The 57,671-nt window shown below is 55.9% G+C and carries 48 protein-coding genes and 2 pseudogenes (1 of these 50 running past the window's edge); 37 read left to right on the forward strand and 13 right to left on the reverse strand.

Annotated elements, in window-relative coordinates:
• Positions 1-116: pseudogene (locus FHC49_RS04595) on the forward strand (IS5/IS1182 family transposase); the annotation flags it as partial.
• Between the two features lie 56 nt (positions 117-172).
• Here the strand turns inward: FHC49_RS04595 and FHC49_RS04600 are convergent.
• The 3 genes from FHC49_RS04600 to FHC49_RS04610 all read right to left on the reverse strand — a co-directional run bounded on the left by FHC49_RS04600 (position 173) and on the right by FHC49_RS04610 (position 4,035).
• Entirely contained in the window at positions 173-1,213 is a 1,041-nt protein-coding gene (locus FHC49_RS04600; RefSeq protein WP_181553934.1) for an IS481 family transposase, read from the reverse strand.
• A gap of 922 nt (positions 1,214-2,135) precedes the next feature.
• The gene (locus FHC49_RS04605) at positions 2,136-3,668 is read right to left on the reverse strand and encodes a hypothetical protein (protein ID WP_220438943.1); all 1,533 of its coding nucleotides are present in this window, start codon (positions 3,666-3,668) and stop codon (positions 2,136-2,138) included.
• Positions 3,669-3,699: 31 nt separating this feature from the next.
• A complete protein-coding gene (locus tag FHC49_RS04610) occupies positions 3,700-4,035 on the reverse strand; it encodes a hypothetical protein (protein ID WP_220438945.1) in 336 nt (111 codons plus the stop codon).
• A 215-nt stretch (positions 4,036-4,250) separates the two neighbouring features.
• Between FHC49_RS04610 and FHC49_RS04615 the strand changes: the two genes are divergently transcribed.
• Both FHC49_RS04615 and FHC49_RS04620 read left to right on the forward strand, forming a co-directional pair.
• Positions 4,251-5,150, forward strand: coding sequence for a decaprenyl-phosphate phosphoribosyltransferase (locus FHC49_RS04615; protein ID WP_220438947.1), 900 nt, complete (start codon positions 4,251-4,253; stop codon positions 5,148-5,150).
• Between the two features lie 2 nt (positions 5,151-5,152).
• Positions 5,153-5,575, forward strand: coding sequence for a divergent PAP2 family protein (locus FHC49_RS04620; protein WP_220438948.1), 423 nt, complete (start codon positions 5,153-5,155; stop codon positions 5,573-5,575).
• A gap of 41 nt (positions 5,576-5,616) precedes the next feature.
• Here the strand turns inward: FHC49_RS04620 and FHC49_RS04625 are convergent, their stop codons facing one another.
• The 6 genes from FHC49_RS04625 to FHC49_RS04650 all read right to left on the reverse strand — a co-directional run bounded on the left by FHC49_RS04625 (position 5,617) and on the right by FHC49_RS04650 (position 12,546).
• Positions 5,617-6,996: an amidohydrolase family protein gene (locus tag FHC49_RS04625; protein WP_220438949.1), complete on the reverse strand. Its 1,380-nt coding sequence runs from the start codon at positions 6,994-6,996 to the stop codon at positions 5,617-5,619.
• A 12-nt stretch (positions 6,997-7,008) separates the two neighbouring features.
• Positions 7,009-7,956: a carbamate kinase family protein gene (locus FHC49_RS04630; protein WP_220438950.1), complete on the reverse strand. Its 948-nt coding sequence runs from the start codon at positions 7,954-7,956 to the stop codon at positions 7,009-7,011.
• Between the two features lie 126 nt (positions 7,957-8,082).
• Positions 8,083-9,501 (reverse strand): DUF1116 domain-containing protein, encoded by a 1,419-nt coding sequence (locus FHC49_RS04635; protein ID WP_220438951.1) that lies wholly within the window; start codon positions 9,499-9,501, stop codon positions 8,083-8,085.
• Positions 9,501-11,048 carry an acyl-CoA synthetase FdrA gene (fdrA, locus tag FHC49_RS04640; protein WP_220438952.1) on the reverse strand — a complete coding sequence of 516 codons (1,548 nt, stop codon included), beginning with the start codon at positions 11,046-11,048 and terminating at the stop codon, positions 9,501-9,503. The genes FHC49_RS04635 and fdrA overlap by 1 nt, the downstream gene beginning before the upstream one ends.
• Entirely contained in the window at positions 11,026-11,901 is an 876-nt protein-coding gene (locus tag FHC49_RS04645) for a DUF2877 domain-containing protein (RefSeq protein ID WP_220438953.1), read from the reverse strand. Before FHC49_RS04645 ends, fdrA begins: the two co-directional genes overlap by 23 nt.
• A gap of 39 nt (positions 11,902-11,940) precedes the next feature.
• On the reverse strand, positions 11,941-12,546 hold the full coding sequence (locus tag FHC49_RS04650) for an ankyrin repeat domain-containing protein (protein ID WP_035891897.1): 606 nt from the start codon (positions 12,544-12,546) through the stop codon (positions 11,941-11,943).
• A 248-nt stretch (positions 12,547-12,794) separates the two neighbouring features.
• On the opposite strand from FHC49_RS04650, the gene FHC49_RS04655 reads away from it, so the two are divergent.
• Entirely contained in the window at positions 12,795-13,289 is a 495-nt protein-coding gene (locus FHC49_RS04655) for a DUF1097 domain-containing protein (RefSeq protein ID WP_185669271.1), read from the forward strand.
• Between the two features lie 106 nt (positions 13,290-13,395).
• Entirely contained in the window at positions 13,396-14,328 is a 933-nt protein-coding gene (locus FHC49_RS04660; protein WP_185669270.1) for a LysR substrate-binding domain-containing protein, read from the forward strand.
• 24 nt (positions 14,329-14,352) lie between these two features.
• Here the strand turns inward: FHC49_RS04660 and murF are convergent, their stop codons facing one another.
• Entirely contained in the window at positions 14,353-15,771 is a 1,419-nt protein-coding gene (gene murF / locus FHC49_RS04665) for a UDP-N-acetylmuramoyl-tripeptide--D-alanyl-D-alanine ligase (RefSeq protein ID WP_220438954.1), read from the reverse strand.
• 176 nt (positions 15,772-15,947) lie between these two features.
• On the opposite strand from murF, the gene FHC49_RS04670 reads away from it, so the two are divergent.
• From FHC49_RS04670 to FHC49_RS04705, 8 genes are all read left to right on the forward strand, one after another.
• Complete coding sequence (locus tag FHC49_RS04670) at positions 15,948-17,612, forward strand: Mur ligase (RefSeq protein WP_220438955.1); 1,665 nt, start codon at positions 15,948-15,950, stop codon at positions 17,610-17,612.
• A gap of 25 nt (positions 17,613-17,637) precedes the next feature.
• Positions 17,638-18,324, forward strand: a complete 687-nt coding sequence (lapG, locus tag FHC49_RS04675) for a cysteine protease LapG (RefSeq protein WP_185669267.1) — start codon at positions 17,638-17,640, stop codon at positions 18,322-18,324.
• Between the two features lie 9 nt (positions 18,325-18,333).
• Positions 18,334-20,274, forward strand: a complete 1,941-nt coding sequence (gene lapD / locus FHC49_RS04680; protein WP_185669266.1) for a cyclic di-GMP receptor LapD — start codon at positions 18,334-18,336, stop codon at positions 20,272-20,274.
• A gap of 17 nt (positions 20,275-20,291) precedes the next feature.
• Complete coding sequence (locus tag FHC49_RS04685; RefSeq protein ID WP_185669265.1) at positions 20,292-20,633, forward strand: tryptophan synthase subunit beta; 342 nt, start codon at positions 20,292-20,294, stop codon at positions 20,631-20,633.
• 332 nt (positions 20,634-20,965) lie between these two features.
• Complete coding sequence (locus FHC49_RS04690) at positions 20,966-25,681, forward strand: hypothetical protein (protein ID WP_220438956.1); 4,716 nt, start codon at positions 20,966-20,968, stop codon at positions 25,679-25,681.
• 160 nt (positions 25,682-25,841) lie between these two features.
• Positions 25,842-27,194, forward strand: a complete 1,353-nt coding sequence (locus tag FHC49_RS04695) for a TolC family outer membrane protein (RefSeq protein WP_220438957.1) — start codon at positions 25,842-25,844, stop codon at positions 27,192-27,194.
• Between the two features lie 99 nt (positions 27,195-27,293).
• Positions 27,294-29,480 carry a type I secretion system permease/ATPase gene (locus FHC49_RS04700; RefSeq protein WP_220438959.1) on the forward strand — a complete coding sequence of 729 codons (2,187 nt, stop codon included), beginning with the start codon at positions 27,294-27,296 and terminating at the stop codon, positions 29,478-29,480.
• A complete protein-coding gene (locus FHC49_RS04705) occupies positions 29,467-30,822 on the forward strand; it encodes an HlyD family type I secretion periplasmic adaptor subunit (protein WP_220438960.1) in 1,356 nt (451 codons plus the stop codon). The genes FHC49_RS04700 and FHC49_RS04705 overlap by 14 nt, the downstream gene beginning before the upstream one ends.
• A gap of 81 nt (positions 30,823-30,903) precedes the next feature.
• Here FHC49_RS04705 and proP read toward each other — a convergent pair whose 3' ends face one another.
• Positions 30,904-32,406 carry a glycine betaine/L-proline transporter ProP gene (proP, locus tag FHC49_RS04710; RefSeq protein ID WP_185668498.1) on the reverse strand — a complete coding sequence of 501 codons (1,503 nt, stop codon included), beginning with the start codon at positions 32,404-32,406 and terminating at the stop codon, positions 30,904-30,906.
• Between the two features lie 683 nt (positions 32,407-33,089).
• On the opposite strand from proP, the gene kdgT reads away from it, so the two are divergent.
• From kdgT to phnP, 17 genes and pseudogenes are all read left to right on the forward strand, one after another.
• On the forward strand, positions 33,090-34,088 hold the full coding sequence (gene kdgT, locus FHC49_RS04715) for a 2-keto-3-deoxygluconate transporter (protein WP_185668497.1): 999 nt from the start codon (positions 33,090-33,092) through the stop codon (positions 34,086-34,088).
• 245 nt (positions 34,089-34,333) lie between these two features.
• Positions 34,334-34,669, forward strand: coding sequence for a zinc ribbon domain-containing protein YjdM (locus FHC49_RS04720; protein WP_035891906.1), 336 nt, complete (start codon positions 34,334-34,336; stop codon positions 34,667-34,669).
• A 122-nt stretch (positions 34,670-34,791) separates the two neighbouring features.
• Positions 34,792-35,238, forward strand: coding sequence for a VOC family metalloprotein YjdN (gene yjdN, locus FHC49_RS04725; protein WP_185668495.1), 447 nt, complete (start codon positions 34,792-34,794; stop codon positions 35,236-35,238).
• A gap of 132 nt (positions 35,239-35,370) precedes the next feature.
• The gene (gene phnC / locus FHC49_RS04730; protein WP_220438962.1) at positions 35,371-36,159 is read left to right on the forward strand and encodes a phosphonate ABC transporter ATP-binding protein; all 789 of its coding nucleotides are present in this window, start codon (positions 35,371-35,373) and stop codon (positions 36,157-36,159) included.
• A 23-nt stretch (positions 36,160-36,182) separates the two neighbouring features.
• A pseudogene (phnD, locus tag FHC49_RS04735) lies at positions 36,183-37,199 on the forward strand (phosphonate ABC transporter substrate-binding protein).
• A 122-nt stretch (positions 37,200-37,321) separates the two neighbouring features.
• The gene (gene phnE, locus FHC49_RS04740) at positions 37,322-38,104 is read left to right on the forward strand and encodes a phosphonate ABC transporter, permease protein PhnE (RefSeq protein ID WP_185668492.1); all 783 of its coding nucleotides are present in this window, start codon (positions 37,322-37,324) and stop codon (positions 38,102-38,104) included.
• 20 nt (positions 38,105-38,124) lie between these two features.
• Positions 38,125-38,850, forward strand: coding sequence for a phosphonate metabolism transcriptional regulator PhnF (phnF, locus tag FHC49_RS04745; RefSeq protein ID WP_185668491.1), 726 nt, complete (start codon positions 38,125-38,127; stop codon positions 38,848-38,850).
• Positions 38,851-39,303 (forward strand): phosphonate C-P lyase system protein PhnG, encoded by a 453-nt coding sequence (gene phnG / locus FHC49_RS04750; RefSeq protein ID WP_220438964.1) that lies wholly within the window; start codon positions 38,851-38,853, stop codon positions 39,301-39,303.
• Positions 39,300-39,884, forward strand: a complete 585-nt coding sequence (phnH, locus tag FHC49_RS04755; RefSeq protein ID WP_065356600.1) for a phosphonate C-P lyase system protein PhnH — start codon at positions 39,300-39,302, stop codon at positions 39,882-39,884. The genes phnG and phnH overlap by 4 nt, the downstream gene beginning before the upstream one ends.
• Position 39,885: 1 nt before the next feature.
• Entirely contained in the window at positions 39,886-40,950 is a 1,065-nt protein-coding gene (locus FHC49_RS04760; protein ID WP_220438966.1) for a carbon-phosphorus lyase complex subunit PhnI, read from the forward strand.
• On the forward strand, positions 40,943-41,788 hold the full coding sequence (gene phnJ, locus FHC49_RS04765) for an alpha-D-ribose 1-methylphosphonate 5-phosphate C-P-lyase PhnJ (RefSeq protein ID WP_220438968.1): 846 nt from the start codon (positions 40,943-40,945) through the stop codon (positions 41,786-41,788). Before FHC49_RS04760 ends, phnJ begins: the two co-directional genes overlap by 8 nt.
• On the forward strand, positions 41,785-42,543 hold the full coding sequence (gene phnK, locus FHC49_RS04770) for a phosphonate C-P lyase system protein PhnK (protein WP_220438970.1): 759 nt from the start codon (positions 41,785-41,787) through the stop codon (positions 42,541-42,543). Before phnJ ends, phnK begins: the two co-directional genes overlap by 4 nt.
• A gap of 108 nt (positions 42,544-42,651) precedes the next feature.
• Entirely contained in the window at positions 42,652-43,338 is a 687-nt protein-coding gene (gene phnL, locus FHC49_RS04775) for a phosphonate C-P lyase system protein PhnL (RefSeq protein WP_220439002.1), read from the forward strand.
• Positions 43,335-44,471, forward strand: coding sequence for an alpha-D-ribose 1-methylphosphonate 5-triphosphate diphosphatase (gene phnM, locus FHC49_RS04780; RefSeq protein ID WP_220438972.1), 1,137 nt, complete (start codon positions 43,335-43,337; stop codon positions 44,469-44,471). Before phnL ends, phnM begins: the two co-directional genes overlap by 4 nt.
• Positions 44,471-45,028, forward strand: a complete 558-nt coding sequence (gene phnN, locus FHC49_RS04785) for a ribose 1,5-bisphosphokinase (protein WP_220438974.1) — start codon at positions 44,471-44,473, stop codon at positions 45,026-45,028. The genes phnM and phnN overlap by 1 nt, the downstream gene beginning before the upstream one ends.
• A complete protein-coding gene (gene phnO / locus FHC49_RS04790; protein WP_185668483.1) occupies positions 45,015-45,449 on the forward strand; it encodes an aminoalkylphosphonate N-acetyltransferase in 435 nt (144 codons plus the stop codon). The genes phnN and phnO overlap by 14 nt, the downstream gene beginning before the upstream one ends.
• Before the next feature lie 9 nt (positions 45,450-45,458).
• On the forward strand, positions 45,459-46,217 hold the full coding sequence (phnP, locus tag FHC49_RS04795) for a phosphonate metabolism protein PhnP (protein WP_220438976.1): 759 nt from the start codon (positions 45,459-45,461) through the stop codon (positions 46,215-46,217).
• Here phnP and yjdP read toward each other — a convergent pair.
• Positions 46,214-46,552 carry a DDRRRQL repeat protein YjdP gene (gene yjdP, locus FHC49_RS04800; RefSeq protein ID WP_220438978.1) on the reverse strand — a complete coding sequence of 113 codons (339 nt, stop codon included), beginning with the start codon at positions 46,550-46,552 and terminating at the stop codon, positions 46,214-46,216. The two genes, phnP and yjdP, sit on opposite strands and share 4 nt — an antisense overlap.
• A 315-nt stretch (positions 46,553-46,867) precedes the next feature.
• Here yjdP and FHC49_RS04805 point away from each other — a divergent pair, with 315 nt between their 5' ends.
• The 6 genes from FHC49_RS04805 (at position 46,868) to FHC49_RS04830 (ending at position 54,817) form a co-directional block, all read left to right on the forward strand.
• Positions 46,868-47,143 carry a YtcA family lipoprotein gene (locus FHC49_RS04805; protein WP_185668480.1) on the forward strand — a complete coding sequence of 92 codons (276 nt, stop codon included), beginning with the start codon at positions 46,868-46,870 and terminating at the stop codon, positions 47,141-47,143.
• A gap of 19 nt (positions 47,144-47,162) precedes the next feature.
• Positions 47,163-48,194, forward strand: coding sequence for a multidrug transporter subunit MdtN (gene mdtN, locus FHC49_RS04810; protein WP_185668479.1), 1,032 nt, complete (start codon positions 47,163-47,165; stop codon positions 48,192-48,194).
• On the forward strand, positions 48,194-50,149 hold the full coding sequence (mdtO, locus tag FHC49_RS04815) for a multidrug efflux transporter permease subunit MdtO (RefSeq protein ID WP_220438980.1): 1,956 nt from the start codon (positions 48,194-48,196) through the stop codon (positions 50,147-50,149). The genes mdtN and mdtO overlap by 1 nt, the downstream gene beginning before the upstream one ends.
• Complete coding sequence (locus FHC49_RS04820; protein ID WP_255581133.1) at positions 50,146-51,600, forward strand: MdtP family multidrug efflux transporter outer membrane subunit; 1,455 nt, start codon at positions 50,146-50,148, stop codon at positions 51,598-51,600. The genes mdtO and FHC49_RS04820 overlap by 4 nt, the downstream gene beginning before the upstream one ends.
• A gap of 287 nt (positions 51,601-51,887) precedes the next feature.
• On the forward strand, positions 51,888-54,035 hold the full coding sequence (gene fdhF / locus FHC49_RS04825; protein WP_220438982.1) for a formate dehydrogenase subunit alpha: 2,148 nt from the start codon (positions 51,888-51,890) through the stop codon (positions 54,033-54,035).
• A 92-nt stretch (positions 54,036-54,127) separates the two neighbouring features.
• Complete coding sequence (locus tag FHC49_RS04830) at positions 54,128-54,817, forward strand: tetratricopeptide repeat protein (protein ID WP_185668476.1); 690 nt, start codon at positions 54,128-54,130, stop codon at positions 54,815-54,817.
• A gap of 127 nt (positions 54,818-54,944) precedes the next feature.
• Here the strand turns inward: FHC49_RS04830 and gltP are convergent, their stop codons facing one another.
• A complete protein-coding gene (gene gltP, locus FHC49_RS04835; protein ID WP_185668475.1) occupies positions 54,945-56,258 on the reverse strand; it encodes a glutamate/aspartate:proton symporter GltP in 1,314 nt (437 codons plus the stop codon).
• A 414-nt stretch (positions 56,259-56,672) separates the two neighbouring features.
• On the opposite strand from gltP, the gene acs reads away from it, so the two are divergent.
• On the forward strand, positions 56,673-57,671 hold the 5' portion of the coding sequence (gene acs / locus FHC49_RS04840; protein ID WP_220438984.1) for an acetate--CoA ligase. Its footprint extends 960 nt past the window's final position; 999 of the gene's 1,959 nt are visible here — the first part of the coding sequence; its start codon is at positions 56,673-56,675; the stop codon falls past the right edge of the window.

Below are 57,671 nucleotides of genomic sequence, written 5' to 3' on the forward strand. Positions count from 1 at the left end.
TTCATGGAGAGGAGCAATTTGTCTCAGCCGATGCCGGCTACCAAGGAGCGCCACAGCGCGAGGAGCTGGCCGAGGTGGATGTGGACTGGCTGATCGCCGAGCGTCCCGGCAGGGTGTATTAGCTCAGACCTGATCTGACAGTTACCGGTTATTTATACAGGTATCTGTCAGGTTACATCTGGCCTAAATTCTTCTCAGCCCAGATGCGCTTTCCATCAAGTAACGTTTCCATTGGCGTCCGCCCACAACACATTTTTCCCTGATGGGTTCGCTCATTATTATAATAAGCCAGCCATTCATCAAGATCAGACTGCAATGTGTCGAGATCGCCATACAGCTTTTTACGGAACGTGACCTGATAAAACTCGTTCAGTATCGTTTTATGGAACCGCTCGCAGATGCCATTGGTCTGGGGCGACATCGCTTTGGTTTTCGTATGGTCGATGTCATTTATCGCCAGATAAGGCTGATAATCATGTTGTTCCACTTTGCCACAGAACTCCGTCCCTCTGTCCGTCAGTATTCTCAGCATCGGCAGCCCCTGAGACTCATAAAACGGCAGCACACGATCATTCAGCAGATCAGCCGCAGTAATCGGCGTTTTGGTGACATACAGCTTGCAATGAGCAACCTTCGAGTAGGTATCAACGAACGTCTGCTGGTAAATACGCCCTACACCTTTCAGATTACCCACATAGAACGTGTCTTGTGACCCCAAATAGCCGGGATGAGCGGTGTTAATTTCGCCACAGGCCTCGTCATCACTGGCTTTACGCTCCAGTGCGACTATTTGAGCTTCGGTCAGTTCGATACCGTCACGGGCCACTTTTTCTTCCAGTGCCTTCAGCCGCTTTTTGAAGTTCTCAAGGCCGTGACGCAGCCAGACAGAACGGACGCCGCTTCCTGAGATAAAAACGCCTTGCTTACGCAGCTCATTACTGGTCCGGTGCTGACCATGCGCAGGGAATTCGATGGCATAATCAACAACAGCCTGTTCAGTTACGTCATCGGTACGATTTTTGAGATTGGGGGCACGTCGGCTGCGGTTAATCAGCGCATCTACGCCACCTTCATCAGCCAACTCGCGATAACGATAAAATGTATCACGCGAGACACCCATGATTTTGCAGGCTTTTGACACATTGCTGAGTTCTTCAGCCAGATTGAGCAAACCTGTTTTGTGTTTGATAACGGGATTGGTAGTATGAAGCATGAGAGTTACCTCGTGTTTTGTATAAGGATTCGACACCCATATCAAAACCGGTAACTATCAACCTTTCAAGGCCATGTGTCAGATCAAGTCGTGACTAATACACAACATTTGATGGGAAGACCTTGAAAGACGATCGACTCCGCACCATCGCAACATTTGATGGTAAAACACTTAAAGACGATCGACTCAGAACCATCGCGACAGTTAATGGTAATGTCAGTATTATTGTTTTGGCGTTTGCTGCTCGGCTATTTTAGGGCTAAGAGCCTATCTCAACAGAGATTAATACTTTACCCAAAAGATATAATATCAGTATCTAAAAGCCTGCACCGTCTGATTTTTAGTCATTGAATCGCGAGAACGGGAGATAATTTCTCTTCTATGGGTATAGGCTCATAATGGTAGGATTCTGGTAGCTTCGAAACGCCGTATTTAAGCAATACTTAAGTCATGAAGAACCAAACTTAAACATTTTTCTCAAGGTAAACCAGTATAAAACTGTTAGTGCTGATGGATCGTTTGGGCTCTTTTAAAGGGATTGAAAATCCCCGTGTCCTTGGTTCGATTCCGAGTCCGGGCACCACTATTTAAAGAACCCAGCCTATGGCTGGGTTTTTGCTTTCGGGGTCCAGTAGATTTCTGGTCGTGTTGAACGCATACACCATAACTCAACTCTTCCATCCAGTTGCATTTCTCAGTTACTCCCTACCCCCCGATCACTGTACCCAACCTACTGGCTTTCAGGCTGGTCGTAATTGCTATTTCCGCATTCCGACTTATCTAGTGGAGTATTTAAACCCCACGCTCTTTCCAACTATTTGCGCACAGCAATAAATCTAGCAAGGTGGCCCATATAAATATGAGCCACCTCTTTTGTATGTAGCGACATTTCTAATGTTATGTCATGTTTCAAGGAACAAATCTATGGATATGTAATTATAGTGCTTATATTATTATCAAATAGTTTACACTGCTCATTAAATTTCCAATATTTGACGTTCTCAATCACATTTAATAATATTGGTTTACATCCATTATTTTTGATAGGGGCATTCCCTATTTGCTTGACTATCATTCCATTCCTTATGAATAGGAGACTCTTGCCATTTTTAAAAAATGTTGTTGTATCCCCCTCCCTATGCAAGGTTCTTTCTAAAACTATTTCTGGGTTTGGATTATATAAATCAGGGAAATTCATCAGCACGAAACTGCTTACCGGCGACAACGTAAGAAAATACTTTGCATACCACAAATCATTAACCTGCATAAATGAAAGAACTATCTGAGAAATCACCAAAAATACAGACAGCACTTTTGAAAACCACTTGCAATTAAATGAAAGAATTAGCTCTGCAATTGCAAATATGATGAAAATAGAGTTCCAGTATGCATACCTTAGTACTCCAAAGGTTCCTGGATTCCAATTTGTAGTCTGCGTACTCGGGACTGCGGAAATAACGCTGAGAAAAATCAAAAATATAAATAAGGAAACTCTTTTTATATTTTTATTTCTTTGTAAAAGACATATTATAAAAAATGGGGAAATTATAAAAAAAGCAGGAATAAGTAAAAGCATTCCTTGGTTGAGGTCAAAATAAAAACCAAAGACTCTTTCCAAAGAAATTAATCCATAATCAGCACTGCCTTTTTCTAATATCAGATTAGGAGTACCAAAATTATAAAAATAAAATATTGACGGAAATAATATTAACAAAGCACAAATAGTTGCAAATGGAATATCTCGATATACCGAACATATAAGAGACTTTGCCATGGAATCCTTTTCTTTTCTGGCTTTTGTTAATAACCCAAATAGATATACGGCCAATGAAGTAAAAGCTATTGGTGGATTTTGCATCGAACAAATAGCTAGAACAATCGCAGATTTTTTATATTTTCCACTTTTCAAAAAAACAAGGGATATAACAATTAAACTTAAAGTAACTGATTCCGGATGGTTCCATTTAAAATAATTAATAGTGGCCGTGGTCATTATCCCAGAAAAAATTATGATTTTATATATTAACCTCTCATTTAACTTAAAAATCAAAAAATACATTGCCAGTAAAAAAATGACTATGTTTGTAAATGCAAATGATACAGTTGGATTTGATTTTATATAATTAAAAAAGACATATGAAGGCAAATTCAGCAAGGAGTAGCCAAAAAAATGCCACGAATAATAATCATTCTTAGTTGATTTAAAGAAAGATAAAGATTCTTCACTAAGACAATCTGAATTACTTAAACAATTAAAATCTGGATCATAAAATTTATCATTTTTAATCTTGAAGCTTGAAATCACATTGTTAACATCTTCAACTCTTAATTCTGGTGAACCGTGACTCATCAGACTTTGGGACATGAGAATATATTCACGACCATCACCTGTTATAGGAAAGTCTCGTCCCTTTAAATAAAAAAACAACCCAGCAATAATAATCAACCAAACCATTGCTGATGTTCTTCTTAAACTCATTCTTAATCTAAACATTTATCACAATAATCCCAAGTAATATAACAACGCTTCCAATAATTAATTTAACAGTAACTTGCTCACCAAATAAAAACCCAAAAAACAATAACTGAAGCACTGCAAACGCTACCATTAAAGGATATGCTTTTGAAACAAGAGAATGTTTTAATGCCATAGAATAAAAGACAAACCCAATGCCATAAAAAAATAATGCAGGTGTTTTAGAAATAATACCATCACCTAAATTATTTAGGATATAGATCCTATCCTGATATTTTATAACCACACTTGCCAACGCACTAAACGTCGCACTAATGAAAAGAAATATAACGCTTAAAAACTCCACATGGAACTCCAGTTGATATATTTAAAGCCTAGGATAATCATTGCCATTGCCATGATTATGGAAGTATAGGTTGATATTTTTTGTATATGGCTATTACTATCACGAAGCCCTGGATGGGGAACAATGATAAAAATTTGGTCACCGGGGTTTTCCGTGCTTGTAATTAGTGTGAGAATCGTAGGATTGATTGCCATTTTAGATGAGACAAAATTTTAATGAGATCACAAAGAAGAAATAATAACGAAACCCTTATAAAATATCTATCACAAAGTTGGGGGTTGTGCAAGCTGATGCGGCCAAAACAGTGGGTTAAGAACGGCTTTGTTCTAGCTCCGCTGATGTTCTCCGGGGAGTTTATGGACCTCGAAGCAGTGAGTCGCGCTATGTTTGCTATGTTTTTGTTCTGTGTAGCTTCATCAGCTGTCTACATCATCAACGATATACACGATATTGAGAATGACCGCCGGCATCCAAGGAAATCAAAGACTCGCCCTCTGGCAGCAGGGATCGTTTCTATACCTTCTGCCCTTACACTACTTGCGGTTCTTTATACTGTACTTGTGCTAAGTTGGTTCATCGTACCAAAAGTTATGCTGGTCATCATCGCCTATTCGGTTTTGAACCTGGCCTATACTTTTAAACTTAAATATATGCCAGTGATCGACATATTCGTTATTGCGATTGGTTTCGTTTTACGCGTCTATGCAGGGGCCATAGCAGTAGGGGCACCGGTCTCATCATGGATGTTTATCACAACCCTATGCTTAGCTTTATATTTAGCATCAGTGAAACGCCAGCAAGAATTAAAACAAAGCGGCAGTGAGGGGCGAAAAACGCTTGAAAAGTATACCGTCACGTTGGTGGATCGCTATGCTGAAATGTCCGCAACCGGGGCCTTGTTGTTCTACAGCATGTTTGTTATGTCTGCCAGACCAGAGCTAGTCATCACCATTCCATTGGTACTTTTTGGGTTGTTTCGTTATTGGTTTGTTGTAGAGGCTCTTGATGGCGGTGAATCGCCCACTGATGCGCTATTCGCGGACTGGCCATTGTTACTTACAGTAATATTGTGGGTTAGTGCTTGTATTTGGTCATTGTGGCCGGGACAGGGGTAATTATGGACTTATCTTATTTATTGACTCCATTTCTGGCTTGGCTTGTTGCGGGTATCTCCAAGTTTATTATCAACAGCCTAAAAGCGGGAAAACCGGCTTTTTCTCTTATCGGTTACGGTGGACTACCTAGTAACCACAGTGCGATTGTCAGCAGTGTGGCAATGCTTATTGCCCTGAAGGAAGGTATCGGAAACCCTGCTTTTGGTGTTGCGCTCACACTCGCTTTTATCGTTATGCTTGACGCTAGCAGTCTCCGTCGGCAGGTGGGAAAACATGCGGAAGCTATCAACAAGTTGTTTGCCGATCGCCCCGGGAAAAAAATATTACGCGAACGCATGGGTCACAACCTAGTTGAAATTTTAGCCGGTATCATCGTTGGTATCGTGGTTGCCTCCATCGTAAATACGGCTTTTCTGGCATTTTAGTCACGCAGGCTGGATAAGCTTGCCTTATCCAGCCTAAAGGGTTACGCCACGCTTCCCCACACCAGTAGTCCTTTATGGAATGTGGCACTACGCGGAGAGATCCGCGCCACGGCTTCCGCCGAGCACGAGGCGTCCACCAGCACAAAGCTGGCGTCATCCTGCGCCTTCGGCCACACGCGCTCGCCTTTGTTGTTCAGCGGCAGCACGTCGCCGGTAGCGAGGAACAGCGAGCGGGAGAGGTTCTGCTCGTTCGGGCGGATATAGAGCTGGGCGTAGAGGTTGGCTTTTTCGAACATATCGCCAAGGCCGTACGGCGACCAGTGGTCAATCACGCTGTCGGTGCCGGTCATCAGCGTCACACCTTTGTCGCGCAGCTGTTTCAGCGGCATATGCAGCGTGCCAATAGGTACCGTTGAAGCGATGGAGATCTGCTGCGCGGCCATGCGGGTGGCAATCTCATCCACCTGCCCTTCGTTCATGGTCGCCAGCGCGAAGGCGTGGCTGATGGTCAGCTTGCCCTTCAGCTCCGGCGTTTTCTCTACGGTTTCCACCATATATTTCACCGCCGCTACGCCCGCCGGGCTGGTTTCATGCAGGTGAATATCCACCCCTTTGTGATAGTCGATGGCAATCTGGAACATGGTGTCGAGGGACTTCTCCATCGCACCGTCGACGTTGGTCGGATCCAGCCCGCCGACGTAGTGCGCCCCAGCCTGCATCGCTTCGCGCATCAGCGGTTCCGATTTCGATAACAGCAGACCGTGCTGCGGGAAGGCGACGATTTCGCAGTCGAAGCCGGCTTTGCGCCGCGCCAGCACCGCCTGCAGGTTTTCGAGGTTTTTCAGCCCGGAAACCGGCTCGATATTGCAGTGGCTGCGGGCGATGGTAGTGCCTTTTGATTGCAGCAGGTCAATCAGCTTTTCAGCGCGCTCCTGCGTGTACGGCTGGAGTTCAGGCAGCAGCTTTTGCTCCAGCTTGATCATGTCCTGAATCGTGGTGCCCGCCGGGCGGTTGAGCGAGCGCCACGGGCCACCGTAGAAGGTTTTATCAAGGTGGATATGCATGTCGCGGGTGGTCGGCAACATCAACATGCCACCCGCGTCATAATGCGGCAGCGTGGCGTCCGGGTGGCTTTTGTTGTCGCGCAGGGCCACGATTTTGCCGTTCTGAATTTCCACGGTCTGTTGCGCGGTGCGGGTATGCACGACGACCGCGCCCTCGTACTCAAAGCCCGTTTCAAGCAGCACGTTATCCAGATAGTAATGGCGGTCGGTAATGTTCATGGTTCCCTTCGTTTCGCAGACGGCAGCGCCGGAAGTCGCCGCATAGGCCATTGGCGCAGTTGCACCAAACAGCGCGGCGGCGGTGACCATTTTGCCGCTGTTGCTTAAAAACTCACGGCGACTGTTATTCTCTTTCATCGTCGTTCCTTATCAATGGACGATATGGGTGCCCGTTTCGCCGCGCAGGGCGGCAGGCAGACATTCCGGCGTGGTGATAATCACCCGTTTACCGCCGTGTTGTAAAAATTGCAGGCTGGCGACAATCTTCGGCAGCATGCTACCCGCCGGGAAGTGGCCTTCGTGCAGGTAGCGAGTCATGGTGGCGATATCCACCAGCCCTAGCTCCTGCTGTTCCGGTTTGCCAAAGTGGATGCAGACTTTCTCCACGCCGGTGGTGATCACCAGAATATCGGCGGCAATCTCGCGTGCCAGCAACGCGGTGGAAAGATCTTTGTCGATCACCGCGTCAACGCTGTGGTAATCGCCCTCTTCCCCCAGCACCACCGGAATGCCGCCGCCGCCCGCACCAATAACCAGGAAACCTTTTTGCGCCAGCGCCTGAATGGCTTCAGATTCAACGATGCGTTTCGGCTCCGGGGAGGCGACAACGCGACGGTAGCCGCGCCCGGCATCTTCGACGAAGCGCCAGGTCGGGTTAGCTTTTAACAGTTCGTCACGCTGCTCGGCGCTGAAGAACGCGCCAATGGGTTTGGTCGGGTTGGCGAAGCCGGGGTCGTTTTTGTCGACCTCCACCTGGGTTACCACCGTCACCGCTTTTTGCTCACCGCGTTTCGCCAGCCGATTATTCAGCGCCTGCTGAATAAGGTAGCCGATACCGCCCTGGGTGTCGGCTACACAGTTGGCAAGCGGGGTCAGCGGCAGCCCTTCGCGCTCATGGGCAATCTCCGCACGACGCAGATCCAGCCCCACCTGCGGGCCGTTGCCGTGGGTCAGTACGATGTTGTAATCCGATGCCAGCATCTCCAGCACCGTGTCCGCGACCGCTTTCACCGCCTCTGCCTGATGTTCAATCGACTGGCTGGCGTTGTCTTTGATTATGCTGTTGCCGCCAATGGCAACGACCACAAGTTCTTTCATCGTGTAGGTTCCAGTGCAGAAGGTGATGTGATTATTGTTGTTGGGGTGGCCGTTGTAGCCCGGCCAAGCGAAGCGCCGCCGGGAGAAACCCGGGGTCGGCGTGAACGCCTCGCCCGGGCTACAACGTTAGGCGCAGTAACGTTCGCACCAGCTCAGAATCGCTTTTTCGAAGCAGGCGAACGGTGGGTGAACGATCCCGGCGCCAATCATGCCGATGCCCGCATCTTTATGGGCAATGGCGGTGTTGATCACCGGCAGAATGCCGCTGCTGCCGACGCGGGTGATGTCGATAGCCGTTGGCACACCCATAAAGCCGAGCAGCGGAATGGTGACGTTCGGGTTCTCACCGAGGGTGATTTCACGCATCTGGCGAGAGAAGTCGATAGCCTCTTCCACCGTGCCGCCCACCAGCGCCACAATCGCCGGGGCCGTGGCCATCGCAAAGCCGCCGATGCCGTAGGTTTCGGTGATCGCACTGTCGCCGATATCCAGACCTGAGTCTTCCGGTTTGTATCCCGCGAACATTGGGCCGATAACCTGCTGCGCCGGGCCGGTGAACCACTGCCCCGGCAGGCCGCTGACCCGCAGGCCGAACTCAACGCCGTTACGCGCCATGGTGGTGACCACGGTGCTGTATTCAATGCCGTGCGCGGCGTCCATCGCCGCTTTACACATCGCCATCCACGTCGGGCCGGAGAAGTAGTCGCTGCTGGCGACGAACTCAAACACTTCGCGCTGCTGCTCAACCGAGTAACCGGCTTGAATAATCCCCGGCGTCAGCGCCTGAATCAGCAGCGTGGTGCCCGCGTTGTTGCGGTTGTGGCATTCGTCGCCCATGTGCAGCGCCTGTGCCAGCATTAAGCGCAGGTCGATTTCGCCGATTACCTTCATTGCATCACGCAGCATCGGGCCCTGCACGTCGCGCATCCAGTTCAGACGGTCGATCACGCTCTGGTCGTTGGCCCCCATGCGCAGGATCTTCGCCATCTGCTCGCTCATGTTGGTATAAGCGATGTTGCCGTAGGTTTTATTCTCGACGATGTGCATAAACATCGACGCTGAGGTCACGCCTGCCATCGAACCGACGCAGTCGTGCTCGTGGCACGGCGAGAAGGTGATTTCGCCGGAAGCCGCGAGCACCGCCGCTTCATCGATATCCTTCGCCAGCCCTTCAAACACCAGCGCCCCGGTCACCGCACCTTTCATCGCACCACACATTTTCTCCCAGGTGACCGGCGGGCCCGCGTGGAGGATAGTTTTCGGCGTCATGCCCGGCACCACGTTGATGGCCTGGTCAAAGCCAATCAGCACCGGGTGAGACTGAATAATGCGCTCCAGCGCCTGCTGGTTGGCGGCGGCGATTTTCTCCGCCAGTGGGGAATCGGCGATGCTGTCCAGCGCCTTCACCACCTGCATATTGCCCTGCCCCGGCGGCGTCCAGTCGAGCTGGGTGACGGCAACGTGCTGCTTTTTCAGGTCATCGCTGAACATGGCGATGCCGACGTTAATGACGTTCAGCGGTTGGGTAAACAGTGACTGGCTCATCAGGCTTCCTCCCCTTTGCAGATAAATTCACGCGCCAGCAAACCGGTATTGGTACTGCTACTGGCGAGGACAACGCCCGCGTCGGTCAGCATCTGGCGCTGTTTTTCCAGCGACGGCGTGTCAAGATCGGTGCCCAGCACGTAGGCAAGGATCACCAGCTCTCGGCCATCGGCGGCGGCGATCGCTTTCGCCTCCTTGATCGCCTCGATCGTTGAACCGACTGGATCTTCATGCGATCCAAAGCCCAGCACGAAATCCATCACGATCACGCCCACCTGCGGATCGCGCGCTTCCTGAATCAGGCGGCTGATGCGGTTGGTCGGGTCAATCATCGGGTGCGGCTTGCCGTTGGTGAAGTCGTCATCGCCGAAGTCGAGGAAGGTGTGCTTCACGCTGCGGTTGATATCTGCCAGGCGGAAGGCCGGGTCAGGCTGAATGTTGCTGTAGACGTCGCCGTGTTTTTCCATCACCGCGAACATGGTTTCGTCGCACAGCGTGCCGCCGCAGAACAGACCGCGAATGTACTTTTGCTGTGGGGTCAGGCGTGAGCGCACGTCAGCAATCAGCGCATCGTTCAGCGGATGCAGGTCTAACGATTCTTGCTTCACGCCGCTCAGCAGCACCGCTTTCAGCGCCGCCTCTTTGGTGCCGCGAGCGAACTGTAAGCCCTGCTCGTCAGCCGGTGGCTCAGCGCGGCCGAGGAAGCAGACCACCACCGGTTTGCGGCAGGCGCGAGCACGTTCCAGCACTTTGCGCGCCACGGCCGGAGCCGGCGGCTTGGAGACCAGCGCGATAATCTCGGTTTGCGGATCGTTTTCCAGCATGCCGATGGCATCAAGCATCATCAGCCCGCCAATCTTCTCGCTGAGGTCACGCCCGCCGGTACCGATAAGCTGCGAAATACCGCCGCCAAAGTCATGAATGCGAACGCTCAGCTCCTGGCTGCCGGTACCGGACGCGCCAACAATACCGATATTGCCGCGACGCACCGCGTTGCCAAAGCACAGCGCCGCGCCGTTGATGATCGCGGTGCCGCAGTCCGGCCCCATCATCAACAGCCCTTTTTCGTGCGCCAGCTGTTTTAGCGCCAGTTCGTCTTCAATAGTGACGTTGTCGGAGAACAGCATCACGTTGAGGTCGTTTTGCAGCGCCTGACGCGCTTCGCGGGCGGCAAACAGACCGTTGACCGAAATCACCGCCAGGTTGCTGTCCGCCACGTGTTTTTTGGCGCTGGCAAGCGTGGCGTAGCGCGCTTCGTGCGAGCCGCTTTCCGCTTTTTTAGTGAACAACTCTTCAATGGCCGCCAGTGTCTGCTCGTTGTCCGCGCCGTCTTTGCCGTTGATGACGATCATCAGGTCGCCGTTTTTCGCTTCATCCAGCTCGGTGGTTAACAGCCCGAGATTTTTCAGCACGCCCTTGTTCATCTCGGTGGCCATGGCCACAAACGCCTGCTCAACGCCGTCGAGCTTGTTGGCACGCGTGGAAATCGACATCAGCGAGACCGAATCAAAATACGTATTCTTCTTAATCACTATTTTGACTGACATAACTCCCTCCATAGGCTTGGCTCAGCGCACAGGCATCCGCCATGCCATAAAGCATGTCGCAGCCGGAACTGGAGCCAATATTTTTAATACTGGCGATAGTCTGGGTAGAAATATGTTGCGGTTCATTAACCATGCCGTTAATAAACTCAAAAATCGTTTCGCGATAGCGCTGGGAAAAAGCCGCTTCCAGCGTAATAGCGCTTAATAAGGTGGTATTGTCACGCGCCACCGTGAGCGCGGAATAAAATGCATCACGATATTTATTTGCCGGGTGACCGTCGATAAATAAAACGGTGCTTAACCCCACTAAATAATCATCCGCCGACGGCGTCAGGCCAATACCTAGCCCCACTATATTGGCCACCGCCGAGGTTATTTCCCGGCCCTGCAATAGCGCATGAAATAATGTTTTTCGCCGCTGCTGTAATGCCTCGGAGATAGCCTGATAAAACGGGTTATCCCCGCGCCACAGAAACAGCGTCTGGTTATCCTGTAATTGTTGATGAATCTCGTCGTGCCACCGCAGCCAGGGAATCTGCCGGAATCGTTCGGCGTTAAGCTGCGGTATCGTTGGCTGCCAGCGCTGGCAAGAAACGGTGTCCAGCCATTTATCCTCGCCAACCGTTATCCCTGTTGGGTGAAACTGAACCGTCTCACCGGGCCGGAACAAACCATCAAAGTGAGTGAGTGCTAACCTACAGCTGTTCGGGGCGTTGTCGTACGCGTCGCACAACAGCGTCAGCAACCGCTGCTGCGCCGGGAGATAAAGGTTTACCGCCCGGGAAAAGACCTGTTCGACCCGACCAGAGCCACGCTCCGAAAGAAAGTGCTCGTCCGCAGTTAGCGCTTGCACACACCGCCGTATTGGGGTGTCGATAGCGCGTCTCCTCTGTTACGCTCCGGCGGCTATCAGCAGCTGGGCAATTTCTTCGTAACCCTTCTCCCGCGCCAGTTCCAGCGGGGTTTTGCCGTATTTGTCGGTCATGTGCGGGCTGGCGCCGTGTTCCAGCAGCAGGCCGACAATCGTCTGCTGAGTTTCACCGCCGTCGTTGAGCACGATGGCCTCCAGCAGCGGTGTCCAGCCAACAAAGTTGGTGTGGTTGACGTTGATGTGGGTGCGATGCAATAGCTCTTTGACGATTTCAAGGTGCCCTTTTTCGCAGGCGGGCGTCAGCCCCACACCGCCAAAACGGGTTAAGCGATTTAAATCCGGGCGGGCCGGTAACAGTAAACGCAGCAGCGTTAAATCATTATTCAGACAGCTAATTAAAAAAGGGTTTAAACAGGTCTGGTCTTGTTTATTAATATCCGCACCGGCATCCAGCAAAGCCACCACGCAATCATATTTTTTATTCAGACTCGCCAGCGTAATGGCGGTTTGCCCCTGACGATTACAGGCATTAATATCGACGCCCTGATGCAGGCAGGATTTTAATTTCGTCAGTTCGCCTTGTTGCGCAGCCAATAGATAGTCAGCAATCAGATTGTTGTTGGTCATGTCAAATCCCCTGATTTTTGTGGCTGTTTTCGATGAAATGAGAATAGCAACGAAATAACTGGAAAAGAACCCGCTTAAATTTTATTCGCCATAACCTGCTTGATTAGTGAATTTAATTTAATAATCGATACAGACTGTGCGGTAGTGCACCGTTTATTTCTTTACCGCTATGCCCCTTAACTCAATCGGGTTTTCTTTCTATATAGTTTCAGTGCGTAACCACTACCACTACATGAGAGGAAACAACGATGAACGGACTCACCGCTACGGGCATTACCGTTGGAGTGTGTGCAGGTCTCTGGCAGATGGTGTCCTCGCAGGTTGGGCTGGCCCCAGGCTGGGAATTATTAGGTACGATTGGCTTTGTGGCGTTCTGCAGTTTTTATGCGGCGGGCGGCGGCAAGGCAGGTTTTGTGAAGAGCCTTTTTGTCAATTACTCCGGCGCCGTTTGGGCATTTCTCGCGGCAGCGGCCTCCGGCTGGCTGGCGTCAGTGAGCGGCCTGTCGCCCTTCTGGGCGGGCGTGGTCATGACGGTGCCGTTCTCCGCCGTGGTGGTCTGGCAGGGGCGATTCTGGCTCACCTCGTTTATCCCCGGCGGCTTTCTCGGCATGACGCTGTTTTTCGCCACCGGAATGAACTGGTGGGTCACGCTGCTGGGCTTTCTGGCGGGAAACTGCGTCGGGATTATCTCCGAATATACCGGGCGCAAGCTGAGCGAAGCCACCTCGAAAGAGGCCGCGTAGGCGGGTTTTAAAAGTTATTCAAAAATGGTTGCCCAATAATCACCTCAACCAATACATTCATCTCATTAAAGAGGCCCGATAAATAGCTGAACCGAGGAGCAGGTGAATGAACTCAATTTTTACGGAAGAGAATCTGCTGGCGTTCACCACCGCCGCGCGGTTTGGCAGCTTCAGTAAGGCGGCGGAGGAGCTGGGCCTCACTACCTCCGCCATCAGCTATACCATCAAGCGCATGGAGACGGGCCTCGACGTGGTGCTGTTTACCCGCAGCACCCGCAGCATTGAGCTGACCGAATCCGGGCGCTACTTCTTTCGCAAAGCCAGTGACCTGCTCAATGATTTCCACGCCATCAAGCGCAGCATCGACACAATCTCTCAGGGCATTGAAGCGCGGGTACGCATCTGCATTAACCAGCTACTCTATACGCCAAAGCATACCGCCCGGCTGCTGCAGGTGCTGAAAAAGCAGTTCCCCACCTGCCAGATAACCGTCACCACCGAGGTCTACAACGGCGTCTGGGATTCGATTATCAATAATCAGGCCAGCATCGCCATCGGCGCGCCGGATACCCTGCTCGACGGCGGCGGTATTGATTACACCGAAATTGGCGCGATCCGCTGGGCCTTTGCCATCGCCCCATCTCACCCGCTGGCGTTTATGCCGGAGCCCATTGCCGAAAGCCAGCTGCGCCTCTATCCCAACATCATGGTGGAGGACACCGCGCACACTATTAATAAAAAGGTTGGCTGGCTGCTGCACGGGCAGGAATCCATTCTGGTGCCGGACTTCAACACCAAGTGCGAGTGCCAGATCCTCGGCGAAGGGATTGGTTTTCTGCCAGATTACATGGTGCGCGACGCGGAAGCACAGTCGCTGCTGGTCACCCGGAAAATCAACAACCCACGCCAGGACTCCCGCATGCTGCTGGCGACCCAGCACTCGGCCAACGGCCAGGTCACGCAGTGGATCAAACGGGAGTTTGGCCCTCAGGGGGTGTTAACCGGGATTTATGCGGATTTACTGCATCGGGAAGGATAGTCACCCTGCCCACGTGCGCAGGGTCTAGCGAGCGGCCAACAGCTTCAACCAGCTCACTAATTTCCATACCTGTGCGGAATGCGAGCCTTTAAATAAAACAATATCGCTATCCTGAATATCCTTAAGGTAAACTTTTTTAAATGCATCAACGTCATCCAGCAATATATATCGCTTATTTTCAGCCATCATGCTGACATAGGACTGATATGTATTGCCAATAAGGTAAATCGCATCAATCTGGCTGTGATTAATATTCGCAATCAACGCACGATAATATTGTTGGTACTCATCGCCTAACTCAGCCATTTCGCCCAGCACCAGCACTTTTCTTCCCGGCAGGACTGATTCGCTCAGTTGTGCAACCGCCATCATCATGGAGCCAGGATTAGCGTTATAGGCATCATCAATAACCGTTAGCGGATGGGTCGCCACCGTCAGATGATTGACTTCGCCTCTACCCGGCAGCGCCTGGAAGCGGGTTAGCCTCGGCAGCGCCGCCTCGGGGGAATAGCCTAGCGAAGAGACGACGGCAAGCGTGGCGACGCTATTGAGCGCCATATGTAGGCCTTCCGCCTGCATCGTATAGTCGAGGCGCTGGCCAAAAATCTCTGCCGTCACGCTGAGAGTAACCGGGTCATAGGCTATCAGGCGGCAGTCGCACCCTTCCTGCTGGCCATAGGTCACGATTCGCAAATCCTGCTTCACCGCAGCCGCATAAATACAGTCCCACTCCTGCATCTCACGATTTAGCACCGCAATATCGCCAGGCTTCATGCCGAGAAAAATCATGGCCTTAGTGCGCGCAATATCATGCAGCGACTGGTTCTCCTTCAGATGAACCGCCTGAATATTGGTCACCACTGCCACGGTCGGCCGCACCATGCGCGCGCTGATATCCATGCGGCCAATCGCCATTTCCAGAACTACCTGCGGCGTATCCCAGGGCATAGAGGCGATATTCCACGCGATGCCGCGCGGCAGATTCGCATTTTGCATGCTGCCAAGAGACGGCCCCCACTCGGCAAGCGCGGCGGTAAGCATGGCGACACAGGTGGTTTTTCCCGCGCTCCCCGTTACTCCAATCACGTTGCCCTGCATCCGATCGCGGGCATATCGCCCCATACTCAGCAGCGCTTCATTGCGATCGTCAACCAGATACACCGGTACATTGCTGTCGACTGCCAGTTGGGCATTATCGATAATAAGAGCGGCTGGCGGGTATGGCAGCTTATCGAGTCGCTCTGCGATGACGCCACCGACTTCGTTTTCCGCACGCACGCAAACCATATTGCCCGGTTGCATGGCCGGCGCAAAAATCGACACCCCTGTAGCCCGCCATCCTTCAGGTAGAGGGGTGAGCCAACGTCCCGGCACAGCCTGCATTAGGGATTCAGCTGTCCAGCAGGCGTCGTCTAAAAGTCCTTTTTCATTTTGCTGATCCATTCTTTCTCCTGGAAAATGCGGTGCCATTCGCCATCAAATTATTTGCGCCCAATAGGGTTATTTTCTATTTTCAGGGCAATATAGTAAAAATGTAGAATACATAAATCGCAATACGTAATGTTATTTTGATACGATTAATCTCAGACAAGGGCGTCATTCCATGACAAGGAGCTTAAATGTCGCTAAGCCGTTTACTTACGTATGTGCGCCCTGAACTCGACGCATTTCATGCCGCCGCGCAACCGTCCCCCTTTCCAGGCTACATCCTCTTCCTCAGCGCCAGCAATGGCGAGGAACGTGCCTATACCGCCTATGCCTGCGGTCATTCGCTGGATGAAGCCTGGCTGCGCGCGGTAGACAATTTACAGCGCTGGGAGAACCAGCAGTCGCGGCCAGCGATCTGGCTACGTGCCGATCTGGTCAACAAAATTCAGACCCTGCGCTGGGATGAACTGCAGGATAAGCTCAGTAAGACCAAACGTAACTACTTCCGCTTTGGCCTGAGCTTCACACCTGATTTTACGCAACCCATTCTGGAGCAGGAAATTAACGCCAACGCGCTGCTGTATCACGGCAGCGAGGGGGTAGCGACGCCCAATGCCGCCAACCTGGCGCACTACGCACGCTGGCGTTTCGGGAACGCGCTGCGCTGGCCGGATAAACCGGAACAGCTTATCTGGCGCTTCAACACCCGCAGCCTGTTCTGTGATGGCGAAAAGGTCTACCCCATCGAATCCAACGGCCGCAACGCCGGCTATCGCCAACTGTCGCACTGGCAGGAAGAGGCGCTGGAGCCGATGATTTTCTCTGCCACCGACTATCTGGCACGCCAGGTAAAAAAATCGGGCCGCTATCATTACGGCTGGTTCCCGTGCTTCGACCGCGCGATCCCAACCTATAACGCCCTGCGCCATGCCAGCTCAACCTATGCGCTGCTCGAAGGTTGGGAGGTGACGCAGGATAAAACCCAGTTTGCAGCCATTGAGCGCGCGCTGCATGACCTGTCGACCGAGCTTATTGCCACCCGCACGCTCCTGGACGGCAGCGAAGCTGACTTCCTGACAGATACGGGCGGCGAGATTAAACTAGGCGGTAATGCAGTCTGTATTCTGGCGATGGTTAAGTACACCGAACTGACCGGTGATGAGCGCTATCTCCCGCAGATGCAGCGTCTGGCTAACGGTATCGGTTTTATGCAAAAACCGGATACTGGCGGTTTTAACCACGTTTTGCACGCCGCCGATCTGTCGCTGAAGGCCGAGCACCGCATCATCTATTACGATGGCGAAGCCACCTTCGCATTGATGCGTCTGTATGGCCTGACAAAAGCCCCCCGCTGGCTGACCATCGTTGAGCGCGCCATGGATCACTTTATCGAGCAGAAACACTGGCAGGCCCACGACCACTGGCTAAGCTACTGTGTAAACGAGCTCACGCTGTATCGCCCGCTTGCGCGCTACTATCAGTTCGGCCTGGATAACGTTCGTGATTACCTGGATTTCGTGCTTCAGCGAGTTACCACCTACCCCACGCTGCTGGAATTGATGATGGCGGCCTCGCATATGCTGGCGCGCCTGGCCGAGTCCGAGCACCGGCAACTGCTCGAGGGCTTCGATATGGAGAAATTTAATCTGGCGCTGGAGACGCGAGCGCGCTACCTCGCGAACGGCTTCTTCTGGCCTGAACTGGCCATGTTCTTCAAAAAACCATCCCGTATTGTGGGGAGCTTTTTTATTCGTCACCACAGCTTCCGGGTACGTATCGACGACGTAGAGCACTACCTCTCTGGCTACGTTGCTTACCGCAAACGCTGGCGCAGCCAGCATGGCATTAAGGCGTAATTTCGTGATGCTGAGCGTCCCTTAAATGAGGCTCCCTGACGTATTCTACTGGAAGCGCTGGCTATCGTTATGCCTGGCCCTGCTTCTGTTTGTGCCGCTACAAATTGGTGCGGGCTGGGACTTTAATACCATTAATTCCCGAACCCGGCAGCTTTACGGCCCGGCGACACCGACCGCGCAGCGTAATATCGACGCCTGGGAAATGTTATTGAAGCAGCCGCCGGCTGGCGATATTCATACCACCCTGAACCGCGTAAACCAGTTTTTTAATTCGCGGATCCGCTTTGTTGATGATATGACGGTATGGGGCCAGGAAGATTATTGGGCGACGCCGGTAGAAGCCCTGCGTAAAGGCGCAGGAGATTGTGAAGACTACGCGCTGGCGAAATATTTCACCCTACGCGAATTAGGCGTTCCTGCCAGCCAATTAAGAATTACCTATGTTAAAGCATTACAATTAAATCAGGCACATATGGTCGTCACCTGGTATTCGAGCCCGGATGCAATTCCGCTGGTTCTCGATAACCTCAAACCCGCCATATTGCCCGCCTCCGCCCGTAGCGACCTGCTCCCCGTCTATTCATTTAATGGCGAGGGTTTGTGGATACCACAGGCAAGCGGCAGCAAGCGCGTCGGCGACAGTACAAGACTCTCTCGTTGGCAGGATCTTCTCACCAGGATGCGTGCAGAAGGGTTTGTAATTAATGAATAGGAAGCGGTCATGTCCCTCTATAAACAGCTACTGATTGGCATCTGCCTGTTTACGTTGACGATTTTCTGCGGCAACTTTTTTGCCACGCTGGAAAGTTCGCGTGAACAGTACCACAACCAGCTAAGCGCGCATGCTCAGGATGCCGCCACGGCGCTGGGGCTCTCGCTGACCGCGCATATTGACGACCCGGTGATGACGGAACTGATGGTGAACTCGATTTTTGATAGCGGCTACTTCTACCGCATTCAGGTCGTGGATATCAAAACCGGCAAGCCGATTATTGAACGCCAGAACGTCCCACCTAGCGCCAATGTCCCAGGTTGGTTTGTGCGTATGGTGCATCTGAATCCAGGCCAGGGTGAAGCCGTGGTCATGCGCGGCTGGACGCAGGCCGCACGCGTTGAGGTTATCAGCCACCCCATGTTTGCCCTCGCGCGCCTGTGGGGCACGCTGGTTGCGAGCTTCCTGTGGCTGACGGGCTGTAGCGTGCTGTGCATTCTCGGTGCGATGTTCCTGCTGCGTAACCGTCTGCGCCCGCTGAACTACATCGTCGAGCAGGCGATGGCCATCAGCCGTCGCGAATTCCTGAGCCTACCTGCGCTGCCCAAAACGCCGGAACTGCGCCGAGTGGTTGAAGCCACGAACATGATGGTCACCCAGCTCAAAGCTCTGTTCAGCGAGCAGGCGCAACGCACGGAAACGCTTCGCCAGGAAGCCTACAACGACAGCCTGACCGGCCTGAACAACCGCCGGTCGTTTGATATTAAATTCCAGACACGCCTGAGCGATGAAGAAAGTGCCGACGGCAACCTGATAGTGCTGCGCGTTCAGGACCTGATGGGCCTGAACCAGCGCCTCGGCGGAGCCAATACCGATAAACTGCTGCAGGCCGTCGCCGGGATCCTCGACGCTCTCCAGCAGCGCTTTTTCCACAGCGAAGGCTTTGTCGCCCGCGTGCGCGGTGGTGAGTTCGCCCTTATCACCGCACCGGTTCTGCCTAAAGAGATGGACAGCTTCGCCAGCTCACTCAATACCCAGCTGAAGGCGCTGTATGAAACCGGGCTGAGCGACGTCAACCCGGTTGCCCACTTCGCCGCCGTAGCTTTCCACTACGGTGATTCCCCGCAAATGCTGCTGCGCCAGGCGGATCAGATTCTGGTTGCGGCAGAAGCGGATATGCGCACCTTTGCCGACCCAGACCTCGCGGCACAACAGGAGCCGGATGAAGATCACCACGACTGGCACAAGCGCCTGAGCGCGATTCTGGATAAAGAGGCTTTCGAGCTTTATTCACAGCCGGTATATCAGTGCAACAATCAACACGTTGTTCTGCATAGAAAAATACTTGCTCGCATCAAAGATGAAGAGGGTGAAATTATCCCTGCGGGTCGCTTTATTCCCTGGGTGCGTCGCTTGGCTCTGGGCCGTCGAATGGACGTCGTAATGCTCAAACAGACCCTGCGCGCGATGGAACACAGTACCGATGCGTTCGCCCTCAGCATCAGCGGGGAGAGCGTGGCAGACGACGCCAGTCTGAACGCCCTGCTCCAGCCGTTGAAAACCGCACGTCATCTGGCGCCACGGCTCACGCTGGAGCTGGATGAAAACGAACTGCCTGAGCCAGAGCGCGTCAGCATTCTGGTGAAAAAATTGCAGGATCTCGGCTGTGGTCTGGGCATCCAGCACTTTGGCGGCCGCTTCCACCTGATTGGCAACCTGCCGCAGTGGGGGCTTGCCTGGATCAAAGTTGATGGTGGCTACATCCATCACATCAACGAAGAAGAAGATAAAAAACTATTTATCGAGGCCATTTACTGGGCGACACGGCAGATCAATCTGCCGCTCATCGCCGAACGTGTTGAAACGGAAGGTGAGCTGGCGGTGCTGGAGAAAATCGGCCTGTACGGCGCAATGGGCCGTTACTTTAGCGATGCCAGCACATTACATTAACTCTCAGGAGAGAAGCCATGCACTTTATTGAACGTGATGGTGAAGGACGGATCGTTCGGGTTGAGACCGTTGCCTTCGCCGGAATGACCGAGCAGAGCGAAGTGGCCACCGCGGAAATCAGCGAATGGCTAAAAGTAGAAAGCATTCGTGCGGCAACAATACAGCAGTTGCAGCAGAGTGACCTCAACATGATCCGCGTACTGGAAGACCTTATCGAAGTGCTGATGAGCAAGGGAATCATCAGCATTACCGACCTACCGCCTGCCGCGCAAAGCAAACTGCTTAACCGTGCCCAGGCACGTCAAACGCTGAGCGGGCTGGAAGGTCTCATCGGCGATGACGATGAAAGACTGATTTAACGCTCGCTTATCCTCACTATTTCAGGCACATGATTTTGTGCCTGAAATATAATTAGCCTTAAAACCATCATAAAACCCTGTCTATACCTACCAATTCTTTACAAGACATTTCCATTGAAACAACATTAAAATCAAAGAATATTCTTTCCACCAACTTTATTCTCAAATAAGAATAACGCGTACCATTCGTAATACTGTTATTACGATGATGAAAGATAAGAAATATTAATTATATAAGCCAGACGGCCTGGTCCGTAAAGGCGAGTAGTCTTTGTATTCAATCAATATTTGCGTGGTACAGGAATTACCCGTAGAAATGAAGGAGAGCGCGGATGAACGGTATAGCCGGAACCATCAAAACAATCATTGGTCAGGTTTTTGCTATTTCGCCAGATGGCAGCAGACGACTGCTGACTGAAGGCGATCGAATCCTGACTGGCGAACAGATAGAAACTGGCGCAGCCGGCGCCGTTACCATTGCTCTCCCAAATGGAAAAAGCCTGGATCTCGGCCGCGACAGTCACTGGGACAGTGCCCAGAATGCCTTACTTTCCCCAGAGACGGGCGATCAAACCGACATCGCGGCCATACAGCAAGCCATTGCCGATGGCCAGGACCCCACGCAAATACTTGAAGCGACCGCCGCTGGCCCGCAATCTCCTTCCGGCAGCGGTGAACCCGGCGCCGGTGGCGCGCACACCCACGTCATCCTCGATCTGACCGGTGAAAGAGTCGACCCTACAGCCGGATACCCAACTGAAGGTATCGACTTCCCCCATACGCCAATAGAAGAAGAACTCACGGTTCTTGATCGATCTGATGCAGTAGGCGGGGACACAGATTCTGATGCGGATGCGGACGCCGATGCCGATGCAGACACCGATGCTGATGCCGACGCGGATGCCGATGCGGATGCCGACGCCGATGCGGACGCCGACGCAGATGCCGACGCAGATGCCGACTCGGATGCCGACGCCGATGCCGACGCGGATGCGGATGCGGATGCGGATGCCGATGCCGATGCCGACGCCGACGCGGATGCTGATGCCGATGCGGACGCCGATGCCGACGCGGATGCGGATGCCGACGCGGATGCGGATGCGGATGCGGATGCGGATGCGGACGCAGATGCCGACGCAGATGCCGACGCTGATGCAGATGCAGATGCAGATGCCGATGCTGACGCTGATGCAGATGCCGATGCGGACGCCGATGCCGATGCCGATGCGGATGCGGATGCCGATGCCGATGCCGATGCGGACGCAGATGCGGACGCCGACGCTGATGCCGATGCGGACACTGATGCCGACGCGGACGCCGACGCTGATGCCGATGCGGATGCAGACGCCGATGCGGATGCGGACGCAGATGCCGATGCGGACGCAGATGCCGATGCGGACGCCGATGCCGATGCGGACGCTGATGCAGATGCTGATGCGGACGCCGATGCGGATGCCGATGCGGATGCCGATGCGGATGCCGATGCGGATGCCGATGCGGATGCCGATGCGGACGCCGATGCCGATGCCGATGCCGATGCCGATGCCGATGCCGATGCCGACGCAGATGCGGATGCGGACGCCGATGCCGACGCCGACGCAGATGCGGATGCTGACGCCGACGCCGACGCGGATGCCGATGCGGACACTGATGCCGACGCGGACGCCGACGCTGATGCCGATGCGGATGCAGACGCCGACGCCGATGCGGATGCAGACGCGGATGCGGACGCCGATGCCGATGCAGACACCGATGCTGATGCCGACGCGGACGCCGACGCAGATGCCGACGCGGATGCCGACGCGGATGCCGACGCCGATGCCGATGCCGATGCCGACGCCGATGCGGACGCCGACGCCGATGCGGATGCCGACGCCGATGCGGATGCCGACGCAGATGCCGATGCCGATGCCGATGCCGATGCCGACGCCGACGCGGATGCCGATGCCGACGCCGATGCGGATGCGGATGCGGATGCGGATGCAGATGCCGATGCAGATGCCGATGCGGACGCCGACGCAGATGCGGATGCAGATGCAGATGCGGATGCAGACGCCGATGCGGATGCGGATGCCGATGCCGACGCCGATGCCGACGCTGATGCAGACGCCGATGCGGATGCGGATGCCGATGCCGACGCTGATGCCGACGCAGATGCGGATGCGGATGCGGACGCAGATGCCGACGCAGATGCCGACGCTGATGCAGATGCTGATGCAGACGCCGATGCTGATGCTGATGCTGATGCTGATGCTGATGCTGATGCAGACGCCGATGCTGATGCAGATGCAGACGCCGATGCTGATGCAGACGCCGATGCTGATGCAGACGCTGATGCAGATGCCGATGCCGATGCGGATGCGGACGCCGACGCCGATGCGGACGCTGATGCGGACGCCGACGCTGATGCCGATGCGGACACTGATGCCGACGCGGACGCCGACGCGGATGCAGACGCGGATGCGGACGCAGATGCCGATGCCGACGCAGATGCAGATGCGGACGCCGACGCAGATGCTGACGCCGACGCCGACGCGGATGCAGACGCAGATGCCGATGCCGACGCTGATGCCGATGCGGATGCGGACGCCGATGCAGATGCTGATGCGGACGCCGATGCGGATGCCGATGCGGATGCCGATGCGGACGCGGACGCCGATGCCGATGCCGATGCCGATGCCGACGCAGATGCGGATGCGGATGCGGACGCCGATGCCGACGCAGATGCGGATGCTGACGCAGATGCGGATGCTGACGCGGACGCCGATGCCGATGCCGATGCCGACGCAGATGCGGATGCGGACGCCGATGCCGACGCAGATGCGGATGCGGACGCCGATGCCGACGCCGATGCCGATGCGGACGCTGATGCCGATGCGGACACTGATGCCGACGCGGACGCCGATGCCGATGCGGATGCCGATGCGGATGCCGACGCTGATGCAGACGCCGACGCGGATGCGGATGCCGATGCCGATGCCGATGCCGACGCTGATGCAGACGCCGATGCTGATGCAGACGCCGATGCGGATGCCGATGCGGATGCCGATGCGGATGCAGACGCGGATGCCGACGCCGATGCAGACGCCGATGCTGATGCAGACGCCGACGCCGATGCAGACGCCGATGCTGATGCAGACGCCGATGCCGATGCCGACGCGGATGCCGATGCCGATGCCGATGCCGACGCGGATGCGGATGCCGACGCGGATGCGGATGCCGATGCCGATGCCGACGCTGATGCCGACGCGGATGCCGATTCCGATGCGGACGCCGATTCAGATTCAGATTCAGACTCCGATTCAGATTCAGACTCCGATTCCGATTCAGACTCCGATTCCGATTCAGACTCCGATTCAGACGCCGATTCAGACTCCGATTCAGACGCCGATTCCGACATCACCCTCAACGTCAACTTTACCGCCTCTAACCCTACAAAGGTCATCGAGGTTAACGGCGGTAGCAAAGATCCTAGCGGTAACGGCTTTGATATCGACGGCAGCGGTATGATTGTGGCGGTTGGGGCGAATGTCGTTGTATGGGTGTCTCAAGGCGATGTTGGGAAATATGTTTCTAAGGATATCCCTTCATCCAACATCCATGAATACACCTCCGGTAACGCGAATGGTACCGTGGGTAAGTCCGATATCTTTATTCTGCACGATGGCAGTACCTACACGCAGGGAGATAACACCCAGCACGCAATGAATGCGGTCAACGGCAACCGTGAAGCCAGCAGCAGTACTGCGCACGACTACATCTTTGTCCCTGGCGATTCATCGTGGAGCAACACGGATGGCACAAAAAACGTCAACGGCAACATTAACTACATCGAAAGCGTCAACCTTACCGTTAATGGACAAACGTTTTATGGTAATAACCGCTTAACTGAAATTATCTCCGGAACGGGGAAAGAAGGCCTGGATCCCGGCCATTCCGACAGTAAAGTCTCCTGGCAATACGACCTGAATATTGATGCCAACATTGAGGGAAGTAGCGATCACAACATTACCTCAATCAAATTCAGTGGGTTAGCACCGAAAGCTACCGTCAACTATCAGGGCGTTAACTATACGGCGGACGACAATGGGAATCTGACCATCGATGTTCCAGATGGCACCCATCTGGATGCGCATTTAACCCTGACATCACCGACGCAGATAACCGATCTGGGCTCGGTCAAGGTCGATGTTGTCACCGACGTCGACGACTCATCGCCGTCTTCCGGGCCGATTGATGCCAACAGCGGCGATCACTCAATCGTCCTCGCTGGCGGTGAAGATAACCACGCGGACGATTCGACTCATACGCTATCGACGGAGGGAGACGTTCACCACGCGACTCTGGCACACGTCAGCACCGTTGACTCAACCGAACATACCGACGATGTATCGGCAAACGATCATTCAACGGAAAGCGACTCCGCAAATCTGGCGGCGTTGAGCGACAACGATACGCATACGGCAACAACCGATCCTGGCGATACCGCGAATACCGGTGAAACCGACACCAGCGAACCGGCGGATAACCTTGCCGGAAACCAGACGATCGACACCGCAGGTCAGGCAGAGGAAACGGATTCAGCGAACGACCATGCCGCAGCAGATCAGGATACCGCTGGCCTGTTGGCCGACAATGAAACTATCGATCTCAGCGCGATTGAGCAGGATACATCCCAGGTGCAGAGCGTGGCTAACGAAAGCCCTGAGACATCGCTGAGCATGCTGCTGGACGATATTGATAGCCAACTGCATGAGGCCGATACCGCCCAGAACGCCGAGCCACTAGAGGATAAACCAGCCTCAACGGCGACGACAGATACACATCAGGTGGAGACTATCGACCTCAGCGAGATTATCCACGATGACAGCACCAATGATGTCAGCTCAATGATTCAGGTAGAAGCGCCAGCGGAAAATACCGAGACGGCGGGACACGTTCAGGATGTTCCGGCGGAAAGTTCTGGCGGTGAGGGGGCGGATAGCTGGAATGCCCATAATATTGCGGAGCTGGATCATTTAATACCGCAGCCGGATACGGACGCCTGATGCGTTAGGGTCGGTTACCGCCGACTCTTTTTATTCATAGTTCGTCATAGCCACCGTTATTGGTCTGGATGAACCCTTAGCAGTAAATGATATTAATGACATTGCCTCTGGTGGCCAAAACCCGTAGCCAGGGAAATAAACGTAAGGAAAGGGCGACATCATGAACAAACACATTCGGGTATTCACCAGCTTCTCTCTGCCGCTACTGTTCGCCAGCAGCGTGAGTGCGGCCACGCTCGAACAGGCCGTTAAAGACAGCTTGCTCTGGCACCCGCAGGTGAGCGCGTCGGTCAACAGCCGCTATTCTGCCGATGAGGATTTGCGGGCGGCAAAAGGCGGCTATCTGCCTACCTTAAACCTCTCCGCCGGTACCGGCTGGGAGCAGACCGATAACGCCAGCACCCGTGCGGCTAACGATCATCGTCGCAACCTGAACCGCAGCGAATCCAGCCTTAATCTGCGCCAGAATGTGTTTAACGGCTTTGCCACCACCAGCGAAGTGGCCCGGCAAAAGGCGACAGTGAACTCCCGGGCCTACACGGTGATGAACACCAGTGAATTGACTGCGCTGAATGCGATTCAAAGCTATCTCGACGTTCTGATGCGTCAAAAAATGGTGCAACTGGCGCAGGATAACCTGAAAAACCACGAACGCGTTTTTGACCAAATTCGCCTGCGCACCGAACAGGGCGTAGGCCGTAAGGCTGACTTTGAGCAGGCGCAGGCGCGTCTGGCGCAGGCGAAAAACAACCTACTGACCGAACAAACCAACCTCGAAGATGCCCAGGCCAACTACTACAGCGTGGTCGGCAAAGAGGCGAGCGGCCTGTCAATGCCGATGACGACCAAAGTTCCAGGCTCTCAGGCTGAAGCCCGTAAGCAGATGCTGGAAAACAGCCCGCTGCTCAAGCAGGCCGATGCAGATGTTGAAGCCACCCGTCAGCAGTATGAAGCCGCGAAATCACGCTTCTACCCGAGCGTGGATGTCGACCTCGGCCGCCGCATGGATAACAACACCGACGGTACGCGTGGTCACGATCAGGAGTGGCAGGCGATGGTTCGCATGAACTACAACCTGTTTAACGGCGGCAGCGATAAAGCACAGCTGTCATCTTATGCCTATAAAATGCAGGAAGCGCAGGACGTCAAACGCAACGCCCTTCGCCAGTTGGATGAGGAGCTGCGTCTGTCCTGGAACGCCTGGCAGAACGCCAAACAGCAGGTGCCGATCGCCAAAGATTACGCCGATCGCAGTGCCGTGGTGCGCACCGCATATCAGGAGCAGTTCAGCATCGGCGAGCGTAGTCTGCTGGATATGCTGGACAGCGAAAACGAAGTGTTCACCGCCCAGCGCCGCTACGTCGAAATGCAGTTTGTGGAGATGTTCACCACCTACCGCATCAACGCCCGTATTGGCGATCTGCTAAAACAGCTGAATATTCAGGCACCAACGGCCGCACAGCCGGTGGATGAGCAGCAGACGGCACACAACAACTTACCCGAACTGAAATAATCGATTTTGGGCCTGCGGGTTATCTTACTTTACGGTGAGGTAACCCCTTATACTCTTCAGCCTGTGCGAGTTTTATTCGCTGGTATATAAGGTCTGACTATGGCGTCTTATACTGATCCACTTGAGCAAGTGACTGCTTCTGCTGATAACACCATCAGGCACGATCCGCGGCAACATCATGACGATCCCCTGCTCGATTCACTGATGATCGTCTGCCAGTTGCACAACATCGTGACCAGTCGCAACGTATTAACCGGCGGTTTGCCGCTGGATGAACATCGACTTACGCTCAGCGCATTCCCACGCGCGGCGAAACGCGCGGGGCTAAAAGCACGCGTACTGCAGCGGCCGCTGGAAAAAATCACCGCCATTTCGCTACCCGCTATCGTACTCCTCAAAAACGATCAGGCCGCCGTGCTGATCGGATGGGACGACCAGCAGCGCGCCCGTCTTCTGACAACCGAAACGGAAGGCGGTGAAATAGTGCTTGAGCGCGAAGCGCTGGCAGAAAACTACAGCGGGAAAACCATTTTTATCCAGCCAGGACACGAATACGACCGCCAGCCGACGGCAACGATTCCACGCACCCGCTCCTGGTTTAAAGACACGTTAAAACTGTCGAAATTCCTTTACCTGGATTCGGTTGTCGCCAGTTTTATCATCAACGTGATCGCGATTGCTACGCCGCTGTTCGTGATGAACGTCTACGATCGCGTGGTGCCAAACCAGGCCACCGCCACGCTCTGGGTGCTGGCAATCGGCATCTCAATCGCCTTTGTGTTTGATCTTATTTTGAAGGTATTACGCGGTATTTGTCTTGATATCGCGGGGAAAAAGACCGATCTCATCGTTTCGGCAGCGCTGTTTGAACGCCTGCTGGGCATGAAGATGAAAGAGCGGCCACAGCGAGTTGGCGGCTTTACGCAGCAGTTCCAGGAGTATCAGTCGGTACGCGATTTCCTCTCGTCATTCACCCTGACGGCGCTCATCGACTTCCCGTTTACCTTATTGATTTTATTGGTTATCGCTATTATTGGCGGCCCACTCGCCCTGATTCCGCTGCTCTGTTATCCGATTGCGCTGGGCATTAACTGGATGCTCCAGCGTCCGCTGCTGGAACAGGTGCAAAAAACCTATCGCCTCTCCACTGAACGTCAGGCCATGCTGGTTGAGACGATTACCGGCCTGGACGCGATTAAGGTCAACAACGCGCAAAGCGAACGTCAGTATCAGTGGGAACAGATTATCGGCCAGTTGAGCAAGCTGGAGCTGCGGGTTAAATCGCTCTCCTATCTTGCAATCAACCTGACGGCATGGATCCAGAAAATTGCCGGCGTCGTGATGATTGTTGTGGGCGTGTACAGCATTATTGCCGGTAACCTCAGTATGGGCGGCCTGATCGCCTGCTACCTGCTCAATCGCCGTGCCATGATGCCCATTGGCCAACTTTGCAGCCTGATAACCCGCTACCAGCGCGCCAAAATGACCAAGGCCACCATCGACCGCATGATGGATCTTGACCAGGAAGTGCAGGAGGACGAAGTGCCGCTGAAGCGTGAAACGCTCTCTGGCGCTATCGAGTTCCGCGACGTGACCTTCCACTACCCGCAAAACCAGTACATGTCGTTAAACGGCATTTCGCTCAAAATTGAGCCGGGCGAGAAGGTGGGGATTATCGGCCGTAGCGGTTCCGGCAAAAGCTCGCTGGCGAAGCTGCTGGTTGGTTTCTACCAGCCAGATGAAGGCACCATCCTGATTGACGGCATTGATGCCCGCCAGCTCGACGTCCACGATGTCCGGCATAACATCGGCTACGCGCCGCAGGATATTCACCTGTTCAGCGGAACGCTGCGCGATAATCTGTTGAGCGGTGCCAGCTACGTTGATGAAGAGACGATGCTGCGCGCGGCCACGCTGGCTGGCGTACATGAGTTCGCCCGTCGCCACCCTTCCGGCTACAACATGCAGGTTGGGGAACGCGGGATGAATCTTTCCGGCGGCCAGCGTCAGGCCGTCGCGCTGGCGCGGTCGCTGCTGCTCGACCCGCCGGTGCTCCTGATGGACGAACCCACCAGTTCGATGGACAACACCAGCGAAGATTTGATTAAAAAAGCGCTAACGCCGCTCGTCAGCAATAAAACGCTGCTGCTGGTCACCCACCGCGCCTCGCTGCTGACGCTGGTTGATCGTCTGATTATCCTCGATAACGGCAAAATCATCGCGGATGGTCCGAAAGAAAGCGTCATGACCGCACTGAAGAAGGGACAAATTCATGCGCAACGTTAACCGAATGATGAAGTGGCTTTTTGGCGACAGAAACGCCTCAACGCTCACCTCAAACGAGGTGAACAAAGCGCTACTCGATGACTCTCCGCGCGTGGTGCGTATCACCCTGTGGGCGATCCTCGGCTTCTTTATCATCATGATTGCCTGGGCATCGCTGGCCGAAATCGACGAAGTGACGCGCGGCGACGGCAAAGCGATTCCCTCCTCACGCCTACAAAAAATCCAGAACCTGGAAGGGGGGATTGTCGCTGAAGTGTTCGTGCACGAAGGGGAAGTCGTCAAAGCAGGCGCGCCGTTGTTGCGTCTCGACGATACCCGCTTTCGTTCTAACGCCGGGGAGTCCGAGGCCGACCGATTGGCGCTGGAGGCGCGTATTCAACGCCTGACCGCACAGCTGGATGGCAAAGAAACCCTCACCCTGTCACCGGATATTGTGGAGAAGTCTCCGGATATCGCTAACGGCGAAATGGAGCTCTTTGCCAGCGTGAACAAACGGATTCAGAGCGAGCTATCTGGCCTCGATGAGCAACTGGTGCAGAAGAAACAGGAGCTGCTGGATTACCAAGCCAAAGGCGAGCAGTACCGCCGTAGCCTGGGGCTGCTGCAACAGGAAATCAGCATGTCTGAACCGCTGGTTGCCAAAGGGGCCATCTCGAAGGTCGAGGTGCTGCGCCTGCGCCGTTCCGAGGTGGAAACCCGCGGGCAGCTGGAGTCGGTCACGCTGTCAGTGCCAAGAGCCCAGGCGGCGATTAAAGAGATTGAAAGTAAAATGGGTGAGACGCGCGGCCGCTATCGCAGTGAAGCGCTGTCCCAGCTCAACGAAGCCCGCACCGAACTCAGTAAGCTCACCGCCACCGGCAAGGCCATCGAGGACCGGGTTAACCGTACGCTGGTCACTTCACCGGTACGCGGCATCGTCCAGCAACTGATGGTCAACACCATCGGCGGTGTTATCCAGCCGGGCAACGACCTGGTCGAGATTGTCCCGCTGGATGATACGCTGCTGATTGAAGCCAAAATTCGCCCGCAGGATATCGCTTTCCTGCGCCCAGGACAGGAAGCGATGGTCAAGTTCACCGCCTATGACTTCACCATCTATGGCGGCCTGAAGGCTAAGCTGGAGCAAATCAGCCCGGATACGGTGACGGACAAAGACGGCAAGAGCTTCTATGTTATTCGTCTGCGTACGGAGAAAAACCACCTCGGCAGCGATGAAAAACCGCTGATTATTATTCCGGGGATGGTGGCATCGGTGGATATTATTACCGGCAAGAAAACCATTCTGGCCTATTTGCTGAAGCCGATTCTGAGGGCCAAAGCCGAAGCGTTCCGCGAACGATAAGCACAAAAAACCCGGCGTCATCAGCCGGGTTTTTTATTGGTATGTTTCGGTGCTTACGCCGACCCTAGGATCGGGCACGGCCTACTCGTTAATTTTCGGATGCTGCATCACCAGCTGCGAGCGTTTCTCCTGCAGCGCGGCAATCTCGGCATCGATATCTTCAATCTTATGCTCGATATGGTCGTGATGCTCCTGAAGGATCTCCTTCGCTTCGGCCATATCCGATGCCGCAGGCGTTGCGCCTTTCAGCGGCCGGTTGGCGGTCTCTTTCATCATCACACCGGTCATCAGGCCGATTACCGCCACCACCATCAGATAGTAAGCCGGCATCATCAGGTTCTGCGTTGACTCCACCAGCCAGGCGGCCAGCGTCGGCGTTACACCGGCAACCAGCACCGAGATGTTAAAGGCACTCGCCAGCGCGCTGTAGCGGATATGGGTTGGGAACATCGCCGGTAACGACGACGCCATCACCCCGGTGAAGCAGTTCAGGATCACCGCCAGCAGCAGCAGGCCGGAGAAAATCAGACCAATCGAGTTGCTGTTAATCAGCACGAAGGCCGGAATCGAGAACACCAGCAGCGCAATGCTACCCACCACGATAAACGGACGACGACCAAATCGGTCGCTCAGCAGACCCATCACCGGCTGCACGAACAGCATACCGATCATAATGGCGATGATAATCAGCACACCGTGGTCTTCCGAGTAGTGCAGGTTATGCGACAGGTAGCTCGGCATGTAGGTCAGCAGCATGTAGTAGGTCACGTTGGTGGAGATAACCAGACCGATACATGCCAGCAGGCTACGCCAGTGCTTGGTGGCAATCTCTTTAAACGATACCTTTGGTCCATCCTGCAGACCCTGACGATCGCCCTGCTCCAGCTTATCGACGTGCTGCTGGAACGCCGGGGTCTCTTCTAACGCATGACGCAGATAGAGGCCGATAATCCCTAACGGCAGCGCAACGAAGAACGGAATACGCCAACCCCACTCAAGGAAGTTCGCCTCACCCACCGCAGTAGAGAGCAGTACCACCAGACCCGCACCCATCACGAACCCGGCAATCGAACCGAAGTCCAGCCAGCTGCCCATGAAACCGCGCTTACGGTCAGGAGAGTATTCAGCGACAAAGATAGACGCCCCGGTATATTCACCGCCGACCGAGAAGCCCTGCGCCATTTTACACAGCAGCAGCAGGATCGGTGCCCAAATACCGATAGTCTCGTACGAAGGAATAAGACCAATACAGAATGTACTGAGCGACATAATAATAATGGTGATGGAGAGAATCTTCTGGCGACCGTATTTATCCCCCAGCATCCCGAAGAACAGACCGCCCAGTGGACGAATCAGGAAGGGAACGGAGAAGGTACCCAATGCGGCAATCATCTGCACGCTGGGGTCGGCATCCGGGAAGAAGACTTTACCCAGCGCATAGGCCACAAACCCATAAACCCCGAAGTCAAACCACTCCATCGCGTTACCCAGTGAAGCCGCGGTAATCGCTTTGCGCAGCTTGGCATCGTCGATGATAGTGACGTCACGAATCGTGATCGGTTTTACTTTTTTCCTTTTAAGCATGGTTTTCCTCGTTCAATTTCGCCTTGAACGCACACCCAGTGGCGACAAACACACGATGTGTTTGCGAGGGTGCGTAAAGGGAACCGTGGAGATGCTGGTTCCGTTTATCCAAGCGTAGCAGGTTTGCATGTCTGCGTGAGTCGATGTTTGCGGACAATCAAACCTGTTGGGCCTGCTGGCGAGTCAGTTAAAAAGCCGCCCCTCGGAAAATGACCGTTTGAGGGACAATCCTATTTACCCTAACAGCGATTAATATTGTGATCAACTTAACAAAAGATTGAATCATGCTACCAAAGCGAAATATTCCGCTCACATTTACCTGCTCATTTCCCGCTCAACGCTAGACCCACCGCATGCTTCGCGATGTTTTTTCACCTCAATTTCGAAAAGAGTTTTTTCAGAATTTTTCACATTCACTTCACACCGTTTTTATCTTTTAGGTGCGCTCAATGTCAACATTTGAAATATGTGATCTATATATATAAAACACTGTTTTATTTTCATTGAATCATCATTTCTACAAATGCATTATAACTTCCGAAACAGCGTTAAATATGTCGATAAGTTTCCCTTAACACGAAAGCTGACTGACATAAGAACACCAGATGATAGCCATATAACACACTGAAATTATTATACTTAACCTCTTCTGTCGCCTGGGCGATACGAAGCGAGGATGTCACATGAAAATCAAAGCAACAATGGAACGAATCCCTGGCGGGATGATGCTTATCCCGTTACTGTTAGGCGCGGTATTAAATACCCTGGCCCCAACAACCGGTGAATATTTCGGCTCTTTCACGAAAGGTATGATTGGCGGAACGGTACCGATTCTGGCGGTGTGGTTCTTCTGTATTGGGGCATCCATTGATTTACGCGCTACCGGCACGGTATTACGCAAATCCGGCACGCTGGTGCTGACCAAAATCGCCGTCGCCTGGGTCGTTGCCATGATTGCGGCATCCTTTATTCCTGACACAGGTATTCAGACCGGTTTCTTTGCTGGCCTCTCCGTGCTGGCGATCGTTTCAGCCATGGATATGACCAACGGCGGTCTGTACGCCAGCCTGATGAACCAGTACGGCACTAAAGAAGAGTCCGGTGCGTTCGTGCTGATGTCGCTGGAATCCGGCCCGCTGATGACCATGGTGATCCTCGGTTCCGCAGGCCTGGCCTCCTTTGAGCCGCACCACTTTATCGGCGCCGTGCTGCCATTCCTGATTGGCTTCACCCTCGGCAACCTGGACCACGACCTGCGTGCGTTCTTCAGCAAAGCCACGCCGGTCCTGATTCCGTTCTTCGGCTTCGCGCTGGGTAACACCATCAACCTGAAAGTGATCCTCGACACCGGCCTGCTGGGTATCGTACTGGGCGTGGCGGTTATCGTTATCACCGGTATTCCACTGATTATTGCTGACCGCGTGATTGGCGGTGGTAATGGTACCGCAGGCGTTGCCGCCTCTTCTGCAGCCGGTGCTGCCGTGGCGAACCCGGTTATCATTGCACAGATTAACCCGTCGTTTGCCCCGGTTGCGGCATCCGCTACGGCACTGGTCGCCGCCAGCGTGATTGTCACCGCGATTCTGGTACCGATTATTACCGCGCTGTACGCCAAACGTTATGGCGCACCGCAATCCGCAGAAAATAAACCAGAAACGGCACCACAGCCCGCGCACCACTAATCGGTCCCCTCTCCCCCTGGGGGAGAGGGTTAGGGTGAGGGGAAATGCGCCCGCTGTACCCTCACCCCGGCCCTCTCCCTACAAGGGAGAGGGGGAAACCCACCCCTCGTTTTCTAACCATTCGTCAACCAATTCCTGGATAACACCGACAAATGCAGGGTTTTATTGTATAATCAGGGCTATTTTCGGCGATTTGCCGTTTTACAGGCCTTTGCCTTTCGCACTGCACTTTTGAGGATATATCCATGTCATTACCCCACTGCCCACAATGCAACTCCGAATACACCTACGAAGACAACGGCATGTTCATCTGCCCGGAGTGCGCGCATGAGTGGAACGATGCTGAACCGGCACACGACAGCGACGAACTGATCGTCAAAGATGCCAACGGCAACCTGCTGGTCGACGGCGACAGCGTGACCGTGGTTAAAGACCTGAAGGTCAAAGGCAGCTCTTCAATGCTGAAAATCGGCACCAAAGTGAAGAACATCCGCCTGGTGGAAGGCGACCACAACATCGATTGCAAAATCGACGGTTTCGGCCAGATGAAGCTGAAATCTGAGTTTGTGAAAAAGAACTGATTTAACACGTAGTCTTGCCGGATGGCGCCTCGCTTATCCGGCAATACGCCCCCCGCCCCGCTTCGCCCCCAGAACCGACACGCACTACACTTAATGAGCACTTCTTACCTGAGGTAACGATCATGCCGTTAAGCCCCTATCTCGCCTTTTCCGGAAACTGCGCCGATGCCATTGCCTATTATCAGCAGGCGCTGGGTGCGGAACTGCGCTACAAAATCACCTTCGGCGAAATGCCGCCCTCCGCCATGGATGAAGAAGGCGGCTGCCCGTCCGGCCTGAAGTTTCCCGATAGCGCCATCGCCCACGCCAACGTCCACATCGCGGGCAGCGATATCATGATGAGCGACGGCACCTCGCCGGATGCCGTTAACTACGCTGGTTTTACGCTGGTGCTCGACACCCAGGACGTAAAAGAGGGTAAACGCTGGTTCGACAATCTCGCCGCCAACGGCAAGGTTGAAATGGCCTGGCAGGAGACCTTCTGGGCGCACGGCTTCGGCCGCGTCATCGACCGCTACGGCGTGCCGTGGATGATTAACGTGGTCAAACAACAAGCGCCCACGCTCTAACCACGCGGGAGGCCACGGCCTCCCGCGCTGTCATCAAATCCCGGTCAATTATTCATCTTCAAGTAACTATCTCTTAACCCAAATGTCACATTAATTCGCCACGATGAGGCCACCTTAAATGAGGGTCTCAGCATGCAAACGATTATTCGCGTTGAAAAGCTCAACAAAACGTTCAATCAGCAACAGGTGCTCCACGCCATTGATTTGAACGTCCACGCTGGTGAGATGGTGGCTTTGCTTGGCCCATCTGGTTCTGGCAAATCCACCCTTTTACGTCATCTGAGCGGCCTTATCGTCGGCGATAAAACGCCGGGCAGCCGCATCGAACTGCTGAGTAACACCGTGCAGCAGTCGGGCCGTCTGGCCCGTGATATCCGCAAAAGCCGCGCCCACACCGGCTACATCTTCCAGCAGTTCAACCTCGTTAACCGTCTGAGCGTGATGGAGAACGTGCTGATTGGCGCGCTCGGCAGCACGCCGTTCTGGCGTACCTGCTTTAGCTGGTTTACCCGCGATCAAAAGCAACGCGCCCTGCAGGCGTTAACCCGCGTAGGCATGGCGCACATGGCCCACCAGCGCGTTTCGACCCTCTCCGGCGGCCAGCAGCAGCGCGTGGCGATTGCCCGTGCGCTGATGCAGCAGGCAAAGGTGATTCTCGCCGATGAGCCTATCGCCTCGCTGGACCCGGAATCCGCGCGCATCGTGATGGACACGCTGCGCGACATTAACCAGACCGACGGCATCACCGTCGTGGTGACGCTGCACCAGGTCGATTATGCGCTGCGCTACTGCGAACGCATCATCGCGCTGCGTCAAGGGCACGTGTTCTATGACGGCAGCAGCCAGCAGTTTGATAACGAACGATTTGACCATCTCTACCGCAGCATTAATCGCGTCGAAGAGAACGCGCAGGCTGCTTAACGTCCCCACAATGAGGAATGGAAATGAGTTATAAAGCCGTTGCCGCGCTGGCCTTTACCAGCATGTTTAGCCTCAGCACCCTGTTAACCCCAGCCCACGCGGAAGAGCAGGAAAAGGCACTGAACTTCGGCATTATTTCGACGGAATCACAGCAGAACTTAAAGCCGCAATGGGAACCGTTCCTGAAGGACATGGAAAAGTCGCTGGGCGTGAAGGTCAACGCCTTCTTCGCACCGGACTACGCGGGGATCATCCAGGGGATGCGCTTTAACAAGGTCGATATCGCCTGGTACGGCAACCTCTCCGCCATGGAAGCGGTGGACCGCGCCAACGGTCAGGTATTCGCCCAGACCGTGGCCGCCGACGGCTCCCCAGGCTACTGGAGCGTGCTGATCGTCAACAAAGACAGCCCAATCAACAACCTCAACGACCTGCTCGCCAAACGTAAAGAGCTGACCTTCGGCAACGGTGACCCGAACTCCACCTCCGGTTTCCTGGTCCCTGGCTACTACGTCTTCGCCAAGAACAACGCTTCCGCCAGCGACTTCAAGCGCACGGTTAACGCCAGCCATGAAACCAACGCCCTGGCCGTCGCCAACAAGCAGGTGGATGTCGCCACCAACAACACCGAAAACCTCGACAAGCTGAAGGTCTCCGCGCCGGACAAGCTGAAAGCGCTGAAGGTTATCTAGAAGTCACCGCTGATCCCAGGCGACCCGATTGTGTGGCGTAAAAACCTGTCTGAATCCACCAAGGACAAGGTGTACAGCTTCTTTATGAACTACGGCAAAACGCCGGAACAGAAAGCGGTACTGGAACGTCTGGGCTGGGCGCCGTTCCGCGCCTCCAGCGACCTGCAGCTGCTGCCGATTCGCCAGCTGACGCTGTTTAAAGAGATGCAGACCGTGAAGGGCAACGGCACGCTGAACGACGCGGAAAAGGCCACCAAGACCGCGGAGATTCAGGCGCGTCTAAGTGACCTTGACCGTACCACGGCGGCGATTGGCGCGATGACGTCGGTGACCAAAGCGGTGCAGTAACCCTTTCCCCCTCTCCCTCAGGGAGAGGGCCGGGGTGAGGGGAAATCGGCACTGAGCTGACCCCCTCACCCTAACCCTCTCCCCATAGGGGAGAGGGAACTCAGGAAACCCGGAGCTCAACCATGCAACACACCATCACCGTTCCCCCGCCCAAGCGCAGCTGGTTCTCGCTGATCAGCTGGGCCATCCTGCTGGCAGTGCTTGTCGTCTCCTGGAAAGGGGCGGAAATGAACCCGGTCACGCTGTTCAAAGACGCGGGCAACATGGCGACCTTCGCCGCCGACTTCTTCCCGCCGGATTTTAGCCAGTGGCAGGACTATCTCAGCGAGATGGCCGTGACCCTGCAAATCGCCGTCTGGGGTACCGCGCTGGCGGTCGTGCTCTCCATTCCCTGTGGCCTGATGAGCGCCGAAAACCTGGTGCCGTGGTGGGTTTACCAACCAATGCGCCGCCTGATGGACGCCTGTCGCGCCATCAACGAAATGGTCTTCGCCATGCTGTTCGTGGTTGCCGTCGGCTTAGGCCCGTTTGCCGGGGTACTGGCGCTGTTTATCCACACCACTGGCGTCCTCTCCAAGCTGCTTTCCGAAGCGGTGGAAGCCATTGAACCCGGCCCGGTTGAAGGTATCCGCGCCACCGGGGCGAACAAAATTGAAGAGATCCTCTACGGCGTACTGCCGCAGGTCATGCCGCTCTTAATCTCCTACTCGCTCTACCGTTTCGAGTCCAACGTCCGCTCCGCTACGGTGGTCGGGATGGTGGGCGCAGGCGGCATCGGCGTGACGCTGTGGGAGGCGATTCGCGGTTTCCAGTTCCAGCAAACCTGTGCGCTGATGGTCCTCATCATCGTCACCGTCAGCCTGCTGGATTTCCTCTCTCAGCGTTTGCGTAAGCACTTCATCTGATTAGCGAGGTCTTGTTGGCTATGCACTTGTCTACACATCCGACCAGTTATCCGACGCGTTATCAAGAGATTGCGGCTCGTCTGGAACAGGAGTTGCGCCAGAACTACCGCTGTGGCGACTACCTGCCCGCCGAGCATCAGTTGGCGGCGCGCTTTGAAGTGAACCGTCACACCCTGCGTCGCGCCATCGACCAACTGGTAGAGAAAGGCTGGGTTCAGCGCCGTCAGGGAGTTGGCGTGCTGGTGCTGATGCGCCCGTTCGACTACCCGCTGAATGCCCAGGCGCGCTTTAGCCAGAATCTGCTCGACCAGGGCAGCCACCCCACCAGCGAAAAGCTGCTGTCGGTGCTGCGCCCGGCCTCCAGCCATATAGCCGAAGCGCTGGGCATTACCGAAGGCGACAACGTGATCCACCTGCGCACTCTGCGCCGGGTCAACGGCGTAGCGCTGTGCCTTATCGACCACTACTTCGCTGACCTCACGCTCTGGCCCACGCTGCAAAACTTCAGCAGCGGTTCGCTGCATGACTTCCTGCGTGAGCAAACCGGCATTGCGCTCAAACGCAGCCAGACCCGTATCAGCGCACGCCGGGCGCAGGCCAAAGAGAGCCAGCGCTTAGAAATTCCCAACATGGCCCCCCTGCTGTGCGTGCGCACCCTGAACCATCGTGAAGGTGATGACCAGGCGATGGAGTACTCCGTCAGCCTGACCCGCGCCGACATGATCGAATTTATTATGGAGCACTGAATGCACCTCGATACTGCAACCCGCCAGCACTGGATGTCGGTGCTGTCCCACAGCGACCCGGCAAGCCTCGCGGCAAAAATGGTCGCCCTAAATATCAGCGCTGATTACGAGACGCTCCGCGCCCCGGAAACCGGTCTGGTCCAGCTCCAGGGTCGTATGGGCGGCACCGGAGAACGTTTTTTTGCTGGCGATGCCACCTTAACTCGCGCCGCCGTGCGTTTGAGCAACGGTACCGTAGGCTACAGCTGGGTGCTGGGGCGCGACAAACCGCACGCCGAGCGCTGCGCGGTGATTGATGCGCTGATGCAACAGCCAACCCATTTTCAAACCTTATTAGAAACCCTGATTACCCCGCTGGAAGCCGACCGTACCGCGCGCATTGCCGCACGTCAGGCTGAAATCAATGCCAGCCGGGTCGACTTCTTTACTCTGGTTCGCGGAGATAACGCATGACCCTGGAAACCGCTTTTACCCTTCCCGTGCAGGATGCCCAGCACAGCTTTCGTCGCCTGTTAAAAGCCATGAGCGAGCCGGGCGTGATCGTCGCGCTGCACCAGCTCAAGCACGGCTGGCAGCCGCTGAACGTCGCCACCACCAGCGTGCTGCTGACCCTTGCCGACAACGACACGCCGGTGTGGCTATCCAACGCACTGCATAACGATATCGTCAGCCAGAGCCTGCGCTTTCACACCAACGCGCCGCTGGTTGAGCAGCCGCAGCAGGCAACCTTCGCGGTATCGAGCGACACCATCAGCAGCGAGCAGCTCAACGCCCTGTGCGAAGGCAGCGCCGTCGCGCCGGAAACCAGCGCCACGCTGATTGTGCAGGTCTCAAGCCTCAGCGGCGGCCGCATGCTGCGCCTGACCGGTGCGGGCATCGCCGAAGAACGGATGATCGCCCCGCAGCTGCCGAACTGCATTCTGCATGAACTGACCGAACGCCCGCACCCGTTCCCGCTCGGCGTGGATTTAATCCTCACCTGCGGCGAGCGTCTGCTGGCCATTCCACGCACCACTCACGTCGAGGTTTGCTGATATGTACGTTGCCGTCAAAGGGGGCGAGAAGGCGATAGCCGCCGCCCACGCGCTACAGGAACATCGACGTCGGGGCGACACCGCGCTGCCGGAGCTCAGCGTCGCCCAGATTGAACAGCAGCTTAACCTGGCGGTGGACCGGGTGATGACCGAAGGCGGCATCGCCGACCGCGAACTGGCCGCGCTGGCGCTGAAGCAGGCGAGCGGCGATAACGTTGAAGCGATTTTTCTGCTGCGCGCCTACCGCACTACGCTTGCCAAGCTGGCGGTGAGCGAGCCGCTGGAGACCAGCCGTATGCGCCTGGAGCGCCGCATCTCCGCCGTTTATAAAGACGTGCGCGGCGGCCAGCTGCTTGGCCCCACCTACGACTACACCCATCGCCTGCTGGACTTTACGCTGCTGGCGAACGGCGAAGCGCCAACCCTGAAAACCGACGGCGGTGAGCCGTCTGCCGCGCCACACGTCTTCAGCCTGCTGGCAAACCAGGGGCTGGCAAAAGCGGAAGAGGATAACGGCGCCACGCCGGATGACATCACCCGCACGCCGCCGGTTTACCCCTGCTCACGCTCCTCGCGCTTACAGCAGCTGATGCGCGGCGACGAAGGCTACCTGCTGGCGCTGGCCTACTCCACCCAGCGCGGCTACGGGCGCAACCACCCGTTCGCCGGGGAAATTCGCAGCGGCCATATTGATGTGGAAATTGTGCCCGAAGAGCTGGGTTTTGCGGTGAACGTCGGCGAACTGCTGATGACCGAATGCGAAATGGTCAACGGCTTCGTTGACCCGGCGGACGAACCGCCGCACTTCACCCGCGGCTACGGTCTGGTGTTCGGCATGAGCGAGCGCAAGGCGATGGCAATGGCGCTGGTCGACCGCGCATTGCAGGCGCCAGACTATGACGAGCACGCCGTCGGCCCGGCACAGGATGAAGAGTTTGTCCTCGCCCACGCCGATAACGTCGAAGCCGCCGGTTTCGTCTCGCACCTGAAACTCCCCCACTACGTCGATTTCCAGGCCGAACTGGAACTGTTGAAACGCCTGCAACGGGAGCAGAAAAATGGCTAATCTCAGCGGCTACAACTTCGCTTATCTCGATGAGCAGACCAAGCGCATGATCCGCCGCGCCATCCTCAAAGCGGTGGCGATCCCCGGCTATCAGGTGCCGTTCGGCGGCCGCGAAATGCCGATGCCGTACGGCTGGGGCACCGGCGGAATTCAGCTGACCGCCAGCGTGATTGGCGAAGCGGACGTGCTCAAGGTCATTGACCAGGGCGCGGACGACACCACCAACGCCGTGTCGATTCGCCAGTTCTTCCAGCGCGTTACCGGGGTGAACACCACCGAACGCACCGAAGACGCCACCTTGATCCAGACGCGTCACCGGATCCCGGAGACGCCGCTGGTTGAGGATCAGATCCTAATCTTCCAGGTGCCGATCCCCGAGCCGCTGCGCTTTATCGAACCGCGCGAAACCGAGACCCGCACCATGCACGCGCTGGAAGAGTACGGCGTGATGCAGGTGAAGCTGTATGAAGACATCGCCCGCTTCGGCCATATCGCCACCACCTACGCCTACCCGGTGAAGGTGAACGGCCGCTACGTGATGGACCCGTCGCCGATCCCGAAATTCGATAACCCGAAGATGGACATGATGCCCGCGCTGCAGCTGTTCGGTGCCGGGCGCGAAAAACGCATCTACGCCGTGCCGCCGTTCACCCGCGTTGAGAGCCTCGATTTTGACGACCATCCATTCACCATCCAGAGCTGGGACGAGCCGTGCGCCATCTGCGGGTCGCAGCATAGCTACCTCGATGAAGTGGTGCTCGATGACAGCGGCAAACGGATGTTTGTCTGCTCCGATACCGATTTCTGCCGCCAACAGAGCGAGGCGAAAAACGCATGACGCAACCATTACTCTCCGTTGACCGCCTGACCCATCTCTACGCGCCGGGCAAGGGCTTCAGCAACGTTTCCTTTGACCTGTGGCCGGGCGAAGTGCTGGGCATCGTCGGCGAATCCGGCTCCGGTAAAACCACGCTGCTGAAATCCATTTCGGCGCGTCTGACGCCGCAGGAAGGGGAAATTCGCTATCAGGACAGTTCGCTGTACGCGATGACTGAGGCCGACCGTCGCCGCCTGCTGCGCACCGAGTGGGGCGTGGTGCATCAGCATCCGATGGACGGCCTGCGTCGTCAGGTATCGGCGGGCGGCAACATTGGCGAACGGCTGATGGCTACCGGCGCGCGCCACTATGGCGATATCCGCGCCACCGCCCAGCGCTGGCTGGAGGAAGTGGAGATCCCAGCGTCGCGCATTGATGACCTGCCGACCACCTTCTCCGGCGGGATGCAGCAGCGCCTGCAGATTGCCCGCAACCTCGTCACCCACCCGAAGCTGGTGTTTATGGATGAGCCTACCGGCGGGCTGGACGTGTCGGTGCAGGCGCGTCTGCTCGACCTGCTGCGCGGCCTGGTGGTGGAGCTGAACCTGGCGGTGGTGATTGTCACCCATGATTTAGGCGTTGCACGCCTGCTCGCCGACCGTTTGTTGGTAATGAAGCGGGGTCAGGTGGTGGAAAGTGGGCTCACCGACCGGGTGCTCGACGATCCACACCATCCGTACACCCAGCTGCTGGTGTCGTCGGTGTTGCAGAACTAACCCTCGGTGCCATTCCCGGCGGCGCTGCGCTTGGCCGGGCTACTCCGAATTTGTAGCCCGGCCGAGCAACGCGACACCGGGGAGGCTCAAATGTTAAAGAGGCAAAAAATGAACGCGATCCGCGTCGAAAACGTCAGTAAAACCTTTGTTCTGCACCAGCAAAACGGTGTCCAGCTGCCGGTGCTGCGCGAAGCCTCGCTCACCGTCAACGCCGGGGAGTGCGTGGTGCTGCACGGCCACTCCGGCAGCGGTAAATCTACCCTGCTGCGCTCGCTGTATGCTAACTACCTGCCGGATGAAGGGCATATCCATATTAAACACGGCGACGAATGGGTCGATCTGGTCAGCGCCCCCGCGCGCAAGGTGGTGGAAGTGCGTAAGACCACCGTCGGCTGGGTCAGCCAGTTTCTGCGCGTGATCCCACGAATCTCCACGCTGGAAGTGGTGATGCAGCCGCTGCTCAACATCGGCGTACCCCGTGAAGCCTGCGCCGCGAAAGCCGCCCAGTTGCTGACGCGCCTCAACGTGCCGGAGCGCCTGTGGCACCTCGCGCCGTCGACCTTTTCCGGCGGCGAACAGCAGCGCGTCAACATCGCCCGTGGCTTTATCGTCGACTACCCAATTTTGCTGCTCGACGAACCCACCGCCTCGCTGGACGCCAAAAACAGCGCTGCCGTGGTCAGCCTGATTACCGAAGCCAAAGCCCGCGGCGCGGCTATCGTCGGTATTTTCCATGACGAAGCCGTCCGCAACCAGGTCGCCGACCGCCTCCACCCAATGGGTACACCCGCATGATTATCAATAATGTAAAGCTGGTTCTTGAGAACGACGTGGTTCACGGTTCCCTTGAGGTACAGGACGGCGAAATTCGCGCCTTTGCCGAAAGCCAGAGCCGCCTGCCCGAAGCGATTGACGGCGAAGGCGGCTGGCTGCTGCCGGGGCTGATTGAACTGCATACCGATAATCTGGATAAATTCTTCACCCCGCGCCCGAAGGTTGACTGGCCCGCCCATTCGGCGATGAGCAGCCACGACGCGCTGATGGTCGCCAGCGGCATCACCACCGTGCTGGATGCGGTCGCCATTGGCGATGTGCGCGACGGCGGCGACCGTCTGGAAAACCTCGAAAAGATGATCAACGCCATCGAGGAGACGCAAAAGCGCGGCGTTAACCGCGCCGAGCACCGCCTGCATCTGCGCTGCGAGCTGCCGCATCACACCACCCTGCCGCTGTTTGAAAAGTTGGTAGGCCGCGAGCCGGTATCGCTGGTCTCCTTGATGGACCATTCGCCGGGCCAGCGCCAGTTCGCCAACCGCGAGAAGTACCGCGAATACTACCAGGGCAAATACTCGCTGACCGATGCGCAGATGCGTCAGTACGAGGAAGAGCAGCTGGCACTGGCAGCCCGCTGGTCGCAGCCGAACCGTACGGCGATTGCCGGGATGTGCCGCGAGCGCAATATCGCGCTGGCAAGCCACGACGATGCCACCCACGATCACGTGGTTGAATCGCACCAGTTGGGCAGCGTGATCGCCGAGTTCCCCACCACCTTTGAAGCGGCGGAATCCTCGCGTCGCCACGGCATGAACGTGCTGATGGGCGCGCCGAACATCGTGCGCGGCGGCTCGCACTCTGGCAACGTCGCAGCGCACAAACTGGCGGCGCTGGGGCTGCTGGATATTCTCTCCTCCGACTATTACCCGGCGAGCCTGCTGGACGCGGCATTCCGCGTCGCCGATGACGATAACAACGCCTTCACCCTGCCGCAGGCGATCCATCTGGTGACCCGCAACCCGGCACGCTCGCTGAATCTGCACGACCGTGGAGTGATTGCCGAAGGAAAACGGGCCGACCTGGTGCTGGCGCACCGCAAAGGCGAGCATATTCATATCGACCACGTCTGGCGTCAGGGAAAAAGGGTGTTCTGATGAAGGGAAAACTGGTCTGGTTAATGGGGCCGTCCGGCTCCGGGAAGGACAGCCTGCTGGAAGTGCTTCGCCAGCAGGAGCTTTCCCAGTTGTTAGTGGCGCATCGCTATATCACCCGCCCGGCCAGCGCCGGGTGTGAAAACCATATCGCGCTGAGCGAACAGGAGTTTTTCACCCGCGCAGGGCACAATCTGCTGGCGCTAAGCTGGCACGCCAACGGCCTGTACTACGGCGTGGGCGTGGAAATTGACCTCTGGCTGCACGCCGGGTTTGATGTGGTGGTGAACGGCTCACGTGCGCATCTCACCCAGGCGAAAGCCCGCTATACAGAGGCGCTGCTGCCGGTCTGTCTGCAGGTCTCACCAGAGATCTTGCGCCAGCGGCTGCACGCCCGCGGGCGGGAGAACGGCGTGGAGATTGCCGCCCGGCTGGAACGCGCCGCGCGCTATACGCCGTCGGAGTGCCACACGCTCAACAATGACGGCAGTCTGCTACAGTCGGTAGAGACCCTCCTCACGCTGATGGGGAGAAAGGAGCCACGCTATGCTTGTCTGTGAACTACGCCATGCCACCTTCGAGGACATCGAGGACGTCTACGCACTCATGTGCGAGCTGAAACAGGCCGAATACGACAGAGACGCCTTTTACACCGGCTTCGCCGCCAATCTTCAGGATAGAAATCTGCACTATCAGCTGGCGCTGCTCGACGACGAGGTGGTGGGCATGGTGAGTTTGCATTTGCAGTTCCACCTGCATCACGCCAACTGGATAGGCGAAATTCAGGAGCTGGTGGTGATGCCACAGGTGCGCGGCACCGGCATTGGCAGCCAGCTGCTGGCGTGGGCGGAAGAGACCGCACGCGACGCGGGCGCGGAGATGACCGAGCTGTCCACCAGCGTCAAACGTCTTGATGCCCACCGTTTTTATCAACGTGAAGGCTATGCCCCAAGCCACGTTCGTTTTACCAAAGCGTTATGAGGATGCTGTATGAGTTTGAGCCTCACCCTCAGCGGTACCGGCAGCGCGCAGGGCGTGCCCGCCTGGGGCTGCGACTGCCTGGCCTGTACGCGGGCGCGTCGCGCCCCGCAGTATCGGCGGAAAGCCTGTAGCGGCGTGGTCCGCTTTAACGACGCCGTGACCCTGATCGACGCCGGGCTGCACGATCTTACCGATCGCTGGCCCGCAGGATCTTTTCAGCAGTTTTTGCTCACCCACTACCATATGGATCACGTGCAGGGGCTGTTTCCGCTGCGCTGGGGCGTGGGCGAGACCGTTCCGGTCTACGGCCCGCCGGATGAACAGGGCTGTGACGATCTGTTCAAACATCCCGGCCTGCTGGATTTCAGCCACACCGTGGAACCGTTCGTGGTCTTTGATTTGCAGGGATTGCAGGTCACGCCCGTACCGCTCGAACACTCGAAGCTCACCTTTGGCTACCTGCTGGAAACGCCGCATAGCCGCGTTGCCTGGCTCTCGGATACCGCCGGGCTGCCGGAGAAAACGCTGACCTTTTTAAGCAATAATCGCCCGCAGGTGATGGTGATTGATTGCAGCCACGCTCCACGGGAGCAGACGCCGCGCAACCATAGCGATCTGGCGACGATTCAGGTACTTAACGACGAGATCCGCTGCCCGCGCGTTATCCTGACGCATATCAGCCACCAGTTTGATGAATGGATGATGACCCACCTGCTGCCGCCCGGCATTGAGGCAGGCTATGACGGTATGGAAATTCGCCTGGATTAACGGTCGTAATCGTCGTCGAGGCGCTGCTCGTCGTCCGACAGCTGACGGCGTTCCTGATCGAGCTGGCGCTGGCGATCGTCAAGCTGGCGTCGGCGGTCATCAAGCTGCCGACGACGATCGTTATATTGCTGGCTGCTCTGCGTACTGCGGCGATCGTTATAGGATCGATCGTCGTCATCCCGATCGCGGCTGGAGCGATCGCTGCTGCCCGGGTTGTAGGCATCGTTGATCGCCTGCTGAATATTGCCAATGGCGCCATCAATAATATCGGCATGCGCGAGCTGGCTGGTCAGCGACAGCACGCAGAAGCATACGGCGGTGAGGTAACGTTTCATAGGGCCAGTCTCGTCAGGGAGCTGGCGGTAGGTTATGCAAGTGTGCACCATCGGTGTAGCGGAGGAATCTCAATTCAGCCAGCAAACAGCGAGATGCAGACGATACCAAAACAAGCCTAAAATAAGCCCGCCGGCATTCAAATTCATAATAAATATAATAACAACCACAAGAAATATAAAATATAAATAAGTTATGAATGCGATAGGAAAATAAAGCTATTTTTCTCCTGCGAAAAAATAGCCATACTGTCTCTTCCCATGGCTATTTTATATTCATCATAAATATTGTTAGAAATACACAGGATGTATTCTATTATGCAAATCATAAAATCCCGGATTAGGATAGCGCTAGAAAAAATGGCCTGGCTGATGCCCGCGCTAGGACTGACGGGGTGTTCGTTATCCCCCGCCATCCCGGTCATTGGCGCCTATTACCCTGGCTGGCTGTTCTGTCTTATTATTGGCGTTATCCTCACGCTTATTTCACGGCGAATAATCCTTAATCGATACCCTTCACTGGCATTGGCCAGCGTGATTTATACCGCCCTTTTTGCTCTTTACTCCATGCTGGTCTGGCTGGTCTTTTTCTAACTCACATTGAGATGCGCTCATGGAAAGCTCGCAGAATAAAACTCTTCGCAACAAAATACCGGCCCTGGCGCTGACGCTGCTCGCATTAATTGTCCTGATCTGGGTTATCTGGCGTATTGATAGCGCGCCTTCAACTAACGATGCCTATGCCGCTGCCGACACTATCGACGTGGTCCCGGAAGTGAGCGGGCGCATTATTGAGCTGGCGGTGCACGATAACCAGCAGGTCAAGCAGGGCGATCTGCTTTTCCGCATCGACCCTCGCCCTTATGAGGCCAATCTGGCAAAGGCCGAAGCCTCACTGGCGGCGCTGGATAAACAGATCATGCTGACCCAGCGCAGCGTCGATGCGCAAAAATTTGCGGCGGGCTCCGTTGAGGCTTCCGTCGGCAAAGCGCGCGCAGCGGCTAAACTCGCCAGCGACACGCTGCGCCGCACCGAACCGCTGCTATCGCAGGGTTTTGTCTCGGCGGAAGACGTTGACCGTGCGCGCACCGCGCAGCGCGCCAGCGAAGCCGATCTCAACGCCGTGCTGCTGCAGGCGCAGCAGGCCGCCAGCGCCGTCAGCGGCGTGGATGCGCTGGTCGCCCAGCGTGTGGCAGTAGAAGCGGATATCGCGCTGACTAAACTGCACCTCGAGATGGCCACCGTGCGCGCGCCGTTCGACGGCCGCGTGGTATCGCTGAAAACCTCCATCGGGCAGTTCGCCTCCGCCATGCGCCCTATTTTCACCCTCATCGACACCCGCCACTGGTACGTGATTGCCAACTTCCGTGAAACCGAGCTAAGCAACATCCACGCGGGTTCCCCCGCCACCCTGCGCCTGATGAGCGACAGCGGCAAAACGTTTACTGGCAAGGTAGATTCCATTGGCTTCGGCGTGCTGCCAGACGACGGCGGCATCGTGCTCGGCGGCCTGCCGCGCGTCTCCCGCTCCATCAACTGGGTGCGCGTGGCCCAGCGCTTCCCGGTGAAAATCATGGTCGATAACCCGGACGCTGACATGTTCCGCATCGGCGCGTCGGCGGTTGCCAGCCTTGAGTCACAATAATGAACGCGCTCCATTACCTGCCGCTGCCGCTGGTCAGGCTGCTGGCGTTTTTCCATAAGGAGCTGAGCGAGCGTCGTCCCGGCCGGTTGTCGCAGACGCTTCAGCTGTGGATTGGCTGCCTGCTGGTCGTGCTTATCTCGATGACCTTCGAAATCCCGTTTCTCGCCGTTTCGCTAGCGGTGCTGTTCTATGGCATTCAATCGAACGCGTTTTACACCAAATTCGTGGCGATACTGTTTGTCGTCGCCACGGTGCTGGAGATTGGCAGCCTGTTTCTGATCTACAAATGGGCCTACGGCTACCCGCTGGTCCGCCTTATCATCGCCAGCCTGATCCTGCTGGGCTGCATGTTTATGATGCGCACCCATCGGCTAGGGCTGGTCTTCTTCGCGGTGGCTATCGTCGCCATTTACGGTCAGAGCTTTCCCGGCATGCTCGACTATCCCGAAGTGGTGATGCGCTTGACGCTATGGTGCATTGTGGTGGGCCTTTACCCTACGCTACTGATGGTGCTGATGGGCGTGTTGTGGTTCCCCAGCCGTGCCGGAAGCCAGATGCGCGAAGCGCTCTGCGCCCGGCTGGATGACGCCCTCAAACGGCTGGCAGGCGAAGGCGCACCGCGGGCGGAAACCGACGTCGAGCGGGAAATTCTGGCGCTGCAAAAGCTGAATGTTTTCTGTATGGCCGATGATGCTGGCTGGAAAACACACTGCGCCTGGTGGCAAAACGGCGTCAATACCGTGAGCTATCTGTACAGCACGCTGAACCGCTACGATGCCGCCACTGCCGCGCCAGCCCCGGCGTTCGTCGCACGGCTGAGGGCGGAAATCCTCTCACTGCGGCAGTCAATCACCGAAGGTAAACCGTGGCAAAGCGCATGGCAGCTCAGCGCCGAGGAACGCGCAGCGGCAAAGGCCTGCGGGCTGGAGAATCTCTGCGAGCAGCTGCGCCAGCTTGGCCTGATGGACCCCAACACGCCGCCATCGCCCGCCGTCAAAGCGCCGTCATTCGTCGCGGATGCCTTTACCAACCCGGCCTACCTGCGTTATGCCCTCAAAACGCTGCTGGCCTGCCTGATCTGCTTTATCTTCTATTCCGGCGTCGACTGGGAAGGCATTCACACCTGTATGCTGACCTGCATTATTGTCGCCAACCCCAGCATCGGCTCTTCCTACCAGAAAATGGCGCTGCGCTTCGGCGGCGCGCTGGCCGGTGCACTGCTGGCGCTGCTGGTGACGATCGCCATTATGCCGTGGCTGGACGACATCGTTGAACTGCTCGCCCTACTGGCGCCTATCTTCCTGTTTGGCGCCTGGATAGCGACCGGATCGGAACGATCGTCCTATATTGGCACCCAGATGATCGTCACCTTCGCCCTCGCCACGATCGAGAACGTTTATGGACCGGCCTACGATCTGGCGGAGATCCGCGATCGCGCCGTCGGGATCCTGATTGGCACCGCCGTCTCCGCCGTTATCTACACCTTTATCTGGCCGGAAAGTGAAGCCGTCCCTCTGCGGCACAAGCTGGCCGGCGCCCTCGGCATGCTCGGCAAACTGCTGCGCCTTCCGCAGCAATCCCCGGCAACGCAGCGTGACTATCTCAAGCTGCGCATTGGCTGCCACGCGGCCTTTAATGCCTGTGAGGAGATGGGCGAGCGCGTGGCGCTGGAACCCCATCAAGCCACCCATCTTGCTCACTGTCAGAGCGTGATTCGTTCGGGCCGCGAGATCCTCTACGCCTGGGATGGTGCTGAGGCACCGGAACCGGCGCTTGCCGAAGCGCTGGAGCAGTATGCCGCCGCGCTGGCGCAGGGTATCGCCTCCGCTCCCCCGCTCTCACCGCAGCAGAGCGAACCCGCACAGCGCGTCGCGCAGCAAATAGCCCGTTTACCCGATTGGACCTCCCCGGCCGAACGCGCCGGGGAACAGGCGCAAGGAGCCACCCCATCATGACCCGAACCCTTTTTCGCATCCTGCTGTGTAGCCTGTTGAGCAGCACCGCTACGCTCTCCGGCTGCGCGCTGATCCGCAGCGATTCCGCCCCCCATTCACAGCTGCAGCCGGGGCAGATAACGCTGGCTGACGATATCCATCTCGCCAGCCAGGGCTGGCCGCAGGCACAGTGGTGGCGGCAGTTTAATGACCCACAGCTCACGGCGCTGATTGAAAAAACGCTGACCGGATCGCACACGCTGGCCGAAGCCCGGCTACGCGAAGAGAAAGCGCAGTCGCAGGCCGATTTACTCGAGGCCGGGTCGCGGCTACAGATGGCGGCGCTGGGGATGGTTAACCGTCAGCGCGCGTCGGCCAACGGCTTCCTCGGCCCCTACGCCCTGGACGCGCCGCGCTTGGGCATGGACGGCCCTTACTACACCGAAGCGACCGTCGGCCTGGTGGCCGGGTTGGATTTCGATCTATGGGGCGTACACCGCTCTGCCGTCTCGGCGGCCATTGGCGCGCAAAACGCTGCGCTGGCCGAAACGGCGGCGGTAGAACTGGCGCTGTCGACCGGCGTGGCGCAGCTTTATTACAGCATTCAGGCGAGCTACCAGATGCTCGACCTGCTGCAGCAAACCCACGACGTCATTGACTACGCGGTGCGAGCGCACCAGAGCAAGGTCGCGCAGGGGCTGGAGGCGAAAGTGCCTTATCACGGCGCGCGCGCGCAGATGCTGGCAGTGGATAAGCAGATAGCCGCCGTCAAAGGGCAAATCAAAGAGACTCGCGAATCGCTGCGGGCGCTGATGGGCTCAGAGGCGAACGGGTTGACGGAGATAAAACCAGCGGCGCTGCCGCAGGTGCAGGTGGGTATCCCGCCGATGCTCTCTTACGATCTGCTCGCGCGCCGCCCGGATTTGCAGGCCATGCGCTGGTACGTGCAGGCCTCGCTCGATCAGGTGGAGGCCGCGCGGGCGCTGTTCTACCCAAGCTTCGATCTCAAGGTCTTCTTCGGGCTGGACGCCATCCATATTGACGAGCTGTTCAAGAGCACCAGCCGGCAGATTAACGTCATCCCCGGCCTGCGTCTGCCGCTGTTCGACGGCGGGCGATTGAACGCCAACCTGAAAAACGCGCGCGCGGGCAGCAATATGCTGATTGAGCGCTACAACCAGTCGGTCCTTAACGCCGTTCGCGACGTGGCGATCGGCGGTACGCGTCTGCAAACGCTGAACGATGAGCGCACAATGCAGGCCGAACGCGTCGATGCCACCCGCTACAGCCAAAGCGCCGCCGAAGCCGCCTTCAGCCGTGGGCTCGGCAGCCGACTGCAGGCCACCGAAGCGCGCCTGCCGGTGCTGGCGGAAGAGATGTCGCTGCTGATGCTCGACACCCAGCGCGTAGTGCAGGGGATTCAGCTGATTAAAACGCTGGGCGGCGGTTATCAGGCCGCGCCGGTTAAGTAGGCCGGAACCGCCCCGGCATCGCGTTGCTCGACCGGGCGACGAGTGCCCATATCAGGTAGCCCGGACGAGGCGCGCCAGCGCCGACTCCGGGATCGGTTCTCCTCCCAACAACGTCACCCGTTTTTCCCTTCGACACGTCAAATATGACGACAGCCTGTTTTTCGTCAGCGTTTTGTCCAAAAATCAGCCGTATTATCAGGGAATGCCCAAAATAAAAAAGTGGCATAAAAGATGCATACTGAGGGCGACAGCGCGTATGCGCGATTTGATTAACTGGAGCGAGACCGATGAAAAAAGTCGTCACGGTTTGCCCGTATTGCGCATCAGGTTGCAAAATCAACCTGGTGGTCGATAACGGAAAAATCGTCCGGGCAGAGGCGGCTCAGGGGAAAACCAACCAGGGTACCCTGTGTCTGAAAGGCTATTATGGCTGGGATTTTATTAACGATACCCAGATCCTGACGCCACGCCTGAAAACCCCAATGATCCGTCGCCAACGTGGCGGCAAACTGGAATCCGTCTCCTGGGACGAAGCGCTGAATTACGTGGCCGATCGCCTGAGCGCGATCAAAGCGAAATACGGCCCGGATGCCATTCAGACTACCGGTTCCTCACGCGGAACGGGTAACGAAACAAACTACGTCATGCAAAAATTTGCGCGTGCGGCGATTGGTACTAACAACGTCGACTGCTGCGCACGCGTCTGACACGGCCCTTCGGTTGCAGGTCTGCACCAATCGGTCGGTAACGGCGCAATGAGCAATGCCATCAACGAAATTGATGACACTGACTTAGTCTTTATCTTCGGGTACAACCCGGCTGATTCCCACCCTATCGTGGCGAATCACGTGATTAACGCCAAACGTAAAGGGGCGAAAATCATCGTCTGCGATCCGCGCAAAATTGAAACCGCGCGCATTGCCGATATGCATATCGCGTTGAAAAACGGCTCGAATATCGCGCTGCTCAACGCCATAGGTCATGTCATTATTGAAGAAAACCTGTACGACAAAGCGTTCGTCGCCAGCCGTACCGAAGGTTTTGAAGAGTACAGCAAGATTGTCGAAGGCTATACGCCGGAGTCCGTCGAAGCGATTACTGGCGTCAGCGCGCAGGAAATTCGTCAGTGTGCGCGTATGTATGCCGGTGCAAAAAGCGCGGCCATCCTGTGGGGCATGGGTGTTACCCAGTTCTATCAGGGCGTGGAAACCGTCCGTTCGCTGACCAGCCTCGCCATGCTGACCGGTAACCTCGGTAAGCCAAGCGTGGGCGTGAACCCGGTTCGCGGTCAGAACAACGTTCAGGGTGCCTGCGATATGGGCGCACTGCCGGATACCTATCCGGGCTATCAGTACGTGAACAATCCGGCTAACCGCGAGAAATTCGCCAAAGCCTGGGGCGTAGAAAGCCTGCCAGCACATACCGGCTATCGCATCAGCGAACTGCCGCACCGTGCCGGGCATGGCGAAGTTCGCGCCGCGTACATTATGGGTGAAGATCCATTACAGACCGACGCAGAGCTCTCCGCGGTACGTAAAGGCTTCGAAGATCTGGAACTGGTTATCGTCCAGGATATCTTCATGACCAAAACCGCTGCTGCCGCAGACGTCATCCTGCCGTCTACGTCATGGGGCGAGCATGAAGGCGTCTTCTCGGCCGCTGACCGTGGTTTCCAGCGCTTCTATAAAGCCGTTGAGCCTAAGTGGGATCTGAAAACCGACTGGCAGATTATCAGTGAAATCGCGACCCGCATGGGCTATCCGATGCACTACAACAACACCCAGGAAATCTGGGATGAGTTGCGTAATCTGTGCCCGGATTTCTACGGTGCCACCTACGAGAAAATGGGCGAGCTGGGCTATATCCAGTGGCCTTGCCGTGATACCGGCGATGCCGATCAGGGGACGTCTTACCTCTTTAAAGAGAAGTTCGACACCCCGAACGGTATGGCGCAGTTCTTCACCTGCGACTGGGTAGCGCCAATCGACAAGCTGACCGAAGAGTATCCGATGGTACTGTCGACGGTGCGCGAAGTCGGCCACTACTCTTGCCGTTCGATGACCGGTAACTGTGCGGCGCTGGCAGCACTGGCGGATGAACCGGGCTATGCCCAGATCAACACCGCTGATGCGGCGCGTTTAGGCATTGAAGATGAAGCGCTAGTGTGGGTGAACTCCCGCAAAGGCCGCGTCATCACCCGTGCCGCAGTGAGCGATCGTCCGAACAAAGGCGCGATTTACATGACCTACCAGTGGTGGATTGGGGCCTGTAATGAGCTGGTAACCGAGAACTTAAGCCCGATTACCAAAACGCCTGAGTATAAATACTGCGCCGTGAACGTTGAGCCGATTGCCGACCAGCGTGCCGCTGAGCAGTATGTTATTGATGAGTATACGAAGCTGAAGGCCGGACTGCGCGAAAGCGCAATGGGCTAAGCGGACTCGTTTCAACGCCCCCATTCGGGGGCGTTTTTTTATCCTGCCAATCTCTTTATACTGCCCCCTTCCTCGACTACCTACATAATAAGATGACACGACTTTTTGCATTATTATGGTTATGCCTGACGGCGCTGTCAGCGTACGCCGACGAGCCGGGCAGCCAATACCTGAAAGCCGCCGAAGCGGGAGACGCACGGGCGCAATACTATCTGGCCGATACCTGGTTTAGCTCCGGCGACCTGAGTAAAGCTGAATTCTGGGCACAAAAATCCGCCGACAGCGGCGATGCCGATGCCTGCGCCCTGCTGGCGCAGATTAAAATCACTAACCCGGTAAGCCTCGACTATACCGAAGCCAAAGCGCTGGCCGAGAAAGCCGTCAAGGCGGGCAGCCGTGCCGGTGAAGTGATCCTGGCGCGTATTCTTATCAACAGCCAGGCGGGGCAAACCGACTACCCGCGGGCGATTACGCTACTCCAGCAGGCATCAATGAACGCCGAGAGCGATTTCGCGGTGGATGCGCAGATGCTGCTGGGGCTGATTTACGCCAACGGCGTGGGCGTGAAGGAAGATGACGAAAAGGCGACGGACTACTTCAAAAACAGTTCCGCACTCTCTCGCACCGGCTATGCCGAGTACTGGGCCGGGATGATGTTCCTGAGCGGCGAGAAAGGGTTTATCCCGCAGAACAAACAGAAAGCATTGCAGTGGTTGAACCTGAGTTGCACGGAAGGGTTTGATACCGGGTGCGAAGAGTTTGATAAGGTGAGTGCGGAGTAGTTTTTTCCCGGGGTCGCATGCGCTCGCCCGGGCTACGTTACTGTAGCCCGGCCAAGCGAAGCGCCGCCGGGATCTGCACCGTCCCCAAAAACAATAATGCCGGGCAAGCCCGGCATTATTGTTCTATTTATTGATCGGCAGTTTTATCAAACTTGCCGAGCATCTCGCGCTCATACGCCAGCGCTTTCTTGCGGTCAAACTTGTGCTCCCACTTGGCGATAACCAGCACCGCCAGCGCGTTACCCACCACGTTCAGCGCGGTACGCGCCATGTCGAGAATACGGTCAACGCCGGCAATAAATGCCAGACCTTCCAGCGGAATACCGACACTGCCCAGCGTCGCCAGCAGTACCACGAAGGAGACACCCGGCACGCCCGCAATCCCTTTTGAGGTCACCATCAGCGTCAGCACCAGCACGATTTCCTGCCAGATGGAGAGGTCGATACCGTACAGCTGCGCGATAAAGATAGCCGCGATGCTTTGGTACAGCGTGGAACCATCAAGGTTAAACGAGTAACCGGTCGGCACCACGAAGCTGGTGATAGAAGCCGGTGCGCCGTAGGCTTCCATCTTCTCGATAATGCGCGGCAGCACGCTCTCGGAGCTGGCGGTGGAGTATGCCAGAATCAGCTCGTCTTTCAGGATACGAATCAGGATCCAGATGCTCAGCCCGCAGATACGCGCCACGATGCCCAGCACCACCAGCGCGAAGAACAGGATAGCGAAATGCACCAGCAGCACCAGCTTCGCCAGCGGCCACAGCGAGGCGAAACCGAAGTTCGCCACCGTCACGGCGATCAGCGCGAATACACCAACCGGCGCGTAGCGCATCACCATGTGGGTGACTTTGAACATGGTTTCAGAGATCGAACGGAACACCGTAACCAGCGGTTCGCGGTGGGTGGCAGGCAGCGAGGAGAGCCCCAGACCAAACAGCACCGAGAAGAAGATAATCGGCAGCATGTCGCCTTTCGCCATCGAGGCGATGATATTGGTTGGCACCAACGACAGGATGGTGCCCATCAGACCATGCGCATGGCTTTGCACTTCGGCGGTGGTGCTTTGGTATTTCGAAATGTCCACCGTCGCCAGCTGTGACATGTCGATCCCTGATCCAGGCTGGAAGACATTCGCCATGGTAATACCGATAATAATCGCTACCGTGGTGATCACTTCGAAATAGATGATGGTTTTTGCGCCAATTCGTCCTAACTGTTTTGCATCGCCGACGCCGGCTATTCCCACGATCAGCGTAGAAATAACGATCGGCACCACAATCATTTTAATCAGGTGGATGAATATATCGCCAGCAGGTGATAACAGATTCATAACCAGCCAGTCGCGGCTATCGCTATGATAATGCAGGTAACTACCGAGAATAATACCCAGCACCAGGGCAATCAGAATTTGCCAGGCCAGGCTGATTCGAGCTTTTTTCATAACTGCAGACTTCCTCAATGAAAAATACCATGCCAAACCGGAATGGTATCCATTTGAAAGGGGGTGATTTGTGTTGCGTTTACTTTTAGAGGTTTTTAACGCGCATTATCAGTATCATCTGCACGGTGTCTCGCGCAACCCTTTCAGAACAGGGCTTTTCACTGCCTAAATCCATATTACCGCTGATTTCTACCAGTAATTATTTATAAGCTTTTGTTATAAAAAAAGAAAAAATCGGTATTTTTCTATAAATCCCCCTGCGGAATTATTTTTGTTCAAAGAATCAAATGAACGTTATTTGAACAATTCCAATATTGCGTGATCTGCCGCGCAAATAGTAAACAAAGCGTCTTCTCCCTCTGTCATTAACTTTTATGAGACATATTATTAACATCTTACAAGGAGAAAAAAAGCATGAGCCAAATTCACAAACACTCTATTCCTGCAAATATTGCAGAACGCTGCCTGATAAACCCGGAGCAATACCAGACCAAATATCACCAGTCTGTCACCAACCCGGATGCGTTCTGGGGTGAAGAGGGAAAAATCCTCGACTGGATGCAGCCTTACACCAAAGTTAAAAACACCTCCTTTGCCCCTGGCAACGTCTCCATCAAATGGTACGAAGACGGCACCCTGAACCTGGCAGCAAACTGCCTGGACCGTCATCTGGAGACCCGTGGCGACCAGACCGCCATCATCTGGGAAGGCGACGATGCCTCCCAAAGCAAACACATTACCTACCGCGAACTGCACCGCGACGTGTGTCGCTTCGCCAACACCCTGCTGTCGCTGGGCGTGAAAAAGGGCGACGTGGTGGCTATCTATATGCCGATGGTGCCGGAAGCGGCGGTGGCGATGCTGGCCTGCGCCCGTATCGGTGCCATCCACTCCGTTATCTTTGGCGGCTTCTCACCGGAAGCGGTTGCCGGTCGTATCATCGACTCCAACTCTCGTCTGGTGATCACCTCTGACGAAGGCGTTCGCGCTGGGCGCAACGTACCACTGAAGAAAAACGTCGACGACGCGCTGAAAAACCCGAACGTCAAAACCATCGAAAACGTGGTGGTGCTCAAGCGCACCGGCGGCAATATCGACTGGCATGAAGGCCGCGACCTGTGGTGGCACGACCTGATGGAAACCGCCAGCGACCAGCATCAGCCTGCCGAGATGAACGCCGAGGATCCGCTGTTTATCCTCTATACCTCCGGTTCCACCGGTAAGCCGAAAGGCGTGCTGCACACTACCGGCGGTTACCTGGTGTACGCCGCAACGACCTTTAAATATGTCTTCGACTACCATCAGGGCGACATCTACTGGTGTACCGCCGACGTGGGCTGGGTCACCGGTCATAGTTATCTGCTGTACGGCCCGCTGGCTTGCGGCGCGACGACGCTGATGTTCGAAGGCGTG

Source organism: Kluyvera sp. EC_51, assembly GCF_019584505.1.
Lineage (GTDB): Bacteria > Pseudomonadota > Gammaproteobacteria > Enterobacterales > Enterobacteriaceae > Kluyvera > Kluyvera sichuanensis.

Bases quoted from the DNA above. Each gene is read 5' to 3' on its own strand.
- FHC49_RS04600 (WP_181553934.1), bottom strand. From the start codon at position 1,213: ATGCTTCATACTACCAATCCCGTTATCAAACACAAAACAGGTTTGCTC.
- FHC49_RS04605 (WP_220438943.1), bottom strand. From the start codon at position 3,668: ATGGTTTGGTTGATTATTATTGCTGGGTTGTTTTTTTATTTAAAGGGA.
- FHC49_RS04615 (WP_220438947.1), top strand. From the start codon at position 4,251: ATGAGATCACAAAGAAGAAATAATAACGAAACCCTTATAAAATATCTA.
- FHC49_RS04620 (WP_220438948.1), top strand. From the start codon at position 5,153: ATGGACTTATCTTATTTATTGACTCCATTTCTGGCTTGGCTTGTTGCG.
- FHC49_RS04625 (WP_220438949.1), bottom strand. From the start codon at position 6,996: ATGAAAGAGAATAACAGTCGCCGTGAGTTTTTAAGCAACAGCGGCAAA.
- FHC49_RS04630 (WP_220438950.1), bottom strand. From the start codon at position 7,956: ATGAAAGAACTTGTGGTCGTTGCCATTGGCGGCAACAGCATAATCAAA.
- FHC49_RS04635 (WP_220438951.1), bottom strand. From the start codon at position 9,501: ATGAGCCAGTCACTGTTTACCCAACCGCTGAACGTCATTAACGTCGGC.
- fdrA (WP_220438952.1), bottom strand. From the start codon at position 11,048: ATGTCAGTCAAAATAGTGATTAAGAAGAATACGTATTTTGATTCGGTC.
- FHC49_RS04650 (WP_035891897.1), bottom strand. From the start codon at position 12,546: ATGACCAACAACAATCTGATTGCTGACTATCTATTGGCTGCGCAACAA.
- FHC49_RS04655 (WP_185669271.1), top strand. From the start codon at position 12,795: ATGAACGGACTCACCGCTACGGGCATTACCGTTGGAGTGTGTGCAGGT.
- FHC49_RS04660 (WP_185669270.1), top strand. From the start codon at position 13,396: ATGAACTCAATTTTTACGGAAGAGAATCTGCTGGCGTTCACCACCGCC.
- murF (WP_220438954.1), bottom strand. From the start codon at position 15,771: ATGGATCAGCAAAATGAAAAAGGACTTTTAGACGACGCCTGCTGGACA.
- FHC49_RS04670 (WP_220438955.1), top strand. From the start codon at position 15,948: ATGTCGCTAAGCCGTTTACTTACGTATGTGCGCCCTGAACTCGACGCA.
- lapG (WP_185669267.1), top strand. From the start codon at position 17,638: ATGAGGCTCCCTGACGTATTCTACTGGAAGCGCTGGCTATCGTTATGC.
- lapD (WP_185669266.1), top strand. From the start codon at position 18,334: ATGTCCCTCTATAAACAGCTACTGATTGGCATCTGCCTGTTTACGTTG.
- FHC49_RS04685 (WP_185669265.1), top strand. From the start codon at position 20,292: ATGCACTTTATTGAACGTGATGGTGAAGGACGGATCGTTCGGGTTGAG.
- FHC49_RS04690 (WP_220438956.1), top strand. From the start codon at position 20,966: ATGAACGGTATAGCCGGAACCATCAAAACAATCATTGGTCAGGTTTTT.
- FHC49_RS04695 (WP_220438957.1), top strand. From the start codon at position 25,842: ATGAACAAACACATTCGGGTATTCACCAGCTTCTCTCTGCCGCTACTG.
- FHC49_RS04700 (WP_220438959.1), top strand. From the start codon at position 27,294: ATGGCGTCTTATACTGATCCACTTGAGCAAGTGACTGCTTCTGCTGAT.
- FHC49_RS04705 (WP_220438960.1), top strand. From the start codon at position 29,467: ATGCGCAACGTTAACCGAATGATGAAGTGGCTTTTTGGCGACAGAAAC.
- proP (WP_185668498.1), bottom strand. From the start codon at position 32,406: ATGCTTAAAAGGAAAAAAGTAAAACCGATCACGATTCGTGACGTCACT.
- kdgT (WP_185668497.1), top strand. From the start codon at position 33,090: ATGAAAATCAAAGCAACAATGGAACGAATCCCTGGCGGGATGATGCTT.
- FHC49_RS04720 (WP_035891906.1), top strand. From the start codon at position 34,334: ATGTCATTACCCCACTGCCCACAATGCAACTCCGAATACACCTACGAA.
- yjdN (WP_185668495.1), top strand. From the start codon at position 34,792: ATGCCGTTAAGCCCCTATCTCGCCTTTTCCGGAAACTGCGCCGATGCC.
- phnC (WP_220438962.1), top strand. From the start codon at position 35,371: ATGCAAACGATTATTCGCGTTGAAAAGCTCAACAAAACGTTCAATCAG.
- phnE (WP_185668492.1), top strand. From the start codon at position 37,322: ATGCAACACACCATCACCGTTCCCCCGCCCAAGCGCAGCTGGTTCTCG.
- phnF (WP_185668491.1), top strand. From the start codon at position 38,125: ATGCACTTGTCTACACATCCGACCAGTTATCCGACGCGTTATCAAGAG.
- phnG (WP_220438964.1), top strand. From the start codon at position 38,851: ATGCACCTCGATACTGCAACCCGCCAGCACTGGATGTCGGTGCTGTCC.
- phnH (WP_065356600.1), top strand. From the start codon at position 39,300: ATGACCCTGGAAACCGCTTTTACCCTTCCCGTGCAGGATGCCCAGCAC.
- FHC49_RS04760 (WP_220438966.1), top strand. From the start codon at position 39,886: ATGTACGTTGCCGTCAAAGGGGGCGAGAAGGCGATAGCCGCCGCCCAC.
- phnJ (WP_220438968.1), top strand. From the start codon at position 40,943: ATGGCTAATCTCAGCGGCTACAACTTCGCTTATCTCGATGAGCAGACC.
- phnK (WP_220438970.1), top strand. From the start codon at position 41,785: ATGACGCAACCATTACTCTCCGTTGACCGCCTGACCCATCTCTACGCG.
- phnL (WP_220439002.1), top strand. From the start codon at position 42,652: ATGAACGCGATCCGCGTCGAAAACGTCAGTAAAACCTTTGTTCTGCAC.
- phnM (WP_220438972.1), top strand. From the start codon at position 43,335: ATGATTATCAATAATGTAAAGCTGGTTCTTGAGAACGACGTGGTTCAC.
- phnN (WP_220438974.1), top strand. From the start codon at position 44,471: ATGAAGGGAAAACTGGTCTGGTTAATGGGGCCGTCCGGCTCCGGGAAG.
- phnO (WP_185668483.1), top strand. From the start codon at position 45,015: ATGCTTGTCTGTGAACTACGCCATGCCACCTTCGAGGACATCGAGGAC.
- phnP (WP_220438976.1), top strand. From the start codon at position 45,459: ATGAGTTTGAGCCTCACCCTCAGCGGTACCGGCAGCGCGCAGGGCGTG.
- yjdP (WP_220438978.1), bottom strand. From the start codon at position 46,552: ATGAAACGTTACCTCACCGCCGTATGCTTCTGCGTGCTGTCGCTGACC.
- FHC49_RS04805 (WP_185668480.1), top strand. From the start codon at position 46,868: ATGCAAATCATAAAATCCCGGATTAGGATAGCGCTAGAAAAAATGGCC.
- mdtN (WP_185668479.1), top strand. From the start codon at position 47,163: ATGGAAAGCTCGCAGAATAAAACTCTTCGCAACAAAATACCGGCCCTG.
- mdtO (WP_220438980.1), top strand. From the start codon at position 48,194: ATGAACGCGCTCCATTACCTGCCGCTGCCGCTGGTCAGGCTGCTGGCG.
- FHC49_RS04820 (WP_255581133.1), top strand. From the start codon at position 50,146: ATGACCCGAACCCTTTTTCGCATCCTGCTGTGTAGCCTGTTGAGCAGC.
- FHC49_RS04830 (WP_185668476.1), top strand. From the start codon at position 54,128: ATGACACGACTTTTTGCATTATTATGGTTATGCCTGACGGCGCTGTCA.
- gltP (WP_185668475.1), bottom strand. From the start codon at position 56,258: ATGAAAAAAGCTCGAATCAGCCTGGCCTGGCAAATTCTGATTGCCCTG.